This window comes from Pseudomonas sp. JUb52, assembly GCF_004341115.1.
Classification (GTDB): domain Bacteria; phylum Pseudomonadota; class Gammaproteobacteria; order Pseudomonadales; family Pseudomonadaceae; genus Chryseomonas; species Chryseomonas oryzihabitans.
Genome location: NZ_SLYS01000009.1, coordinates 1 through 54,293 on the forward strand (window position 1 = coordinate 1; position 54,293 = coordinate 54,293).

The window sequence follows — 54,293 nt, forward strand, 5'->3', positions numbered from 1 at the left end:
GGTTTCATAACCCACGAATGCGCCGTAGAGTCGCCCGGCAAGCTCTGAAGTTTTCAGCCCTTTTCAAACCGTCCGTGGAAATGGGGTAGAACCCGTGCCAAAGAGCTCCTGGTCAGCCTCATCGACGTCAGGCGCAGGCGATACCGGAGCAGCTGCTGGTGATACCGGCATCCCAAAGGGTGCGTTGTCGTCTGCAGGTGCCGCTGGAGCACTGGCAGGCCTGGCGGGGCGAGCGGGTTGTGGTCGAGCCTTTGGCGGCGGTACCGCGACAGGTTGCTCTTCATCGAGCGGATCCGGCGACTGCGCATCGATCTGCGCGTTGTCGTAGGCCGTCAGGGCATCGATGTCCTCCAGCACCATGCTGTCCAGGCGCGCGCGAATCTCGATGACCAGGCGGCCGCCGGAGCTGTAGGACGATGCACGGATCTCGGTGATGACGAACTCGCCGCGGTACTTACCCTCAACGTGTTGCTCGAGCACAGCGTCCTTGATGACGAATTCGCCGATAGAGGTAGAGAGCCGGCCGACGTTGAAGGCGCCGTTGCGTCCCTGGATGGTGCGGATGGCCAGATGGCCGGGGATCTTGATCATGGCGGTCCTCGTGAATAGGGGGCACGCCATGCCCGACAGGGGATGGGTACCCTGTGGGAGAAAACGGTGAGAGGTGCATCCATCGGCGGAGCCGACCGCTTGCGCTACCGGATGCTTGGCAAGCTTGGGGTTGGATCAGCGCGGGGCGCCGTGGTCTTGAGATCCTGACCACCTGGGCATGGCTGACAACGTCAGCGGCATGTAGGCCAAATCTTGAAACCTAACGGACGTCTAGTCAATGGGGATGTATAACTAAATTAGGTTTTATGTCCTAGTCGCTACTCTCAGAACTTCGAAATCAATGACGTTTTCTCCTTTGCAGTGGTATAGGATGGGTGTTAACCGTCTGTCGTGAGTCAATATGTTGTAGTTTGATACAAGGCTTATTAGTGACGAGTCGGTTAGTCCGTAGTATGGAAAAAATTCAGACTTGACGTCTTCATTTAAGTCGGTTTTTATTTCGGTAAATTCGGAAAATAGTATTCGAGAAAATTCGAATGCACGTGTTTGGGCTTCACCAGAGAGATCGATTAGGTTCGAGACTTCTGTGGCGATGTAAGGAGTGATATGAATGTGGTTATCCTGCATGACGGTAAGGGTTGCGTGGTAATCAAACTCATCATACTCGTTCAACCTTTTAGACTTTTTGATAAAGTTTCCGTTATCTAAGAAGCCAATCACTAGTAATAGCAAGAGATTGGTATCTATGATTAGGTCAAGCTTCTTCAAGGCTACTTCTCCGTGTATTTCCTAAAGCCCTTGAAGGTTAGGGTCTCGGCGTCGACTAGAAATACTTTGTATTCGCGACGCTGGCGCATGAGGGCAGTTATGTAAGCCAAATTTTTCTCTCCCAAACTCCCCGGTAGGTTCTGCTTGGGTGGGACGTCATAACTAAAGGTGATTTCGTAAAGTTTGTTGTCTCTCGATAATATGGCCTCTTCAACTTCAGGGTTGGTGGCTGCTGGTACGAATTCGTTAAGTTTAGCCCCGGCGACTTGAATGGCTTTGGAGAAGTCGGCTGCTTGCATTTGTAAGATCCTTGCGTTTGTATTCTGTGTTGAGATCAGTAGTGGTGGTGCAAAGGTAGTCTAGATCAGATTGGCCTGGGAGTGGCAAGTATGCTTAATCAGACGCACTAAAGCGTCCGATTAAGCGGGGTGTTTCAGAAAACGGGCAGGCCCTTGAGCAGGCAGCCATTGGGATCAAGGATTAGGATCCTAACGTCGGCCTGGCCTGCAAGGCCGAGCACCCGTATGGTCTCCGGCATGAAGCCTTCTTCGTGTTGCTTGGCCTGCAGTGCCGATAATCCGAACCCTTCCAGATTGTTCAGGTGCTCGTCCGTCCAGGGCGTACCGTGCAGCTTGAAGCCGACAGCATCGCTGTCCGGCAGGGTGAAGCACTCGAACATCAGCTGTTGGGTATCGGCGTGCTGCACCAGGTCCTGCAGCTCGTCCCACTCGTCATCGGGCAAATGGGAAGAGGTGATCTCGAAGGATCGGCTGTAGAAACCCGTCTCGAACTCGATGCGCTTGAGCAGGCCTTCGGCCCGCGCTAATGACTCAGTGTCGCCGAGGTGAAGCTCCTCGCCGTTTTCACTCGCACGAACTGCGTAGACGACCGCACGCACCTGGCCATCCGTGGGGTAAAGAGCGTCTTGCTCCTCGGAGATCTCTTCCGGTTCGATTACCAATGCATGGGTGTCACCGAACACGCAGTAGTGGCCTGCCAATTGATCGTCAGGCAGGTCTTTCTGGTCCGCGGCCAGCTGTCGGTAGATGGGCTGATAGTTGCTATCGTTGGTGATGAGCAAGTCGCGGCGGATGTGCAGATCTTGGTAGCCACGAATGAAGGGGTTGGATGTTGCCATGAGCGTTTCTCCTCAGGACGAGGAGCCGCCCAGAGGGTCGGCCCCCTGGGTGGTGTGATAGTGGTAGAGCTCGTTTGAGCGCGGGTTACAGCTGGTCTAGGTCGACAGCAAAGAACATCGCGCTGTCCTGGTGCTGGCAGGTGTTACAGATGATCTCACAAGTATCGTCGAGGGATGATTCATCATCATCGATCGCACCAGTGGGAGGCTGCGGAGGCTCGATGCCACCTTCTGCCGAGACATCGGTTGATCCGCATTTCGGGCAGGCCCAGCGGATGGCAGCTTCATCGTCAGGGTAGTGTGGCCAGACAGTACGCTGGGCCCGTTCGACGGCCTCTGCGAAGCCGTGGGTCATGGTCATGTCGGCGATCAGCTCAATGGGACTGTTGCCCCAGACCAGCAGCATCATGCCTTCCTGGCCGGCGTGGCTTTCCGATAGGAAGCGCACCCTGGCCAGATCAGTTTCCGCTGCGTGTTCGGCTACCTCGTCAGCAGACCAAATGGTGGGTATAGGCCCCCAGGCCTCGCCATCCCAAAGCTCAGTCGCGCGCCAACCTTGGCGCTGCAGGTCGGCCAGCACGGCTACCAGCCCGGAGTGTTCGGTGATGGCGTGAATGGCAGAAGTCGAATCGTTGTTCATGTGCAGCTCCTCGGACGAAGAGCTGCCCAGAGGGTCAGCCCCTCTGGGTAGTAGTCAGGTGTTGCTACAGGTCTTCGAGCGCCATGAGGCCCTGGATGACACGGAGCAAATGGGTATGTACGCGAATGTCAGAGGGTTGCTCTGATCCATCCTGGTAGTGAAGCTCAGCTATCACGCGTTCGCGGCCTTTGTAGGTCCCGAACACGTTGAAAAGCGACGCTGATACGGTCGGGCAGTCGAGATCGTGATCGCGAGCGTATCGGACCTGGCGGAACCTCTTGAGGTACTCGGCAAACTCCGCCGCGTTCATCGACGTGTACTCGCGCAAGGTCTTGCCCGCGTCATCAATCTCATCACCGAGGTTGTCGAAAGACATCGAGTAGAACAGTCGGGGTTTGTGGCCTAGCGCTCTGTAGAAAGTGAGTGCCTGACCGGCAGCCTCAAGGCTGACGACGGCACATTCGACGCATCCTGAAATTACAATGTTATATGGCATGGTTCACATCCTGTTGAAGGCGCAGCATAGCAATCGATAGCTAGCTGGCAAATACCAAGGTGTGTCGGAGCCATACCCCACCCGGGGCAAGCCCCGGATGGGAGGAGTTGAGATCAGGCGTTCAACAATGCACTCACGTGCGGTCGCCATAGTTTGTGGACCAAGCGGCCCTTGAGCAGGTCGGCATCAGTATCCAGTAGGCGAGACGTGCTGAAGTTATCCCAGCCGTGTTGGAACGCAGAGCGCGAGCGCAAGAGCTGGATCTGAGCTAGCACCACCTTCTCTTCCTAGGCCGTGCGGCAGGGGTCGATCCAATCGATGCGGCGGATCCCACGATCCACCTTACCCGCCATGACCAGGTGGCCATGGCGATCGGAAACGGAGATCCGTTTCGGGCAGAAGGTAAGCGCTGCTGCAGGTGTCGGATAGCGGTCTTGTCGGACGGCGTCCAGGGCGATGGGTAGGATGTCATCGAGCAGGCCGCAATGGCCGAGCTGGACGTACCCATCGATGTGGAAGGTGCCGCGACCTGAGTCTTCAGGCAGCTCCATCGACCCATGCAGAAGGATGGTGAATTGTCGCTCGAAGAGGTCTTGGCGAAGGGATGTGCCAGGTACGTACGGGTTGCTGACGAATGCCTGGCCTTCGAAGTGTTGAATAATCAGATCCATGATGCCTCCAACGTTCCGAGAGTCATCATGCCCTTGCGGGATGATGACTCCCTCAAGGGTAGACGAAGCGGGTTAGAAGCCAAGCAAGGCAGGAACGAGCGACGACAAACGGTGCTGAGTCCAGGTGCCTTGTGCCAGGGCTTGGTCAGCCTCGGCTTGCTTGCGGAAGTACTCCTTCGACTCGCGACTCAGCGGAAAGCCATCCTCATCGACAGTGCCGATGTAGTAGCCCGCGTTGCTGCGCAGTACCTGGAGGGGAAAGTGTTTGCCTTCGGATTCGAAGGCGAGCCGGCCGAAGCCTGCAGGGGTATCGGTAGCCATGAGGCCTCCAAAAGACAAAGGCGCCCGAGGGCGCCTATAGAGTGTGGTCAGTCAGGCCTGGACGCGGTCAGCGCTGGTGGCGTTCATCTCGAACAGAAACCAGGCGTTGTCGCAGAACAGGTCGCTGCTCAGCAGCTCTTCGGTGACGTCGTCATAGGAGACTTCGGCAACGATGGGCAGGGCGGGCAGCTCGGACTTGATGGTGGCGATGACTTGCATGATGGGCTCCAAAATTCAGCTAATGGAGATCACCATGCCCCGGTCCGGGGATGGTGCCCCCGGATGGGTGTGCGAAGAGAAAGGTGGCAAAGCCTAGGTAGAGCAGGGGCGCCCGGTGGGCGCCTGGAAGAACTGGGTGAATCAAGCGGCCGATTGGTCGCTGTCATCCCCTTGATCCGTACCTTGCTGCTCAGCCGGGGCTGCGTCGCGCGGTTTGGCTTCGTAGACGAACTCACCTTCTACTTTTATCCAGCCGATGTACAGGAGGCGACCTTTCAGGCTTGCGCCGTGTTGTCCCTGCTTCGGTCCGGAAGAGTAGGTGAAGGGATCAGCCCAGCAATCACCGATGCGGAAGGACACGAGGACCTTCTTCTCAGCGTTGACGGCTTCAATGCAACGACGAACCAGCTTTTCAGCTTCAGCGCCGACGACATTGCAGTCGATGTAGCGGTATTCCACCGCTTCTTTGCTGCCGCACAGGGCTGCTACGGTGACGGCCAAAAACGGCTTAGCGCCTCTGCCTTTGGGTTTCACTTCGCGGATGCGGTTGAGGTAACCGATACCGGTGGTGTGCAGGTCGAAGTATTGGCTTTCGTTGGCTTGGTTGCTCATGGTGTATCTCCAGTTTCAATAGGTGAAAACGGAGAACACCTTGCCCGGGAGGGGAAGAGTATTCCCCGCGTGGGTGGGTGTAGCCAGAAAGGGTGGTGCCAGGTCAGTGCATGAATTTCATCGCGGCCAGCAGGATGCCGACAGCAGCAGAAAGCATGACGCCCATGCGGATGGTGAGCTTGAGTTCCAGCTGAGCGAGCTCAGCCTTGATGTCTGCTAAGTCAGCCTTGGTAGCGAGCTGATTTTGCATATCGGACTCCAGAGCATCGATAACAGCAGTGGCTTTGTCATCCGGGACATTGATCGCAATCAACGCCTGGTACAACGCAAAGCTGCTTTTCATTGGAGGTCTCCAGGTTGTGACGGAGACCGGCCCTGACGGGTAGTCCCGTCGAGGGTGGGTGGAAGGTGCATTCATCGACCGGGGGTGCCGGTCAATCGTTCGCGCTACCGAATGCTTAGCGAACTTGGGTTTGGATCAATGCGCTTGGGACGCATTGCAGTCGTGAGATCCGAGACTGCCAGGGGCATGTTGCTGACAACGTCAGCGGCATACACCCTCAGAATGTTCAGGGCCGTACCGCTTGTCAATACCCCTGAAATGAAAAAGCCCTCCGGAGGAGGGCTTTGGTAGCGCGGTGCATCAATGCGAGCGGATCAGCTTCAATGCCTTGTGTTTGACATTGGGCCAGTCTAGCCAGACAGGCGTACCAACACAGACGACCAGCAGCACTGACAACATGGTGATCCCAAAGGCGGTCTGACTCATGTCATTCCTCCGAGGTGAAGTAGATGCCTACGAGCCAGATTATAACACCTGCCGCTATGGCGTAAGCCGTTAGCAGCCGATGATCGCTCAGGAAGACACCCACTAGACCAGCGGCTACCGAGGTAGTGCCGATCTTGCGAAGGTCTTCAGCGGCCGCAGCCAATTTCTTTGAGGTCATGGTTTTCCTTGATCAAGGGGGTGAAGTCAGGAAAACCGCCCTGACGGGAGGTTTCCCGACAGGGTGGGTAAGGTGTGAATCAGCTGGCCAGCGCGACCTCAGGGTCGAACGGGGCGATCAGCTGGTCCAATGAGCCCGGACGCAGCGCGCGGGGCGCTGGCGATTGGACGGGCTCAGTGGCAGAGGCGGCAGCCTTGGGTTTGCGCGGCTTGCGCTCACGCTTGGGCTTTTCAGGCTGGGCTTCCTGGGTGTTTTGCTTGAACCAGGTGTTGAGGTCGATCGCGTTGCGGCGAACGAACGCCGGGACGTGATCCATCTCCTCGAGCACTGCAGCCGATACGATCGGTTGCGGAAACTCGACAACACGACGTTCAGCCGGTGCTATGGATGGACGCGCAGCACGTGCCTGGACTTGGGCATTACGCACGGAGCGAATGACTTCACGCAGGGCAGTACCGACGGATTCGCCAAAGCGATAGCTCAGGGTAGGGGTGGTCATGGTGTTTCTCCTGCAGGTGAGTAATGCGGAGAAACACTGATCCCGGGCGGGGGAGTGTGTCCCCGCTGGGTAGGTAGAGCAGATGTGTGAGGTGCCTCCATCAACCGGTAGAACCGGTCAACCGTTCGCGCCTCCGGAAGCTTGGCGAACTATGGGTGCGGATCGACGTGGATGGCCACGTTGCAGTCTTGAGATCCAGAGCTGCCTGGGCATGTTGCTGACGACGTCAGCGGAACATGGGGCAATCATCGGAGGCGGCGGATAGGGCTGTCAAGCGGAAGGAGGGCAGAGCAAGGCGGGAGCGGAAGCGGCGGTCGAGCGAGGGGGGAAGCAGGAGAAGCGCGCCAGGCGCAACGCTGGGTCTAGCAGCAAGGCGCCTCGGCGAGGGTGAGGCTAGTGGAGCTCAAGAGAAAGATGCCACCTGTGAGCGTGAGCACCGGCACTGGTGGTCCCTGGGCATTGACCTACCGTCCTGATGATCGTCGCATTCACCCGACCCGTTATCGTGGCTAGGGCCAGTAATCGCAAGGCACGCATCCGCGCACAAAGGGATCCCATTTTTGCGCCGGCGGGCACCGGCAGAGAGGAGGGCTACCCGAGGGGTAGCCTCGTCCACCAGGCGATGCCGAGAGGACCAGGCTACCCTTCGAATGCAGCTGAAGGGGAGGAACAGTGTGGGCCAACACACCAGGTCGGCCCGAAGTACAGTATGCACCGAACCTTCTGTGAGCCCTATGTGCCTGTAAACCCGCTTATCACGAAGTTAGACGGCTGCGTGTCAGCTGCGGAGCAGGGAGACACAGGGAGAGCATCACGCAAAGATCTACACGCCCTACCCGATGCTTAGCGTGCTCTTGGGGGTGGAGCTTCAGGACCAGGTCGAGAAACTCCGGGGTTGCCGCTGATGACCGCCAGCGCGCGAGCGGGGTGGAACGCTTGCATTATGGGGCTGTGACCGTGACAAAGGCAAGAAAGCTCCCGCCGGCCCTGGGGCCTACGCCGAAGCGCCGCTGCGCTTGGCTTTTCCTGGGCCGCCCTTGCCTTTTCCTTTGGACGTTTCGATGTTCACCAGGCCCTTGCAGTCGGGGTAGCGCAGGCAGGACCAGAAGTCGCCGCTCTTACCCTTTCGCTGCGCCATCTTGCCCTGGCAGAGTGGGCAGGAGGGACCTTCCGGGACCTTGATGTCGAGCGTGGTCTGGCGGTACTGGGCGACCAGCTTGCCGATCCAGGCGCCCTGCTTGGCGATGAAGTCGTCCAGCTGCATGGTGCCGGCCTCGATCATGTCCAGGGCCTGCTCCCAGATAGCTGTAGTACCCGGGTCGGCCACTGCCGGCGGCACTGCGGCGATCAGCGAGACGCCGGCGTCGGATGCTCGCACTGCCTTGCCCTTCTTAAGCAGGAACTGACGATCGATCAGCCCCTGGATGATGCTGGCCCGGGTGGCCTCGGTGCCGATGCCGGTGGTTTCCTTGAGCTTGGCGGCCAGGCGTGGGTCGGTCACCAGCTTGGCCACGGTCTTCATCGCCTTGATGAGATCGCCTTCGGTGTAGGGCTTGGGTGGTTGCGTCTGCTGCGCCTTGAGCTGAGCCTGCTGCACCTGGGCGCGGGAGGCGTTCTGCAGCGGCGGCAGGATCTGCGAGCGGTCCTTCTCCTTGCTGTCCTCATCATCCTCAGCGGCAGGCGCGGCCTGGAACAACGTCTTCCAGCCAGGCACGACGATGCGCTTGCCCACCGCCCGCAACGCCACCTGGTTGCAGTCGAAATCGGCCACTGTCCGGTCGAACTCGTGGTGGGGCATGAACTGGGCGAGGTAGTGCGCGCGGATCAGGCTATAGACCGCACGTTCCTTGTCGCTCATGGCCGTTAGGTTGGCGGGCTCCAGGGTCGGGATGATGCCGTGGTGCGCGGTGATCTTGGCGTCGTTCCAGGCCCGCGAGCGCTGCGCTGGATCGATGCTGGCCAGCACCGGGGCAATGGACGGGTCTGTGCGCCGGATCGCCTCGAGCACGGCAGGCACCTCCGGTAGCATGCTGGTGGGCAGGTAGCCGCAGTCGGTCCGGGGATAGGTCGTCGCCTTGTGTGTCTCATACAGTGCCTGTGCCACGTTCAGGGTCTCCTGAGCTCCGAGGCCGAGCTTCTTCGAGCAGATCTCCTGCAGCGTGCCCAGATCGAAGGGCAGGGGCGCCACCTCCTTGACCCGCTCGGTGTCGACCGACACCGCAATGGCGGTAGATCCCGCAGTGAGGCGCGCCTGCGCAGCCTGGGCATGGCGTTGGTCCAGGCAGCGCCCCTCGTCATCGGTGATGTCGCGGGCAGGTCGCCACTGCGCGGTGAAGGTCTGGCCGTTGGCGGTCAGCGGCACGTCCAAGCTCCAGAACGGCACCGGGACGAAGTGGGCGATCTCCCGATCGCGGTCGACCACCAGGCGCAGCGTTGGCGTCTGCACCCGTCCTACCGACAGCACCCCGCTGTAGCCGGCCTGCCGGCCGAGGAGGGTGAACAGCCGGGTGAAGTTCATGCCGATCAGCCAGTCCGCCCGGGAACGCGCGAGTGCCGAGTGATACATGGAGAAGGTTTCGGCCCCGGGCTTGAGACTTGCCAGGGCCTGCCGGATCGAGGCGTCGTTGAGCGCTGATAGCCACAGCCGCTGGACGGGTCCGCGATAGCCGCAGTGCTCCAGCAGTTCGCGGGCGATCATCTCGCCCTCGCGATCGGCGTCGGTGGCGATGACCAGTTCGGTCGCTTCCTTGAGCAGTGCCTTAACCACCTTGAACTGGCTGCCGGTCTTGGGCTTGACCTCGACCTTCCAGTTCGCCGGCAGAATCGGCAGCGCTTCCAGCGACCAGGCTTTCAGCTGCGGATCGTAGGCCTCGGGCGGCGCCTGCTCGAGGAGGTGGCCAATCCCCCAGGTGACGACCACGCCTTGGCCGCGAATGCAGCCTTCACCGCGCCCAGTGGCGCCGAGCACCCGGGCAATGTCCTTACCCTGGCTGGGCTTCTCGCACAAAAACAAACGCATGGGATTCCCCTGTCGATGGCCGTCTGGCCTACAGGGCGAACGGTGCCAGGTGCGGCATTCCAGGGCAGCGCTTAACCGAATCTGGTCCAGATATGGTTACAGCTAGGAAATAGTTGTCCCGCTAACGATCATTGTCGCCCAAGGGCTTGGTTTGGGACCATAGCGGCCTGGGTCAACGTTTAGCGGACACCAGCTGCCAGTTTTTCCTGCTTTCCGAGTTGGTCTTCTGCAACAGCCCCCTCGCTTTCGATAACAACAAGCTCTTTCTAACGAACCCTATTCGCGCTTGGCCAAGGTCAAGTTGTCTGGCCCGCCTATGGAGATTGTCCACGTGGGAAGCGCTTTCTCGTCGCAAAAAAATGCCCATCGGGGCGCCGTCCTGATCTTGGCGTCCGGGCCTTCATCCGCCGAGCTCGACATTCGCCGCTGGGCTGGCGTGCCGATCATCACCATGAACGGCGCGGTCACCAAGCTCCTCGAGGCATCCGTCCGGCCGCTGTACTACGTTTGCAGTGATCGCAGCTTCCAGGAGCAGCAACCTGCCCTATATGAGGCTGCGGTCGAGCAAGCGCAGCGTCTGGCCCTGTGGCCCGAGGACATCGAGCGGCTGTCCAGTCGATACACCGGCAAGGCCTACGCGCTGCGCAAGGCGCCCCGAGCGAGCTTTCGTGACTATTTCGGCCGTGACCAAGGCCAGGCCGTACGGCTGGTCTCGCCATTCAGCAAGCGGGCGCGGGACATTGGCTTCAGCAAGGACATGGACTACGGCGTTTTCGACGTCCGCACGGTTGCGTACATCTGCCTGCAGCTGGCTTATCACCTGGGCTTTGACGAGATCTATCTGGCTGGAGTGGATCTCAACGTCCAGGCGTCGCGGTTCTATGAGACGGCACCTGGTCAAACAGCGCCATGCGGCCTGGATCAGCACCTGCAGACGCGGATCCTGCCGGCGATGGAGCTGGCCGCTGGCGTGCTGGCAGCGGAAGGTCGACGTATCATCAACCTCTCCCAGCAGAGCTTGATTCCCGAGGACGTCTTTCCGCGGGCGTGTCCGCACCAGGTACAGCGTGAGCTAAACCGTCCCCGCCGAGCACTTGCTTCGTAAGAAGTCCGACTGGCCTAGCGGAATTTCAACGGGTAGTAGCAGAGAAACTTGACCGCAAGCCACCACAGCTTAGGGTAGGCCAGCGCGCCGCTAGCCTGTACCCACTCCCACCGCAGGCGCCACGGCGCCTTCACCTTGCGCAAGAACTTCATCCAGAAGCGTGCGCCGCGTTGTTCTAGCAAAGGCACCGAGAGGTCATCGGCGCCCATTGCCACACGGGCCACCACCTCCTCGCGTAGTGCCTGGTAGTCGAGCGCGGCCCGCATCCAGCGCGCATCGAAATGGCCCTCTGAGAAGTGGCGCAGCCCGACGTCGTAGACCACCGCCACCTCATAGCGCCTGCTGACCCGCAGGGCGAAGTCAATGTCATAGAAATGGAACGGGGGCAGGGCTTCGTTGAAGGGCAGTTCGAGGGCCACTTCGCGACGCGCGCAGATCCATACACCATCAAGCGTGCAAACCGGCTGACGTGGGCGCTCATCGCCTGCAGGGCGAAGGTGAAAGAGGTTGTCCGTACCGTCACGATGCCGCTGGTACAGACGCATGCAGTTCGTCTCGGACTTGCCGGCGGCCATCCAGCCCGAGGGGCCACGACTTTTGAAGCGGGCTCCGGCAACGCCGATCGCACCCAGCTGGCCGTCTTCCTGGAAGTGGTCGACCACCCTGAGGCCCCAGTTCACCTCCAAGAACTCCAGGTCCTCATGCATGAAGCAGACGATGTCGTGCCGAGCCCGCTGGGCGCCTTCGTTGTAGACGGCGCATAACCCACGATTAGCTTGCCGGTTGTCGATGGCGATCAGCTGGTGGGGCACGCCGATCGTGGCTTCGATGTTGCGCGTAACCGCGTCGAGCAGCTCAGGCTTCACCGAGCAAATGACGATGGAGATCATGGCGCTACTTCCTGGAAGGCCGGTAGGGCGTAAGCAGACGTCGTACCCGGTGCAGAGTAGTACGGTCCATAGCGCGTAATGGGATTAGCCGCAGCATGCGCAGCGCTTCGAGCTTGTCGTGCCGCACGGCGTATTTAAGCGCCTTGTTGACGACTGACGTGTGCCCTTGCCGATAGCCAGGGTGATCCTGATAGGGCGCGATGGCTAGCAGATCCGCCTCAAGCAGCAGCCGGTATCGGCGGGAGAGATTCCCCGCGTGGCGTCGATAGCGCGTGACCATCACGGGCAAAATCGCGATTGGCTGCCCCAGTGCTGCGACTTTGAGCGTCATCTGGAAGTCCTGGACGCGAATCGCCGGATCGTAGCCGCCGACCTGGTCGAGTATCGCCTTGCGATAGAGCGCAACCGGGGCACCGACCACCCGGGTTGTTCGTAGGGCTTCATCGAAGTCCAGCAGTTGCACCGCTCCGGCGTGCTGGTCCTTGAGCCAGTTGCCGTTGCTGTCCATGAAACTGACCAAAGCGCCCACACAAGGCGTCTCGGGATGCTCTTCCAGGTAGGCCGCGCGGATCCGCAAGGATTGCGGCAGCATCACGTCGTCCAGATCCGGTGTGGCGATGTACTTGCCTCGGGCATGGGCGAGTCCGGTATTTAATGCTGCGCTGACGCCGGCATTGGGCTGAGTCACCAGCTCGAAGTCAAAACGCTCCTGCAGCGCGACCAGGCGCTGCACACTGTCGTCGGTTGATCCATCGTCAACGACGATGACTTCGAAGCGCGGGTAGTCCTGGGCATAGATGCTGGCCAGGCCTTCCTCGAGGTAGGGGCCGGCATTGAAGCAGGGCACGATCACGGAGATCAGCGGGAGATGCCTCAGGGCATCATCATCCGGTGACGTGCGCGGGAGGGGGAGAGCTTGCATGGCGAAAGGTCCATTCTTGACGCCTTGAAATTGTACTTCGCGCGATGGACAGCACGCGACCCAAACGTCATTTTTTGGACCTACCTGTTCTGAAGCTTCACCGGTCGCCTCTCTGCCTTGATCCAGTCCTGCCAGTCACACCTCGAAACCTTCCATTGGTCTATGCCGTTGGACGGCTGCCTGAATTTTCGTGCTACCCAACCGATCCACAATGATCTCCTATCAAGGATCTCAGCATGGACACCGAAGACCATCCGACCGACATGATCGCCGTGACCGCCAGTGGCCTGATGATGGCTCTGACATTGACCGCCGGCGCCGTTCTGGCCGGCGGCGTTGCCCTGCTTGCCGAACTGTTCGTCTAGCGATAGGCCACGGCTGCGCCGGCAGGGACGACTGCTGGGAGGGCGATTCCGGTGGCACCAGACGAGGGGCTCACGAGTTGCCCGTTCGTGGCGTAGCCCACCGCGGCGGATTCGGTGAGTTCGGCCAGCGTCGTCACCAGGCCATTGGGGGGCGCTGCGTAGTAGGCGTAGCTGGATCCGGCCTGCACATAGCCGCTCACCCCTGCCGCGTGCACCCACCAGGTGGGCAAGGTCAGCGCGGAATCCGCCGGCGCGCCCGAGAGGCCCGGGTTGTTGTAGGCGTACTCGGCCAGGGCGTTCCGATAGATCAGCAGATTATGGGCAAGCGCGGAGACGTCGACCTCCTGACGACGGTTGTCGCTGCGCTGCAGCTGCTCGCTGAGCAGCCCGGCTCCGGCGAGCATCACCACCAGGATGACCCACAGCATGGGCATGGCCTAGCCCTCCTTCCGACTCAGGCGCTTTTGCTCTTGCGCCAGAGTTTCAAGCTGCTCCGAATCGATCATCTCCTCAAGCAAGGCGTCGACCTGGTGTAGCAGCTCACGAGCCTGATGGGTCGCAGGCTCATCGAGGGCCATGGTTTCCAGCGTCTGCTGCTGGACGCGTGCGACGCTGGCCAGAAGTCGCAGTGCTAGCAGGGTAGGAATGTCGTACATGCGGCTGCCTCAGAATTCACAGCAGAAGATGGTGGCATAGTCATTTTCGCCGATGGCGATATTGGGTGTAGACGCCCAGCGCTGCCTACTGCCGCCGGTGTCCCAGCCCACCTTGGTGCCGACGGGACAGGCGTAGGTCGTTACGTCATTCGGGTCGTAACCCGGGATGGTGTAGGCGTGGCAGGTAGGCGTCTTGCTGGCCTGGCGTTTCCAAAGACCGCTCTGGCAGGACAGCAGGGCACCAGCGCCGTCGCGGCTGACCAGGCCGTTAGGGCTACAACCCCAGTTTTCGTTGGCCGAGCCAATCAACTGGATGTACTCACCGACATACGTCCTGCCATCAGAGAAGAGGCTATTACCGCGCATCTGGCCGGACGTGTAGACGTTCTTGCCCGCATAGGTACGCACCCAGTCGCTATCCGTCATGTGCCAGCCGCCGCCCCACTTCTCGCTGTACCAGCCGGTATCCCCACGGGTTCTGAACCAACCCGTGGTATAGGTCTCCCCCGACATGCTGGCGGTGACGCCCTGGACGTTGCCCCGCGCATACATCGAGCCGGTGGTCGTGTCGCCCGTGACGGCGACATTGCCTCCGACGTTGGCACTGCCGTTCATGGACGCATTGCCCTGCAGGTACATCGAGCCGGCCCGCAGGTCGCCGCCGGCCGTGAGCGTGCCGTTGAGGTTCACGTTGCCCGTCGCGTTGACGTTGCGGCCAGCGTTCACATCGCCGCTGATGCTGGCGGTACCGGAGGCTGTGATGTTAGCCGCATTGTTCAGGTCGTTGCCGCCCATGTTCAGGGCAGTGTTCATTCGATTCAGCTCGGGCTTTCCGGCGATAGCATTGCGGTAGAGATAGTCGTTGGCCAGGGTGCCGTCCTGCAGGAACAGGGCACTGGCGGTGTGGCCCGCACCCGGGTTCACGCCGTAGTTGCTCAGGGTCAGCGACCAGCCTCCGCGCACGCCCTGGATAATGCCGGTGTTCGCCACCGGCACGAAGCCGCCCGGGGCGCCGAGATTCTCGGCGATCTCGCGGGTGCCCATTTCATCAATGGCCTGACCACCGGTGGTGAGCACGATGGACTCAAGTTGGTTGGTCGCCACGCGCCTGGCCAGCACAACGAAGGTCTGGCCAAAGGCGTTGGCGTCGGTGAAACCAGCGGGGAGGTACTTGGTGTTGCGCAGCATCGCTGGGGTGATCTGTGCCGGCGTTGTGGTGCCGGCCGCCGCGTAAACCGTGGCGAAGTTGTCTTTCAGGTACTTGGCCGCGGCGTCGGCAACCTGCTTTTGCTGGTCAGCCGCGATCCGATAATTCTGAGAGTCCATCTGATTGGCCACCAGGACCGCGGTACCGGTCATCACGGCAGCGAAGACGATCAGGCCAAAGAGCATATCCAGGGCGATGAAGCCCCGCTGTGATGCTTTGCTGAGTGAGGTAGTCATCCCCAGAGGTCTCGTTTGAGTTGGTTGTCGATGTCCTGGTCCAGCTGCGCGATGTGCCCCGCCCGAATCTTCTCGCGGATGCTGGGTCCGTCTTCGCCGGTGACCAGAAGGCTGCGCACCTTGAGGATGCGGCGGTCATTGCGGGTTTCCAGCGTCTGAGCCACCACCGCTACCAGACCCTGAGCCAGGATCTCGCGAGCGTTCTTGATCTCATTGCTGGCTAGAGCCAGCACCCGCTCCAGCGCCTGGGTGGGGTTGCCGGCATGGAAGGTGGTGGCGACGAAGACGCCATTGATGGCGGCGCGTACCGCTTGAACAGCGGTAGGGATGTCGCGGATCTCGCCGATGAGGATCATGTCGGCGCCGGTGCGCAAGGCGCGCAGTAGCGCCTCCTCATAGCCACCCGTGCGGCGGGACACCTGCATCTGGATGCAGCGCCCCTCGCCATGCAGACCGTTGAGGTTCGTCTCAGCCGGATCCTCAATGGCCAGCGCCGTGCCGCCGCAGGCCTGCAAGCGTGCGGCGATCAGCGAGGCGGCGCTGCTGGTCTTGCCGGTACCCATCTCGCCGCAAAAGATCACCAGTCCGCGCACCTGGTCACTGAGCATGGCGGTGGCCAGTGATTCGGGAAACCCCAGCATGTGGAAGGGGCGGATCTGGGCATTGGATTTGCGGATGATGAAGACGTCTTCCGAGAAGGCATCCTTGATCTGCGTCACCCGCAGGACGATACCGTCCTGGACCAGCGAGAATTCCGGATCGCCGAACTCAATCGACTTTGCCTGGCACTGCTCGCGCAGCGCCTGCAGCTCAGTGCTCCAGGCCGCCGGCGCGGATTCCCGCCGGCTACCGGAGCCGTCGAGACCCTTCACGTCCGAGAAGTCCGGGCCGAGGAAGAGGTCGACGAAATTGGCTTGCGTAATCAGGCTCATGCGGACTCAGTAGACCGTCCAGGCCACGACATTGGCGTCCTTGCTGCAGCCGCTGGTAGCGGTGCCCGGATCCACTTCGCCGGTGACCGCGGTGCCGCCGTTGATGGCGGTGGTGACCTTGGTGCCGCGGCTGATCTTGGTGGCCAGGGTGACGCAGGCATCCTGAGGCAGCGCGTTTTCGGTGACGGTGAAGGTCATGCCGCTCGATACCACGGTGACTGACCCACCCCAGGCGTTGTACAGGTTGCTGCCATTGACGCTCATGTTGGGCAGGCCCTTGCTGGCCACCAGCTGCGAGACGAGGCTGGTGCCGGACGTCCCGTAGCCGCTACTGGCCTTGAGCTTTCGGGTGTTGGCGATGAGGGTGCCGATGTTGGACTGCTCGTTGGTCACATCCTGGGAGCCCATGAGGCTGCCGCCGTTGTAGATGATATAGCCCAGGGCGACGACGGCGATGATCAGCACGAACATCATTTCCAGGCTGAAGACGCCACGCTGCCGGTGTCGCGGCGGCAGACGAAAGGGCGTGGGTTCTGCCGCGTAGTGCGACGTATCAACGTCGAGGGTCACCGGGGAGGGAGTGGGGCTGTTGCAGAGTTGGCTCATGGCGGTTCCTTGGGTGGTAGGTCTAGTGGGAGAGGCTGGCGACGTTGTTCTGCAGGCTGAAGGCGCCGCTGACGACCAGGAGCATCAAGAGCCCCATGGCGATGGTCGAGAAAGTGAGGAAGGCCTTGGTGTAGCGCTCCACCTGCTTGAGCGTCTGCTCGATCCAGCGATTGCTGAACCGGTGGATGGCTTCGGAGAAGCCCTTGCGGGTCGCCAGCACGCAGAGAAACTGGACGGCGGTCTTATCGGGAAACTCGTGCCCTGCCAGACGCAGGGCCTCGCCGAAGTTCTTGCCCTGATTGACGCCGTAGATAGCCGCGATCAGTCGCTCACGCAGCCAGGGCGTGGCGCCGCGCTGCAGGGACTGCAAGGCCTCGATCTGATTGATGTTGGCCTTGAGCATCACCGAGATGTTGAGCAGGAAGGTGGAGCCGTGGAGGGCCTTGTAGATCGACCAAGGCGGCATGCGATCGAGCCTGACGCGCAGCGGTCCGGTCAGGTAGGGCAGCGACCCCATGGCCAGCACGATGGTGCTTAGCACGACGATCAGGGTCAGCAGGCCCCAGTTGTTGACGTAGCTGGAGACCTGGTAGAGCAGGTAGGGGATGCCGGTCCAGCCTTCGGGATTGGAGACCCGGGTCATGGCCGGGACCATGCGCGAGGCGATGACGTGGAGCAGATAGGCCATCATTGCCCAGAGCATGATGGGGTAGACGGTCACGGACAGGATCAGAGACAAGATCCGACCGCGGGCCTCGATCATCTGCACGCAATCCAGGAAGGCCTGAACCAAGGCGCCCGAACGTTCGCCAGCGGCGATGATTGCGGTCTCTTGGTAGGGCATCCAACGCTGACAGGCATCGCCCAGGGACTTGCCGTTTCTCACAGATTGACTGATGCCAGCGGTGGCCAAGGCGGTCGGGTCCCGCCGCTTTTTGCCGCCATCGCTGAAGATTCCGCGTAGCTCTTCCAGAGCATCGTCGATGCCGACGCCGTTCTCCAGGAGCGCGCAGAGGCTCTCGTAGAACTGGATGCGCTCCTTGCTACCGAATTGCTTGGCGTACCAGGCATCGGCAAAGCTCGTACAACTGTCCAGAATCCGGCTAAGCATTGGGCTGCTCCAGGACGAAAAGCTCAAGGTCCAGGGGCCCGATGATGGTCTCGGCCATCCGGGGGTCGATCAGCCCAGCAGCGACCTTGCCAATGGTGTGCTGGATCTTGGTGATCCCGCCCATGTCCCTGACCCAGTAGCTTTTCGCCGCGCTAGCGCCTTGGTCGCGGAAGATCTGCATGAAGCGATGGTTGGGGATCAGCACCTCGGCGACGACGGTGCGCGAGGAGACGCCCATGTTGCGGCAATGCGCACAGCCAGGACCCTGCAGCCTGACCTTCGTGGTATCCATGACCCGTTCCAGTCGCTCGATGAGGGCCGGGTTCAGCTGGTCGCGTTGAGAAGCAAGCGGCTGGGCGCAATGCGTGCACAACACCGGCAACAGCGACTGGTTGATGAGGCCCGACATGAGCGCAGGGTCTGTCACCAGGCTCGGGTCGGCGCCCATGTCGATGAGCCGCTGCAGGCTCGCCACCGCGTTGTTGGTGTGCAGGGTCGAGAAGACCAGGTGACCGGTCATGCCGCCGCGAAACGCCGCCTGAGCGGTGGCCAGGTCACGCACCTCCCCATACATGAGGATGTCTGGATCCAGGCGCATGGTGTTGGTGATGGCGCCGTCCCAGGTTTCGGCATGACCCAGCGGCGACTGGTTGGCCTTGATGGGATACTCAGGCGGATCTTCGACGGACAGAATATGGCGGGTGCCGTCGGTCTCGCTGTGCAGTTGATTGAGGGTGACCTGCAGGGTCTTCGATTTACCGGACCCGGTCGGACCGGTGATGAGGATGACGCCGTACGGAAGTCCGCGCAGACGATTGAGCAGCGCGATCTGGTCGGCCAGAAAGCCCAGCTCATCCAGGGACTGCTTGGCTTTCTCGTCATAGAGCAGTCGCAAGACCATGAGAGGCCCTTCTACCAACGGCCGAGAGGCAACCCGTGCGCCGAAGAGGCCGAGCTGAGCCACGAAGGCGTGCTTGACTCGGGCGTCCTGGCTGATCTCCGGTTGATAGTGCTCCTCGGCCACGTCGCACATGGAGTTGTACAGCGCCGAGCAGAGTTCGCGGCCCATGCGGCTCTGGATCTGCCCGTACTCGGTCAGCAGTCCATGGATGCGAAAGAGGATGTGCGTGATCTCGCGGCCGACAACGAAGTGCACGTCCGACGCGCCACGGCTGTGAGCTTCGCCAAGGAGACGGATGACTTCCTGCTGGCGAGAGGTACTGTCGAGGCCACTGGTACTGGTGCTGCGGGTCGTATCGACCTGGTACAGCGCCTGGATCTCGCTCAGGGTGCTGGGCACCACGCGGTAGTCCAAATCCGCACGATCCAGCTCACCCATGAAGGCCATGACGAAAGGATCGCGCAGATGCTGACCCGATACGAGCAGCTGAGCATGATCGGTAGGGCGTATGCCTTCCACCAGCGCCAGGAGTTGACGCAATTCCGGCTTCACCGAGCCCCACTGGGCGCCTTCGGCAGTGAGGACGCGGCGTGGCTGGAGCGGAAGTAACTCGTTTACCAGCTCCCCCGCCAACCGTTGGCCAATAGCCTTGGGGTCACCTTCCGGCTCGTGCGCAGCGGACGCAACGTGATTACTCGAACTCATCAAGGTCACCTCAGGGTTGAATGGCGGTAGGCGCGGAGCCCGGGAGGGCAATGGGAGCTGGAGCGGGCACCGGCACCGGCGCTACCGGATTCATCGGTGTGACGGTCACTGGCAACACAGAAGCCTGACCCGCCGCGACAGTGGTTACTGGATAGCTGGGCGCGCGGTTAGAGAACCCCAGCGGATAGCGTTTGCCGCCGCGGCTGAGCACGACGCTGTCGAGGGATAGGCTGGCCACGCGATACCCACCAGGCAGATCGGTCGATGCCAAGGAGGCATCGATCTCGAACCCGCCGGTGTAGAGCAACGTCGCGCGCAGGGCCTTGCCTGATCCATAGATCAGCTTGACCACGGGCAACTGGTCTACCGTGCCAGCATGTTCAACGTTTCCGCTCATTGCGCTGCTGGGCATCGTGACAGGCTGTGGCAGGTAGCTGGGCTGGGGCGTCGCCTTGGCTTGAGTGCCGCCATCGTTGAGCTCGCGCAATGCCTTGGCGCGCTCGCCCTGGGCTTTGTAGAGGATGGTTTCGCTCTGTACCCGGGAGAGCTCGCCAACGGTGATGCCGTCCGGATCACCCGATTTGGCGGTGTCGGCCCAGACAGGGACGGCCAGTGTCAGCATCAGGGCGCCGATCACGGCGATGGAAAGGTCATTTGACATAGAGGTCACCGGTCACCGACCAGGCCAGCTGATCGCTCTGCAGAAGGGTCTTGATCTCGCGCAGCCGCAGGCCTTGGTGGGGTACGTCCTTGAGGACGATGTCCGGCGGCAGCGCAGTGTTGAAGGTCAGCTCGAAGTGCTTGAAGTCCGGGGGCGGCGGGGCCGGTGGCGCCGGCTGGCCAGGCATGGCCTGAGGCGCCGGAATGACCACGGGGACTTCCTTGATGGTCGGTGCCAGGCCTTGGCCATGCAGCCAAGAGGTCAGGTCTGCCAGGGCGGGTGTGGCCTGCAGCAGCTCATCATCGCCCGCCAACGGGGGCTCGAAGGTCAGCTTGAGGGCTGCGCCATTGCCTTCGTCGAAGAAGGCCGGCTCATCAGCGAAGTGACCACGCGTAGCCGCGACAAACGCTGAAGCCGTGCTGTTGCCGTCGCGCTTGTAATTGGTCGACAGCAGCACACCATCGCATTGTGCCGAGGTGAACAGCCAGCCGGCGATGGACAGCGGAAGCCTATCGATGGCGCCGTTGCAGGTCAGGAGAAAGTCCGACACGCCCGGACGCTTCGCCCACGGGTGCTCCAGGGCCTGAATGGTCTGTTGCTCCTTGGAGCGCTCGTTGATCGCTTGCAGTTCGGCCTGACGCGCGGCCTCGGCCGCGACGGCGGCGAGTCGCCTTTGCTCGCGCTTATGCGCCTCCCACTGGCTGTAGCCGATAACCCCTGCCACCACGATGAGTGCGAGGACCCCTACGCGGATCCACTCGCCTTTGCTCATCCCGAAAGCAAGCGGCTTGAGGGCGTAGTCGCGCTTCAAATTGCCAGGCTGCAACAGCTCTTCGATGTCGAGCGGCTTGCCGCCCTGGCCGAACTCAGTCGGCAGGTAGGTCTCATCAAAGGTCAGGGCGCGGCTTTCAAGCTGGGCGACCTTGCGCTGAATCTCGGTGGCCGAGCCCACCAGGTCATAACCGGGTATGACGGCGCCGTCGATCACAGCTACCAGAGCATAACGAGGCTCATCACCTGGCACCTGCCAGGCCGCCAGCCAGGATTGACCTAGCTGCCCGGCCAGCGCTGCGGCCAACGAGTACATCCCCTTCATGGCCCCGGCGCTGCGCGCGACGAAGCCGGCCTGGATGACATTGGGCGTGCGCCGGATGGCGACGATGTCCATCTTGTGCAGGCGGCCGTATTCCCGGGCTTCCTTCATGTAGCCGGTCAGACTGCCCAACGGATGCCATTGCAGACCAGAGACAAAGCTCTTGCCGTGGTAGCTCAGGATCTGGGCAGTCTGCGCCGGGGCGACCGGTGATGTGCTGACAATGGCCATGCTGTCAGCCTGTCACGATCGGGGTGATCAGCACCACCAGGACGCTATGCCCCGAAGTCCGCGTGCGGCTGCCGCCAAGGCCGAAGAAGCTGGGGTCACCCACACCGGTCTTGGCCGCATTTTCGTTGAGCTCTTCGAAACCAGACAGGATCAGTGTCTGGCCGCTGCGCAGCTTGACCTTGGGCGACAACGACTTGGCGTCGTAGTCCGGCAACTGGACACTGGAACCGTTGCTGGTGAAGGTCTGGAAGGTCGGCTTGCTGCTCATGTTGATCGACACCATCAGCAGCATCTCGTCGTGATCGAGCACGCGCGGCAGCAGCGTCATGTTGAAGCCGCTGGTGATGGTGCCGGGCGTGAGCGAGGTGCTGGAGCCCACCGACGCCGTGGACGTCGTCTGGCTAGAGGCCAGGTAGCCTTGGACGTTGCCGATCTGCAGGGGCGCCGGCTGCAGGTTGAGGGTGGTCACCGACGGAGAGCGGACGTTAGAGACCCGGCCCTGCTCGGCCAGTGCCTGCACGATGGCATTGGAACCAGCCCAGGCGGAATTGGCAGTGTCGACGATGCCGACGGAAGCCGAGGTGGCGCTGGTGCTGATGCCGGCAACGGTGTTGGAAAGCGACAGGCCCCACTTGGTATTCAGGGACTTGTAGACCGCGGCCCAGTTGAGGCCGAGCTGGTCCGTGTCGGTCAGCGTGACCTCGAAGACCTTGACGTTGAACAGCACCTGCTGAGTGATGGAGCGATTCGTGTTGTTGAGGTAGGCCTCGATCCGCGAGATCACCTCAGGGCGGTCCGTGACGGTCAGGGTCCCGGTAGAAGGGGCCAGGTACATCCGCCCGGCTGGGGCAACGCTGAGCATCGCCTTCACGTTGTTCTGAATGTCCTGCAGGATCGAGGACTCCAGGGTCACCGTGGTGCTCTGGTTGCTGCCGGCGTCGCCTGTGACACCGGAGTTGGTGCTCGATCCGCCCGAATTACTGCCGCTTGTTCCGGCGGCGGTGGCCATCCCGGATTTCACCGTGCTGGCGATGACCTGCTTGTCACCAAACGACCAGACATCGAAGACCCGCGTTTCGAAATAGCTGATCCGCACGGCGCGCTCGACGGGCGAATAGCGCCAACCCAGACCCAGGCGCGCGGTGACCTCATCGAGCAGGCCGGAGGCCTTGCCACTGTACTTGAGGCCGCTGACCTGGCTGCTGGCGCCCATGCTGGTGAAGTCGGTCGCCCGATAGCCGGAGTTCATCGGAGTCCCGGCGGCGCCCATGGTCGCCGGGTTGGTGATGACGCCTGCAGGCAGTAGACCTGCCAGGCTATCCGGACTGGGATTGCCAATCGGCGCCGGTCCTGTGCTGGCCGCCTGGGCACTGGCTGCCCCGGCGTTGGGGTTCAGTGCATCAGGGGAGACCAGCACGGCAATACCACACTGGCTGGTGATGTACTGAGCGATCTCGGTGATGCCGACGCTACCGGACGGGCGATAGCTGAGCTCGCAATCTAGCGCCGAGGGCATGCCGCGTTTGGCCACCACCGGTTGTGTAGAGACCCAGGGCTTGTCGCTGAACACGACGGTCTCGCGCTTGGGCTGTTGCTGCTGGTTGCGCAGCAGGGCCGCATATTGGCTGGCCATGGCGGCATCGTTCTCGGCGCGCTGGGCCGATTCGTCCACCCGCTGTACCGAGCAGCTGGCGAGCAGGAGCGCCGCCGCCAGGGCGCTCAGGCGAAGGGGGTGGGTCATGACTTCTTCCTCTCGGAAACATGAACGATGCGCTGGCTGGAGTTGCCATCGACGATGAAAGAGCGCCGAGCGCCGTCGTAGAGCGGGAAAACCTGGGCAACGGCTTCGGCGAAGGTGCCGCGGAAGTGCAGAGCGGCCTCGATGGGGTAGTCCAGGTCATCGGGTTCCCAGACGACCTGCCAACCCGCACGCTTGGCCCACGCCTCGACGGACTGACGCAGGGTGCTGCCAATGGGCGCATCCCAGGTCTGGGTCATGGCAGAGGCTGGCTCGGTCAGTCGGACCGAAGGCAGGGTGTAGGCGCCGGCCGCCGTAGTGCCCACTGTGGGCAACGGCTTGGCTAGTGTGACGGCTGCGGTAGAGGGCTTGACAGGAGCCGAAGCCGCTACAGCAGCAGGTTTGGCAGAGGTGCCCTTCGCCAGGGAAGCGTTTGGAGATTGCCCGACATGCAAGGACTCTCCTGGCGCTTTGACCGGCGCGGATGTCAGCGCCGCGCCGGCGGGCATAGGTTTGACTGCCGGTGCGGCGGTTACGTTCGTGGATGGCTTGGCCGGTTCGGTGTGAGTTTCCAGCGGCTTGGTAGCGGGCACAGTGGCTATAGTCACTACCGAGTTCGATGCAGTGGATACAGGCTTGGCAGCGGCCGTGGTCGGGGGAGCTGCTGGCGCAGCTGCGTAGCGCTGACCTTCAGGCAGTTGATAGCCCGGGCGGAGCACGAAGCACACGGAGCGCACGACCTCGTCGACCTTGACCTGCCAGGCCGGACCAGCCAGTACCTGCAGGGTGTTGCGCAGGCTCATGGGCCCGAGCTTGTACTGCGCCGCTGGTAGCGGGCGAGTGAAGAGAATGTTGACGTGGCCTTGCTCTGGACCGCACAGGCTGTAGCCGGAGCGATTGACCACATACTGCATCGCGTCGCGAACGGTCGGCTTCATGTTGGCCGGAATGTTCACGTCGATGATCTGGGCCATCAGGTCCCGCTGCTCGGTCTCCGGCGCGGTATTCACCAGGGTGTAGCGGCCGTAGCGCACCTGGGGCTCTGAAACAGCACCTTTCGGATAGAGATCGGGCTGGAGCAGCTCCGGATTGCGCGAGCTGTCGGGGCCGGGTGCGCTGGGCGCAGGCTCCTGCTGAGCACAGCCTGCCAATGCGACGGCGAAGGCGAGCGGCGAGAGGGTAGTGAGCTTCCAGATCATGTGCGGTGTGGCCCCATTACGTAGTGGGGCTCACGGTGCCAGGCACCTGTCTGGAAAGCAGGAGATAACCGTATCTAGAGCGAAAGAGGTTAAGTGCCCCGGTTAACTAGGCGAGGGGTCGTCGTAGTTGCGCTTGGGCTTTTTCGGTACGGATCGGGCTTTTATGGGTGGGGCTTTAAGCCCTTCCAGGTAGGCGATCGTTCCTCGGATGCCTGCCACCGATCCTGAACCGACTAACTTCCAGGCCTGTATCAGATCGTCGCGGTCGCAACCAAAGAAAGCGAGCCAGTAGGTCATCGCCTCTGGTGAGTCTAGGTTGACGCTGCTGCGGTCCACGGATTGATGAGTGTTGTCGTTATTGTGTTCCATGAATAGCTCCTGATGCGCGGCGAAGTGCCACTCAATCAGCGTGCAGTTGGAGCATTGGCCGTAGCAAGAATGGGAGCTGAAAAAGCTTTGCCCTGGGCAAAAAAATCCCCCGCTCCAGGCAGGGGATAACTCAGTTCGAAGCCAACAGGTTTGCCAACCTATAGGGGATGAGTGTTGAGCACTCAAAACAATGACAGAGCCCCTGGATCGGGGTTCAACTGAGGTGCTGCGATTCCGGGATCAGCTGCGGCTATAGGGTCACATGCCCGCCATAGCCGGGCGGGTATTGCTCATTACAGGGTCTAGTCGATTTTGCCCGCCGCTGCGGCACTGAGCCGAACGCTCTCTCCATTTGATAGCTTGAATTCGTAGGCCTCATTGATTGGTAGCTCCACCAGGCGGCGTACCGAAATCGTCTGGGAGTCGGCTAGGGCCAGCGAGCAGCCGTCTGCGATTTTCACCGAGGGTGTATCGGTTGGCAGGATGACCAACCGGGTGATTTCCACGTATGCCTTGAGTTTGTTGTGGCTAAACGAAATCGGCAAAAGCGTGGCGGATAGCTCATCAGCCAGCTTCGTCGAGATTCGAGCCTCGCTATCAGCTGAGCGCAACGTGCATTCGTCAATGCGAGGTTCGAGCGCATGAGTGATGGTTGTAAGCGTGCCGAGCCGTGTAGCCATTGTCGCCCTGTACTGACCCACGGTTAGATCGAAATCGACGGATTGGCTGGTAGCAAAGGCCGGTGCAGACAGGGCCGCGATCAGCGTCAGTGGCAATAGGCGAACATTCACGATGGGTTTCTCGCTCATTTTGGGGTACAGGAAGCGTGGGATCTGGGCGATGAGCGAGGAAGGGGTAACCGTCATCACAGGTAAAACGGTTGGTGTCCTGCTCAGCTGATCAAGCTGTCCGCCAGTCGGTGCTGTGCTTGATTTACCGCGTCCGGCTCGATGAGGTCCTGGGCGATCCGCCGCTTGTCCTGAAGCATCTGCCACAGCTGCAGATCGATGCTGTTCTCCACCAGCGGGATCTTCACCACCACCAGACGCCGCTGCCCGTTGCGGTAGGCACGGTCCTCGGCCTGGTCCTGCAGCCCCGGCGTCCAGGGCAGCCCCAGGAAAAACACGTAGTTGGCGGCGGTCAGGTTGTTGCCGGTGCCGGCCGCTGACGTCGTGCCGATGAAGATCCGGCATTCGGTGTCCTGCTGGAAGCGATCGATCGCCTTCTGCCGCTTCGTGAGGCTGTCAGTGCCCACCAGGGTGACGCATCCCAGGCCTGCGGCCTCGCACAGCTGCTGCAGCGTGGTGACCGTCTCCTTGTACTCGCAGAAGAGAATCACCTTGTCCTCTGGATCCAGCTCGCCGAGCAGCTCCATCATCACCGGCACCTTCACGCGCTCCAGGAGCTGGCGAAGGCGGCCCAGGCGCGCGAACACGGGCTGATCGGCGTTGCGGATGGTGTTGTACTCGACCTGCTGCGCCTCATCGAGCACGACCGGCACGGTCTGCCGCTGCTTGCCCTTGAGGTCGGGTAGCACGTCCTTGCGCCGGCGTAGCATCCAGTCGCTGATCTCGGCGCGCAGCCCCTGGCGGAATTCGGAGCTACCGGCGAAGCGCTCGCAGAAGTCCTTGAGCGGTAGCTGCCCGATGGGGTGACCGGACAAGCGCAGCAGCGTGTGGAGTTCCGACTCCCGGTTGAGCACCGGCGTCCCGGTCAGCAGGTAGCGGTTGGGCACCTTGGCGGCGATGTCGAAGCCGTTGCGCGTCCAGGCGGCCGTGGGCTCCTTCAGCCGGTGGGCCTCGTCGACGATCATCACCGCGAACTGATCGGCGAGCGCGACGAAGTCCCCCAGGCGCTCGTAGTTGACGATCACCCACTGGGCCTCAGCCTGATAGCGCTGCCGGACGATTCGCGCGTCCGGATAGACCGCCAGGATCTCCCGCTCCCAGTTGATCACCAGGCTGGCCAGGACCACCACCAGGATCTGGTGGCCAGCTGACTGGATGCCGGCGGCGATCACCGCCTGGCGACTCTTGCCCAGCCCCATATCATCGGCCAGCAGCGCGCTGGTGCGTTGCAGCAGGTGTCGGATCCCTGCGGGCTGGTGGGACATCAACGAATAGGGCTTGAGCTCGGCCTCGATGGCCTGCAGCGTCCAGCTGGTCTTGGCGATGTCAGGCACCGCGGCCAGGTAAACGTCTGCTGCACTGTCCTCGTCTGCAGAGGGCGCATTGCGCTCTTGCGGAGGTCCTCCGATCGACATCGCTGTGACGTCGCGCGCTGCGCTGACCGATCCGTCGGACAGTAGCTCCTGGAGCACGTCGAGCATCTCGAACTGCTCCTCGAGCAGCCCCAGCTCTAGGACCAGGTTGCTGCGCAGGATCTCGGCGGAGGCAGGCACTCGCCAGGCGCGGCTGGTCGAAAGGAAGGCGCCATGCATGCGCTTGGCCACGGCGACGCAGGCTGGGTGATAGTCACCGGAGAGCACCACGCCGCCACCGGACAGCGGCGCGATCCGCAGGCGCATCCCCCAGATGAATAGATCCCGCCGAGCATCGGCCTGGGCGTCGGCGATCTTTCGGCTGAAGCCTGACCAGTCCTGGACAAAACGACCATCAGCCAGCTCGTTCAGCTGGTGAAAGAGCACGTCCAGGTCCTCCAGCAGCCGCCGCTGAGGCAGCCGCCAATACCCGGACAAGGGATGCTCGCCGCGGCGAATGAAGGAGCCGCCCCGGTTCGTCAGCAGGCGGTTCGCGCCTTCGAGGTAGGGCATCCTGAGGCCAAAGTCATAGCCGTCGAATACGGCGCGTTGCAAGAGCTGCGACGTGCCGGCGGTATTGCGAAGTGAAGGCTGCTTCATGCCGTGTGAGCCAGACGGGCAACGGGTTCAGTAAGGCCAAACCGATGCGTCAGCCACTCCACCAGGAATCGACGGTAGTGCATACGCCAGGCATCCTTCGCGAACCGGCTCATGGTGTGCGAGACATTTGGCCAGTCCATGGTGACCGTCAGCCGGCCACGTCGTAGGGCGGTCATGAACCAGTCGAAGGCAACCCCGGCAGGCTCGTCATCAGCAATGGTTCGATTGAGGCGTCCGCGCAGCTGTACCACCTGCAGCTCGGCGGGTAAGCGAGTCTGCCGCTGAGCCTGGACGCTCTTGGATAGACGTTCGTGGGGCAAGACCAGCTCCGCCGAGGCCAGGGCGCGGCCTGACTCCCGCACGGAGAACAGCCGGCAGGCGCCGGAGTAGGCCCGATAGTCGTAGTTGTCAATGCAGTGACCCAGGGCGAAGTGCTCACTCATCAGGTCAGCAGGACACACCAGCTCCACGACCTGCAGGCCATTCGGGCAATCGACGGTGCGCGACTCGGTCAGCAGCGGAGGCCAGGGCGTATGTGCATCCGTCTCCCGAAGCGGGCCGTGGCTATCGGCAAACTCCCGGGCCATTGTCATGGCCTCGTGAAAGTCATGCACCAGGCGTGCGATCTGGGCGTAGGAGCAGCGCGCGAAGAAATGCTCAAGGCCTTTAGCGGCCCGCTGCGCAGTCGGAGAATCATCACAAACAGCGCTGAGCAACTCCCTGACATCCGTCAATGTCGCGCGGATGGCTGGCCATCGGGGGTCATCCCACGCCGTCGGGGTACCGGCGAGTAGCCGCGACCAGTCGACGACGCCGGCGGCGTTGTGCGGCACGCTGCTGTACAGCTCATGAACGGCCCGCCAGTCTCGGCGGTTCTGAGGCCTGCGATTGCCCAGTTGGGCACCCACCAGCAGCCCCAGCCAACCCCAGCCGCGACCCTCGCGCTTGATAAGGCTCAGCGCTGTGCCGGCGCAGTTGGGTCGGACGCTTCCGAGGAAACGGATCGAGGCGGCCGGTGCGCCAAACACCCAGGCGAGCAACGGCACCAGAGGGAGTCCTGCGTCTACAGCAGCGCCAAGTAGCGCCTCGTTGAGGGACGAATCGCTAGGGTGATAACGGCAAAGCGATGCCTGCAGCTGGGCTGGTGCATTAGCGAAGTGGCGGCGTCCTATAGGCCAGTCGTCGTCCTCGCACAGCACCAGTAGCGGCACCAGGATCGGCTGTGACCGCAATGCCTGATGCCGGCGTTCGGTGTTGCCCTGCGACAGCCAGTTGTAGAGTTCGGCAGATGGGCAGTTTGCAGAGCGAATCGCGAACAGGCGCGACTGATCGACCGCCGAAAGAAAGGCTTTAAGCGCCGCGCCGATCTGCGTGAGGTAGTAGGCCGAACGAGGCCTGAAGTAGCGGTTGTGCCTGTGCCCATCAATGTCCCAGGCCTTCCCGAAGGCCCCCAGATCGTCGCAGGCCAACTGCCTGGCAACCGACCTAGCGGTATCGCAGAACGACGTCAGCAGCGGTTGCAAAGGCCAGATGACGTGAGGCAATAGCAGGTAGCGAGCCAGGCGTAAGGCCGAATGCTCCGCTGGTTTTCGCTTGGGCATACGGTCGATGGCCTTGACCTTCTTCATCCGGATGCACACGCCATCGTAGAGCTGCACCAAGTCCCCCATGCGAAGGATGGTGATAGGGGTTGCTCGGCCGGGGACCTGGACGGTCACACACCAGCAGCGGGAATAGCGCGTCGAGCGAAGGTAGTGGTCGATAAAGGTGTCGCGTTTAGGGCCTTCGATCTGGAAGTGCGAGGCCCAGGTATGGGCAACGGCGAGCTGCCGTTCGCTGAAGCTGTGGGCCTTACCTGCCGGGGAGACCTCACTCATCGGCGGGCCCGGAATGCAGCCGGTGGCAATACTCGTCCGCCCGGCGCTCATCGTCATCACGCTCCCGGTTATCGTCCCTGGTCACTTCCCACATCACGCTGTGACAGTGTTGATGCTGCTCGCAGGCCAGCGCCTCGGCGATGAGAGCAATATCGTGTCGCACGTACTCAAGGTCGGTACCCAGGGCCGCTGCTTCAGCCTCGGACGTCTTTCGCCTGATCCAGGCTTGCATGGCCTTGAGCATGGCCGCGCAGTCTTCGCGAGAGATAGGGTCAGTGCGCTGGCCATCGTTACGCGTCCAGTCGAAATCGATGCCACCATGGCGCTGAAATAAGGTGAAGGTGTTGCGCGCGGCAAACATCTTCAACACGTCGTGCGAGTACCAGGGATCGTCCTCCCGGAAGGGCTTCAACGGCGATGGGGAGGGAGGAGAGGCCGGTAAAGGGGCTTTCGAGTACTGAGGCAGTAGGCGTAGCGGGGTGTATATCTGATGCCGGCCCGCAAGGCTCAGGCAGAGAGCGTCGACCTTGAGCTTGCCGGTCACTCGCCAGCCGCGATCCGCGAGGTCATCCAGGCGCTGGATGTCGCTGGTTTCAATGCCCGGGCCGTAGTAGGCCCTGAGCAATCCTTCCGCCGCTTCCCAGCGATCGCCATAGGTCAGCCGCTCGTTGATGAAATCGGCCTGGGACTGGGTGATTTCCCCTCCAAGCGCCTCGACGTACCACTCGACGGCTTTCTTTTGGCGGCAATGATCTTGATGCTCCTTCCGGGCGAGAACCAGCAATTCCAGCGCGAACTTGGCTGCCCAGAAGGTCAGCAGCCAGCCCCAGCCAAGTGCGAGTGCACGGAACCCGAAAGAGATGAAGGATTGAGCCTCACGCAGGGCGAAGTAGCTGTACAACCAGTAAACGGCTGCGCCCGCAACAGCCAGAACAGTGATGACGGACAACCAGAAGAGGGTCCGAATAAACATGGCGAAGACCTTCAGAAGTGATCAGGAAGGTCTAGGGTCGCGGTGAGCCGATCAGCGGCGGAAGGGAAAACCCTAACTGGAAGGGAATAGGTTGGCCTAGAAATCCAAGCTCTGCTGCTGGGCCTGGGCATACCCTTTTAGCCAGGACGACCGAAAGGCGGGATGCTGGTAGGGACAGGTATGAACACCGGCTCTGGCTAGAGCTGCTGCTTCACCAGCACGCATGGCGGATCGGTGAGCGTTCGCTCCAGATCGAGCATCCATGGAAGTCACTCTAGATTGGGCTTCGTTCACCATGGCAGTGTCCCGATTGATAAGGCTGAATCCACCAGCAGAGTCACGCAGAGCCGCGATCTACGAAGGAAACCCCATGCGTTCGCACTCCTGCTTCAGGTGGGCCAGATAGGCCCGGCGCGCATCCCTCGGGCGTGTGGATTCGGCCAGACTCAGCCAGTGCTCTTGCTCGGATTGATCCATACCGTTCCACCAGTCGATCGCGACTTCAACCTCATGGGTCACGTCTGGAGCTTCATCACCGAAATAGGCCCCGACCAACTGCTCGCGTCGAGTCATTCGAGACTCGTTCAGGCTCCAGACCAGGCGTCGTACATCGTCTTCGTGCAAGCCCAGAAAATCGTGGCAGGCGTCGATGTAGCCCTGGGCGCGCATCGATACATCCCCGATGGCACGGAGCCTACGAACCTTTGCTACCTCGTTGACCTTCGCTTGGCACAGGCCACGTATAGCAACCGTATCGCGGCTGGCAATCTGTACGGCGCTCTTGAAGCGGAAGGAGTTGTCCATGTGCAGTTCCACGCTATTCGAGTGAGTGATACCTGCGGCTTCACGTTGTGCCGCGGTTCCTGACTACCCTGAGGTCAAGCGGGTGGCTGGGGAGACACGAGGTGCGAGGTAGATCTCCCGGCAGCTTCACGCAGTGGCGCGACTTTTCTGCCACTGCCCGGCCCGGGGCGACAGGCCCATGCTGAGTGAGTCCTGTCTTCCGGCAGCTTCACGCTGGGGCGGCAAATTTTTCGGGCCAGTTAGTAGGGGATCTGGTCGTCGAAATCTTCGGACATCGGTGCCGGCGTGGGGGCAGGTGCGCGCGACTGGCCGTTCGCTACCGGTCGTGACTGCGCCTGGCCCGTGCCCTGGCCCATGGTGATGGACTCGATGCGTTGCGGCAGGAACGCAATCCGGTTCGCCTGGACTTTGATCGCAGCTTGTTCCTCGCCGTTGCCATCCTTCCAGGTATCCAAGACCGCCCGGCCGTCGATCAACACACGCATCCCTTTCTGGTACAGCCGGCTATAGCTTTCCGCATCGCGGTGCCAGAGCTCGACGTTGGCCCAGAAACCGCCGCGATCCTCGTAGGAGCCATCCTGCAGGCGGATGCTGTTATCGAAATAGACGTTCAGCCGGAGCAGGTGCCGCGGATCCTGATTGTCCTTCTGGAACCGCTTGTACTCGGGTGCGGAACCGATGTTGCCTTCCCATACTACTGCTGTGCCCATGTCAGGCCTCCTGTTGGGATGCGGCGTCTTCGCCGCGGGATTGGATGATCTGTTGCAGCTGTTCGGTGTAAACGGCATCGGCCTGGGCCATCTTCTCGGCGCACTCGGCGGCCTGCCGGCCGATGGCATGGACCAGGCTGATCTGCATATTCAAAGCAATGCGCTGCAGCTCCATGGCGTGCAGGTCCTGGAGCAGTGTTTCGGTGACCAGGTCGTGGCGGCACAGGTCCGCCCAGAGCCCCACACCCATCTTTCGTGTCCCACTCTGCTGCCAGCGCAAAAAGACTGGGCCAGCTGAGGTGTGCTGGTGGGTCATCCGGATCGGCAGGAGCGTGAAGGGGAAGCGCTGGGCCTGGGCGAGAATCCGCTCCTGGGCCAGGGTGTTCAGGTCGGCTTCAAGGGAACGGCACTGCTCGGCTAATTGGTCCAGTGCTCCCTTACCTTTAAAGGGTTTTAAAAGCCCTTTGTAGAAGGGAGCGTGTTGCAGGTTCGCGAAGACATCCTGTTGCAGGGGCTGGAAGGCGGCCTGTTGCAGGTCTGCGGTTTTCGAGCCTTGAGTGGACTGTTGCAGTGCCATGGCGATCAGGCCTCACTCATCTCGGTAGCGGCGCGGGAGCTGGTCATAGCGCCCAAATGCTCATCCTCGTCGGCGGAGTCGCCATCGAAGCCCTCGTCGCCATTGCTGGAGCTAGCCGGGACATCGCCGGGACGCTGGATCGCCGGTGCGAACTTGCTACGGCGGGTGCCTTCCAGGACGTCCTTGGGCATTTCCAGGAAGCTGTACATCTGCTGGGCGTTGGTAGCGCGGGCATTGTTGGCGGCAATGTCGTCGCGCGATGCACCGCTGTAGCCCTTGTAGCGCTGGCCGACGCCGTACAGGCGACGAAGCACGGCGGCGCCCTCATCCAGCCAGGCCTCCTTGGAGCCGTTGTCGATCAAGCCGATGTGGGCGGCCAGGAGGATCCGGCGAACCAGCTCGTCATAGCGGGTGAGCAGATACACACCTTTAAAGGCCAGCGGCGAGTTCAGGTACAGCGGCAGCTTGAGTGGTTGGATTGAAAGGTTGGTCCCTACATCGAGCTGCTTGGGCAACATGGCCATGACCTGGTCCAGTCGCTCATCTATAGCGGTCAGCTGCTGCTCCGACTCCTCGATCTTGTCCTCGATGATGATGAGGAAGAGATCGGAATAGGGATCGTCCTTGGCGGCGCCGGCGGAGATGCGGTTGATGATGTTGGAGAAGCCGGACAAGCCGATCATGCCGGGCTTGTTGTCGGACCGCTGCCGGCCGAACCAGAGGCGGGAAGCGTGATGGGTATGCAGGGTGAGATTGACGCTCGATCTGAGCGAGCCCAGGTTGAGCTGGAAGGTATCAGCCATGAGAAGGATTCCTTGGGTTGTGAGATGACGCTCGGGCAGGGTGCCGAGACAGGCGCCGAAGGGCAGCGGAAAACCGTATTTGGGTGCGAGGAGGTTGCGACAGCATGGGTGAATTCGTGCTGGTAGCATTCAAACCACCCCCGTGATCCAGCCAACCTGTGTTTCCAGTGGAACCACCCGTGCGATCCAGCCAACCTGTGTTTCCAGTGGAACCACCCGTGCGATCCAGCAGACCGGTGTTTCCAGTGGAACCACCCGTGCGATCCAGCAGACCGGTGTTTCCAGTGGAACCACCGGTGTTTCCAGTGGAACCACCCGTGCGATCCAGCAGACCGGTGTTTCCAGTGGAACCACCCGTGCGATCCAGCAGACCGGTGTTTCCAGTGGAACCACCCGTGCGATCCAGCAGACCGGTGTTTCCAGTGGAACCATCCGTGCGATTCAGCCGACCAGTGTTTCCAGTGGAACCAGTAGAAGGATTCAGCAGCGCTCTGCGCTCATAGTTGGCACCCTGGCTGTCAGGCATGTCCCGAACGCAACGGAGCCGTACTAGGCGTTGGTTGATAAGTGGCTTCATTGCTCACCTACTCCCCGGCCCATCGACCTCCGGATGCTCTTGAGCACTTCATTCCCGGTTTGTGCATCGCTGACAGCTTTGGGCTGGACAGCGGCCGGCTCGAATCTTGGAATTGTCAGCGAAGGGGCCTGGCTCGGCATGGCTGGACCTGCTGATTGAACTGCGGTTGGCTGCCAATCGGAGTTGAAGTCACCGGTCTGGGCCTTCTGGATGAGTTTCATCAGGTAGCCAAAAGGCTTTGCTACCTTGCCCGAAGCACAGCGAACGCCCCATTGCTTCACAAGGGGCATCCGAATGTCAGCGGGAACAGCCAGGATCACGAGCTGGGCTCGCTGCTGTTGCTCCGACGTCATCTGCTGATAGGCACTCGGCCACACAAGGTCCACTTCTGCCTGCTCGCGCAGTACAGAGCTTTTAGATACATCAGTATTTGTATTCGTATACGTACTAGATGAGTTCGGATTCCGAACTAAGGGCGAAACCCCCTGATTTGCACTGAGTTCGGAATCCGAACTGAGGCTCAAGGCCTGATCAACAGTGCTTTTTTGACTGAGTTCGGAATCCGAACTCAGGTAATTCATAGCTGCCAACACCGGAGTTCGGAATCCGAACTCAGCGGGAGGTGTCGCTGCACGTGCCGGATCTTCAAGCCCCTGGGCGCGAAAGCGCTCTCTGAACACTTCCACGCGGGTGGGCAGGTCCTGGGTCTCGCTGACCAGCATCTCGTCAAAGGTCAGGCCGGCGATCTCGCGGACTGAGGTGTTGGTGTGCTCGAGGCCATTAGCCACGAGTGGCAAAAAGTCGTGATCGAGTTGGATGGCCTCGGAGTAGGCCACGGGCTCGTCGTGAAGGATGTAGATGTTGCCTTGGACCTGGCCGGTAATCGCGTCGCGAACACGGCGGCCGAGGCTCAGCCAGCGAGTCAGGCGCAGTACAGTCAAGGCCTTGGCCACGGTCTCACGCGAAGCAGGACGGCCTGGGTTGTTGCCCAGGTAGGGGCGCAGCTGATCGTAGGTCGGGAACGCAGTGACCCCATCACCGTTCATGAGCAGGCGAAACACCTGCCAGGCGTTGCGCTCTAGGGGCGAGAGCCGATCATCGAGCAGCAGTCGGCGAGGAACGGTCTCGTGAGGGTTACCGCTGAAAACGATGCCGGCGAATTCCTTGGGTAGGTCTTCGCCGGTTTTTTGCTTGTAGTCGCGCTGTGCTTGGACATGGACGTTCAGGTGTGACGCTGCAACGTCCAGGGCGCGACCGAGTAGATGGGAGCCGCGTGGAGCAGTGGTTTTCACCTATTGTCGCCTTCTGCCGAATCCAGCTCGATCAAGCTCATTTGCCCAAGGGCAGCGGACTGATCCTCTTCTTGTACCTGGGGCAGGGCATCGCCAGCGGCTTGCTCATCACCAAGCTGCCGATCACGCCGCTTCCGAGCATCTGAAATCAGCAAGAGCGGTGCCCGGGCAATCTTGGGCGGGTATAGGCCTTCGTTGAGCCAGGTCTGTACGAGATTCCAGATGAGGCCAAGGGTGATCTGATCGTGCTTGTCCTTGATGGACTCGAACGGGCCGTTGAGCTCCTCGGTGATCATCATGCAGATGTCGAGCAGAGCGATGGCGTCCTTGTGATCCACCTCATGAGCGCTCATCAGGTCCAGAAAGCGATACCACACCTGATCGGTATCGTTGAGCCCTGCTACCCGGCCGGAGCGACCGGGGACGTTCAGAAGCTGGCGCACCACGCTGATCTCGCTGGGGGCCATGCCGAAGAACTCGCGGATCATGCCGTTGGTGGCACCCAGCTGAATGGCGCGATGCACGAGGCGGGTCTCGCGCTCATCGCGTTCGCAGTTCTCCAGGAGCTTCTTGACCATGTCGAGATCGATCTGGATCTTGCACCAGCGCGCCGGGGCATTTTTCAGGATGCTGTGAGCCTGGGGCTGACGCAGCAGGTTCAAGACTTCGACGTCCAGGCCAATATCCAGGCAGCGCTGGACCTGGCCGTTGCGCAGGTGATGGAGGATCAGATCCATCAGCGCCTGATTCATGGGGTTGTACTTCGTGGACATATGCGACTTCCTAATGCAGGTCCAGAAGGTGACCGGGCTACTGCCCGGCCTCGAGTTCGATCAGCCGGCGGGCGAGACGGATCACCCGGAACAGCTTCACGACGGCGGCATCGGTCATGCGGCCTTCGGTGCTGGCTGGCTTGCTATCGAAAAGGGGATCGCCAAGAAGCAACTGGCCCAAGCTCAAGGCAAAGGTCGCGTTCTCTTCCGCGATGCTTGCCGTGAGTGCCTCAGCGTTTTCTGGAGCACGCGACACCACGTAGCTGTACATGCCCGTCAAGGACTGCAGGAATTGCCAGGATGTCGTTCCGCGTGCGGTCAGCTCTGACTGAGGGGTAGAAAGCGTGAAACCAAGCGCGAAATCGGTGGGATTGAGCAGCTCACCCGGAACGTCGCACAGCTGGGCAATTTCGAAGACCAGCGTTCTCAGGACCTTACGCAACTCCTCAGGGGTATCGGTGTTGCGCTCGATGTACCAGACGTCCGAGATGGCATGCAGGCCGCCGGCCTGGACAGGGATGGCGCGCAGGGCATCACTGTTGAAGTCAGGCAGGGTTTCGCCGTGCTCGGCCGCAATGCGGCGCTGAACGTCCCTTACCTTCTGACCGATGCCATCGGGCGTGACGATGTGGCCGTTCAGGCGAGCGGCACGTTCTTCCTCGGAGAGCTGCTCGGGATCCGGCGGAGTGTGCTGCATGGGAGTGGTGTCGATTGCGCCTGAACCACCCGTACGCTCAGGTAGTGGCGGTGGTGTGGAAGGGGAGGCAGCTCCCTGCTTCTGCTTGCTGGGCGTTTCAGGTGATTGTTCGAGCGGGGGGCTGTTGCCAGGGGCGGAAGCTATAGCACTGGTAGCAGGAACCTGCGGAGCCTGGCCATCGGGTACCTGCACCCCTACGAGCTGCGAGCGGCGGCTGCTGTCTTGATGGTCAAGGATCGCCCCAAGTACTTCTTCATAGCCGACATCGAGAGCCCTACGGATCTGGCCTATCAGCTCATCCTGGATGGACTCGAATACGAAGTTGTCGGTGTGGCCATCGAAGTTGTTCAACACCTCCTGAAAAAGGATGTAGAAATCGTCTTCCGTTCCTTTGTACTTGCACCAGGCTTGCAAGGCCGCACTACGAAGCGCAAGAATTTTCTCGATCTGGGGCTTACCTAACCCTGAATAAAGGAGACTAGGTACTGCTGGCAGCAGGATCCGCACCGCTTCCTGCATTTTGGAAAGATGCGAGTGCGAGATGGAGTAACCGTCTTCTTTGAGTTTGCGGGAAAACTCTCTGAGGGAAAGAGATCCACCAGACTCCATCAGGTAATGCTGCTTGATGGCCTCTAGGTGCACAGCACGCTCAATGAACATCAGGTTTCCGCGTAGATCATTCTCAGCCAGATGACCAGTTAGCGAGACGATCTCACCGCGATCAGACCAAGGGCGAAAGAGACAATGGACACGGTAGTACCGCTCGTCTTTGGTCTCCCTCCAAAGGTCATTGAGAATTTCCAGACGCGTATTACCACCAGTACGAATGATGAATTTCTCTTCACCCGGGCGCCTGGTTACAGGTGGAGGCTGATCAAGTCCCCGGGCCCTGATGGACTCCTTGATCTCATCATAGAGAGGATTCCGGGTTGTCCTGGGGTTGTGGTCGTAAGGCGCCATCTCGTCTAACGTCAGGACCATGGGCGTTTCCTTGATGGGATCCGCCAGGCGTGCGACAGGAGCGCTCGATCCGGCAAAGCCGCCGGCCAACAGGCGCTGAGTGACTGCTTCGTTGCTGGGCTTGCTCATGCGTGCATCTCCTGAGCAGCCCGAGCTGCGGGCCGGCTGGGCTCATCATTGGCGGCCAGCAGCTGGTCGATGACGCGCTGCAGGCGAAAGACCTCATCCTCGAGCTCGAGCGTGCGGCCCATGCGGCTGATGATCTCGGCGTTCATCGACCGATGGGCCTGCTTGGCGGCCTCGGCGATTTGAGGACGAAGTCCCTTGGGAAAGCGGACGACGAACTTCTCATCCTCTGTTGCAGATTTCCGTACGGATGGCTTGCGCTTGGTTGCGGTAGTCATAGGGTTTGGTCCAATTCGTTCATAGGCTGGGCGCGGCGCAGCAGGGCGCGGGCATTGAGGCCGGCGCGGCGATCGCTGGGCGTGAAAGACGTGAAAATGGGGCAGTAGCCGACTTTCAAGAACTTGACGTGGCCGCCCTTGGTACGAGCGACGATCCAGCCCTCATCCAGGGCGAAGGCCACCAGGTCCTGCAGGTTCTTGTTGGCACCGCGTAGGGCATGGGCGGGCGTCGTCATGAGCGGCTACCCCCTTTCACGTACCCGACTTTGAAAGGCAGGCGATGCGCCCGGGCAAGGGCATGGCAACGCTCCAGGGGCTGCTGTAGGCGCTTGGACGCGGTACGCAGGGTATCTCCGAGCAAGGCGCGGGCTCGAAGGAGCCGCACCAGATCCTCGTCGGAAGCTTCGGTCGCCGGCTTGGCCTCGGCCAGCTGGCGCAGCTCTTCGCGCTGCGCGCTGATGACGAAGCTGGGACCGCCGGCGGCGCGCTCGGTGGGCTTCACTTCAACGACCTGGCCACCATTGGCCAGGAAGTCGTTCAGCGCTGCATCCAGCCTCTGGCGGTCACGTTCGCGACCGGTATGAGAGGGGAGATCCTGTTCCGGGGTGTGATAGGGAAGCATGTCATTGGCCTCCCGCCCGGTGCTGGAGCTGGTTGCCCGATTCGATGGCCACGATCTCGGCCAAACCATCGTCCTTGAACAGCAGGTCCAGGGTCTTGATCAGCCCTGCCGCGTCATTGCGGGAGCCGGCGACGCGGAATACCACGGTGGTTTCGTGGTAAGGGCCAGGCTCGGGCTGCTCTACAGGCTCCAGGGGCTCTACATCGAACGAGTGGCATACGCTGCAGACGAGGAGCTCATCTGGGGTGAGGGAGCGACGGCAGAAGTGATGGCCGCAGTGGCGGCACTGGTGAGTAACCCCAGACAACATAGCTTGCGGGCTCATCGAGCAGCTCCTTGCCGGCTCCCGCCGGCGAACGATCGAGGGGAAGGGCAGGGGAGAGGGTTGCGACTCGTCGGTAGCGGGCACGAGGGCATCGGTCAGCAGGTTCATGCGTTCATCTCCTGCCAGGCCTGAGCGCTCAGGTTCTCGAAGCGCGTCTGCTTCGCGATGAAGGCGGCGCGGACCGTGCCGACTTCGCCGTTGCGGTGTTTGCCAACGATCAGCTCAGCAATGCCCTTGAACTCGGTTTCCGGGTGGTAGTACTCGTCGCGGTACAGGAACATGATCACGTCCGCGTCCTGCTCGATGGCGCCGGACTCCCGGAGATCGGCAAGGCCAGGCCGCTTGTTCGGCCGGGACTCGAGTCCCCGGTTGAGCTGGGATAGCGCAATGACAGGGCACTTCATCTCTTTGGCGAGCGCCTTGAGCGAGCGAGAGATCTCGGCGATCTCGTTGGCGCGGTTCTCCTGACCATCGCAGCGCATCATCTGCAGGTAGTCGACCAAGATCAGGGCGGGCGGGCCGAAACGGCGCGCGGCGCGACGGGCTCTGGCCCGTAGCATCGTGGGGGATAGGCCCGCCTCATCGTCGATGACCAGGCGATCGCCAAAGCTGTTGATGGTGTTGACGGCCATGGTCAGCTTCGGCCAGTCCTCATCCTCCAACTGTCCGCTCTTGAGCTTCGTGGCATCGATACGGCCGATGATCGCCACTAGCCTGAGCATCAACTGCTCCGCCGGCATCTCCAGGCTGTAAACCTGCACCGATTTGTTCTGCGCATGCTGGAGTGCCCTGGTAATGCAGTTGAGCAAGAAGGCGGTCTTGCCCATGGCCGGGCGGGCACCGACGATGATCAGGTCGGTGTCCTGCCATCCCGAGGTGAGGGTATCGAGGTCGGTAAGACCTGAAGGAATGCCCGTCACCGGCATAGGGTTGTTGAAGCGCTCGTCGATGGTGTCGATCAGCTTGCTCAACGTTGCAGTGACGTTGCAGAACTCGGCGCCCTTGCGGTCTTGGCCAAGCGCGAACAGCCGCTGCTCGGTCTGCTCCTGCACTTCGGCGGCATTGGCACCTGGTGCTGAGGCCTCGCGACTGCTGGCAAAGCCCAGCAGGATCAGGCGGCGCAGATGCGCTCGCTGGGCGACGATCTCCGCGTACGCGACGATGTTGGCCACCGAGGGAGTGTCCTTCGCCAAGGTCCCCAGATAGGCAAGGCCGCCCACCTTGTCGACGTCGGGCATCACCTCCGCGAGTGTCACGACATCGAAGGGCCGCGACTGCGAGGCGAGCAGGGCGATTCGCCGGAATATGAGCTGGTGGTGCCTGAAGAAGAAGTCTTCCTCCAGCAACACGTCAGCGATCAGGTCCCAGGTGCTGTTGTCGAGCATCAGTCCGCCCAGGACGGACTGCTCGGCTTCTTGGGAGTGAGGCGGGACCAAGCCGGCTGCTACGCGCTCAGCGTCTGAGACATGCTCGGTGTGATCGTGAGCGGTGGCTTGCAGGAGCTGAGCGACGCTCATGACCGACCTCCCAACGCTACCTGGTCGCGGCGCTGGCCAACGCCGCGGTGGAGCTGTGCTTGAGTCCCCAGCTCGTAGCCCTGGTAGCGCGCCCGCACGTCGTGGCCTTTGGCCTCAAGGTGCTCGAGCTCCAAGGTCGTCAGGTCCGGATGGTGAAGGGCCAGGTAGGCATCGATGACGCGCTGGGTCTCATCAGGTTTGCCCTTGGCGAACTGGTGGACCTTGACGCTGACTGCTTCGATCCAGCCTTCGGCGAAGACCTGGCCACGACGGCGTTTGGTGGCCAGCTTGCAGCGAGTTTGGCTACGGACGAAGACCTTGCGCGCGGCCAGGAGCTGCTGGTGGAGCGCGGAATAGGCGTAGCTGGCCATCTCAGGCCCGACACCGATACCAACGAACTTGAAGGCCCACCCCAGGCGCTGATCGCGAAAGGCCAGGGGATCGCAATCGAATGCCTGGGCACACACCAGTGCGAGCTGGTGAAGCCAATGGGCGGGCGCTTTGCGGGTGCCGGTGGCAACAACTGCTTCGCTGGCCAGCACTGCCTGGACGTCAACGTCCATGAGGTTGTGCTGCTGCATGAGCTTGCGCGCCTGACGCAGCGCGATCTCAGCTTCGTTTGGCGCGGCGCCGGCGTCCTTGGCCAGCGCGAAGCACTTGGCAACGCGCTCCAGGATCTTCTGCTTGTTGGCGTCCATCAGGCGGCTCCCCCCTGAGAGGAAGCCATCGACGTCTCTGGGCCTGAGGCCTGTGCGACTTCCAACAGCGCTTCGGTCCAGATCCTGATGGTCTCCTGAGTACCTGGCTTCGAGAGCTGCGCTTCCCGGACCTCAGCGATGCGCTGCTGCAGGGATTCCAGTCGCTGGGAGGGAGACTGGTCCACGAAAACAAGGTGATATTCAACTGAGGATTTCAGATCCGCGATGAGGCTAGTTACCTGGTCCAGGCGCCATTTCATGGTGGTTGTCCAGCGTGGAGCTGGAGAAAGCATCATGTCGCGAAGGTGATGATCTTCCTTCAGTAGCCAGCCATCGGTGAGGGTCCTGATGGCGATATACAGCTTCAGTACTTCGACTTGCTGCTCGACCGTCGTGGTCGGCAGTTGGAAGTGCTGGGCGACCAGCTGTTTCGCTTGTCGCTCGCGCTGCTCACGAAGCTTGGCAGCAGCTTTCTCTTCTCGTGCCTTCCGTTCCTTGGCGTGCTCGACGTTGTACTTCACCGAGTCCAGGAGGGCAGCAGCGTTGCTCAGCAGCTCGCGCTGCTCGTGGGAGAGCCTCGCGCCGAGGCGGCCGTGGATCGAGTTGTTGTACTGGGTCAACGAACGAGGCTCGCGGGCCGCGCTGGAGAGCCCGGTCTGCACCTTGCGGAAATCCTTCGCGTCGTAGAAATTCCCCTGTTCCAGCACCACTTCTGCAGTGATACCTGTGGCCTGGGTCAGATCATGCTCTTGGGGAGTGGCCATCTCACTTGCCCTCTCTCACCAGGGCATGCACAACCGACTCATTCATGGCCGTAAAGCGATCAGCCCACTCAGGGAAGAGTTCGATGGCGAGGTCACGTATGACCTGCAGTGCCGCTGGGGCCTTGCGGTCAGAAGGCTGGCGGTATTCAAGGCGATGAGCTGGGATGCCACGAGTCGCGGACTCTCGGTAGACGACCGCCTTAGGAATGATGGTGTTCGTGACCTGAATGTCGGGATGATCTCTGAAGGTCTGGCGGATCGTCGCATCAAGCTGGCGAGCGTCCGAGGTGAGATCAAGGCCGTTCACGACGGCTTTGATGGGCGGTATCGGCAGTCCAAGGCGAGCGTAGGGCCGAAGCCCCTCCAACATCTGGAGAGTGCCGCGGTTGAATTCACGGGCGGACAGCATTTCAGGGGGGAGGGGAGAGACGGCTAGATCTGAAGCGAGCATCACCATCTCGAGGAGCACGGTACGGGCGCCCTGCGTATCGATCAGCACCAGGTCGAAGTCATCCTGGAAGATGTCCTTCAGATGAGCCAGGCGAAGCCGGCCATCAGGCGCCTGCAGGAGGAGGTTGATCAGGTGGTTGTGCGGATCGTTGGAATAGATCAGCGACAGGTTCTGGATATTCGTCTTGGAGACGATGCGATCGAGGCGGGTCTCGTTGCTGGCGATCAGCTCGAAGACGCCGCAGGGGGCGGGCTCTACGAGGTCATAATACGAGGAAAGGGAAGGCTGGACGGGGTCCAGATCGATCAGTAGGGTACGGAGCCCGGCGTCGGCGCAGAATGCGCCTAGGTTGGCTACCGAGGTGGTTTTTCCGGTACCGCCCTTGCCAGAAATCTTGGATGTAGTTTTCAAGTTTGCAGCCTCTAATGGGTTCATTAGAGGCCGCTTGTTTTCACTGAGAGGCGCGTCGCGCCTGGGTGCAGTGATGGGTCAAAAGCAATTGGCTTTTAACCAATTGGTCGTAGGTTCGAATCCTACACGACCCACCATTTTTACCAGAAGCCCTCCGCAAGGAGGGTTTTTGCGTTTCCAGGGGGGCTGTTTTCTCTGTCCGAGATCTGGTCCCTCTGCTTGTGAGGCGCCGATCCCACTAGGGCTCAGGACTAAGTTGCTCTCTCAAATCCCCCTGTTTCGAGCAGACTCTGGAGCGGGCCGTATTCTGGTCTGCCACTCTCGATTCTCTCCGCCGTCCTCTATTTCGCCCATCTCCGGCGAACGCCTTGATCCAGGTGGTTACCCGCGCCTATCGAAGCGATAGCCGGTCATAGCGACTGCCCGAGCCCTTACTACTATCAGGTGAGGTAACAGGTTTTCAGGCGGTGGGGATGCAGTCGAAGCGCCTCTCGGGATTCACGCTCATCGAGGTCCTGGTCGTCATAGCGCTGCTGGGCATCGTCACGGCGCTGGCGGCGCCGGGCTTCGCGAGCCTGGTGCAAAGCAACCGTGTCCAGGCGGCAGCGGGGGAGTTGCAGCGTGCCCTCTATTACGCGCGCAGCGAAGCCATGAGTCGCGGTGTGAATGTCGTCGTCACCACCGATCCGGAGGATGCCAACGGCTGGATGGGCGCGCTGAGGATCACCACGGCCAAGACGGTGGTGCTGCCCACTGCCGAAGTCTTGCGGCAGTACAGCGGGGGGCTGGGTAACGGCGTCAACGGAACCGGATCCATGGGAGGTACCCCCCTGACCAGTCTGACCTTCCAACCCAATGGCAGCCTGAAACTCAGCGGTGAAGCCACCATTCGCGTCTGCGCTACCAATGCGCTCACCCAGGGCAAGCAATTTACCCTCAGTCAGGGTGGGGTGCTGACTGTGAGCGACTATGTGCCCAACCGTGCTAGCGCCGTGGGGTGCAGCTAGATGAAGCGCTGGCAAGGTGGGTTCAGCATGATCGAGGTGCTGGTCAGTCTGGTGATCATCTGCATTGGCGTGCTGGGCATGGTGGCGCTGCAGACCCGCAGTGTGGCGCTGTCCCAGGATTCGGTGCAGCGCAGCAATGCCATGGTATTGGCCAACGACCTGCTCGAGTTGATGCGCAGCAACCGCGATCAGGTGGTGGCAAGCGACAAGGTCAAGGTCGACGGGGCCTACATCAAGCAGCCTGGTACCAACTTTCGCACCAAGGCGCTTGATGCTGGCAAGACCTGCCTGACCCGGGATCGCTCTGCAGGCGGGGAGACGGTGGCGGGGCAGGATCTGGGGTGTTGGCTGAATCAGGTAAAGGCGCTGCTACCCGTAACGGACGCCCTGATCGCCAGCAGCTTCGCAGTCTGTCCGGCGTCCGGCGTACCGAAACTGCCGTCCAGCGATCCCACAGGTAACACGACGCCGCTGGGTGCCTGCGAGACCAATGCGGTGGCACCGGTGATGGTGGTAGTGGCCTGGCAGGACGTCAGCAACGACTCGCTGAATTGTCCCAAGGGCGTCTGTTATTACGCCCTGCGCTCGGAGCTGTAGGCCATGAACCTCAAGCCGTGTAGACAGAGGGGCTTTTCCCTCATCGAAATGATGATCGCCCTGACCGTGGGTACCTTCCTGGTGCTGGGCGTCTCGGAGATCTATATCAACAACAAGCGCAGCTTTCTCTTCCAGCAGGGCCAGACCGGCAATCGCAACAACGCCCAGCTGACCTTGCAAGTGCTCGACCGGCAACTGGCAAGGACCGGCTTTCGCGCGGAAATCCGTTATCAAGGTAGCCTCCAGGCAGCCTTTCCGGCGGTCGGTGAGGTAAAGGATACCGATGACATCAGCTGTCCTGCCTTTGCCGCTGGCGCCACCTTCGCGGCGACCACGGATAACGCCAATGCGCCCACTGGGGTCTGCATTCGCTATCAGGGCGCATTGGACAGCAAGGATCAGGACTGTCTGGGCAACCCCATCCCGCGGGTGAACCTCAATGCCGGCGGCAACGTGCTGCTCAAGCTGCGTTACACCGCGGGCAATACCCCCGGCGGGGGCACCCTGAGCTGCACCGTCTGGAGCGAGCGTGGGGGCGCGCTGACGCGCAAGGGCAGTGCGGTGCTGGTGCAGGGGCTGCAGGATTTTCGCTGGTCCATCCCCCCCAAGGCGGATGCACCCGCCGTGCGCTACGCGGCGTTGCTCAGCACCACGGAGGCATTGACCAGCGATGTGGCCAGCAACACGGCTGCCAATTGGCAGACCCTGACCGGCCTGCAGATCGCGGACACCAATCGCCCCATGCAGATCCTGCAGAGCACCGTTACCCTGAGGAATCTGGCGCTATGAGTCCGGTCATTGGCAGGCAGCGCGGCGCGACCTTGCTGATCGCCCTGGTGATGTTGCTGCTGCTGTCGCTGCTGGCCGCCTCCAGCATGCGTCAGACCCTGCTGCAAGCCCGCAGCGGCGGCGCCGCCCTGGAAAACACCCAGGCCTTCAATGCCGCGGAGGCGGCGTTGCGCGAAGGCGAGCGGCGATTGGTGGCCCTTAGTCAGCAACCGTCCTTCACCGCCTTCAGTGCAGGTTTCGCCACCTGCCCGGAAAGTGTGCCAGCCGTACGCAGTGCCTTCGCCAAGGCGTCGACTGGTGACCTGTGCATCCTGACCAAGGCCAGCGATCTCAATACCGGTGCCCTGACCCAGACCTGGGCAGCGGCGGCGCTCCAGGCGAGCGGGACCGATCCTACGACGCGGACGGTTGCCTACCGCGGCTCCGATGGCAGCGCCTCCTTCGCCCAGATACCCCGCTGGGTAGTGACAGCCATCGGTAGCAGTTCGGTCGATGTGTCCGCGCCCGCCACCAACCTGTTCCGGATCACCGCCGTGGCCCAAGATCGCGGCAAGCGCTTCCCGGTAATACTGCAGAGCGTCGTCGCCCTGGAGGTGCCATGAGCCGAGCTGCGTCGGGCACTGGGTCTCTGATCCTGCTACTGACCCTGGCCGCACCGATGGCTCAGGCCGCTGCCTTGAATCTCAGTCAGCAACCACTGTTCCTGACCAATAGTGTCGGTCCCAATCTGTTCGTGACCCTGGACAACTCCACCAGCATGCAGATGGCGGTGGTGCCGGATGCCTCTAATACCGATGCCATCCGACCAACCCGCCGCGCCAAATCGGCGGCTTTCAATAGCCTCTACTACAACCCATCGATCACCTATCCAGCGCCCTACGCCGTGAGCTACAGCAATACCGGTGGACTGACGCGCACCCGCTTGACCACCAGCTTCACCAGTGCCTATGTCAATGGCTTTCGACCTGGCTTGGGTAGCGTCAATCTCTCCACCGACTACCGCGTGAGCTGGAGCTATAACCCTAATTTGGTGACTACAGATCCCAATGTGGCGCGGGGTAATGCCTACGGAAACCCGGGGTTGCAGAACAATAGCCCGAGCATGCTGGCGGAGAACCCGTCTCAGGATTTTTTCAGTAGTGGTACTTACCGTGGAACAAGCTCGACCTATGGCAGCCTCACGCTGCTCAATATCTTGTTGGGTGCCGGCTTCACCGAGAACATCAACGGTGCCCAAGTCAGTATCAGTGACGCCTCCCTGCTTGAGCGCCTGTTGACAGGAGCTGCGCTTAACGGTGGCTGTACCGCGAGCATTGCCAATACGGCGGCAGTCACCTACAGCAATGTTACCTGTACCCGAAACGTGGACTATGGACTGCTTGGGGTGGTTTCCTCGGTCAACTACACGGTCACCGCCAATACCAACATTTCTGCTGCCATCACTGGCGTACAGGCCTACTACTATCTCTACGATACGACGCTCAGCACCTGTCTTCCCGTCGCCTCGCAGACCGAGGGCTGTTACCGGCGGGTACTGGTCGGCAGCTCTTCCGGTCCCAACGGGACGGACGAAAGGCAGAACTTCGCCAACTGGTATTCCTTCTATCGCAGTCGCGCCCTGGCGGCTCAAACTTCGACCAACCTCGCCCTGGCGGATGCCTCAGAAAATCTCCGGCTTGGCTGGCAGGCACTGGGAACCAGCGACAGTTGCATCATGGTAACGGCCAATGCCAACTGTCGCGGTATCAGCAACTCCAATTCCACCACCTACGACAATCGACTGAGACCCTTTACCGGTGCGCACCGAGCCGCTTTCTTCACCTGGCTCGGAGATGTCTATTACAACCAGAGCACGCCGCTGCTCCAGGCGGTTGCTCGTGTTGGCGAACTGCTCAAGACCAGCGGTAGCAACAGTCCATATGCGTACGATCCGGGCAATAGCGAATCACCGGTCTACGGCTGTCGCGCCAGCTACAGTCTGGTAGTGACCGATGGCATCTGGAATTCGGCCTATACCTCCAGCAATGTCGACGGCTCTCCCGCAACTCTCCCGGACGGGCAGCAGTACGCACCCCAGGCACCTTTTCAGGACACTACCTCCAGCACTCTCGCAGACCTGGCCTTTCTTTACTGGCGCACCGATGCCCAGCCCGGTCTCGACAACAAGGTACCGCCCTACAATACAGTGACCAGCAATGAGGTTCGGGGTACCAATACGCTTTCGCCCTACTGGAATCCGCGTAACGATCCAGCTACCTGGCAGCACCTCACGGGGTTCTACGTGGGTATCGGCTTGAGCAGTGCGCTGATCAATCCTGATTGGGATGGCGATACCTTTGCCGGCGGCTACGCTGGCTTGGCCGCAGGTACTACGCCCTGGCCGGTGGCGGGTGCGGACAACTCGGTCAATCAGAACAATGTCTATGACCTCTGGCACGCGGCGATCAATTCGCGCGGCGAGTTCTTCAGCGCGGAAAATGCCAGTGATCTGATCAACTCCCTTGGCAAGGTCGTCACGCGCATCACCCAGTCCACCAGCGTCGGGGCCAGCCAGACCGTTTCCCCCACCCGGGTAGGAGATACCACCGCGCTCTTTACCTATTCCCCGTCCTTTTCCAGCGCCGACTGGAGTGGGGATGTCATCAAGTATCAGCGCACGGGTACCACCCAGACGAGGATCTGGAGCGCCGCTCAACAACTCGATGGCAGGTTCGCTCCGGGTAATACCGGCTTCGGCACTCGCAAGATCTACATGGCCAAGGGCGGCGCCTTGACCGATTTCGCCTGGGCGAATCTGAATGCCGATCAACAACTCAGCCTCAACAAGGCCTCCGGTGGTGCCACCGACACCTATGGCAGTCGCCGGGTGGATTATCTGCGCGGCGATCGCAGTCTGGAATCGCCCGGGGCCACGCCAGCGTTTCGACCGCGTAGCCATATCCTCGGTGATATCGTGAATTCTTCTCCGGTGGTGGTAGACGGCCCCAACAGCCCCATCGCCCTGATGAATGCGACCGTTGGCGACAACTCCTACGCCACGTTCCGCAGCACCAATGCGTCCCGGGAGCGACGTATCTATGTCGGTGCCAACGACGGCATGCTGCATGCCTTCAACGATCAGGGGCAGGAGGTCTATGCCTTCGTTCCGAGCGCGGTCATCGGCAATCTCAATCGACTGACCGAGCGCAGCTATAACGGTGGGGGCCATCAGTCCTATGTCGACAACACGCCAGTGGTGGGCGATGTCTATGTCAATGGGGCCTGGCGCACTGTGCTGATCGGCACGCTGCGCGGGGGAGGGCGGGGCATCTTTGCCCTGGACATCACCAACCCCAATGCCCCGGTGCTGCTCTGGGAAAAGTCGGACGCGGATGCCAGCTACAAGGACCTGGGCTTCACCTACGCGCAGCCGATCATCACCCGGCTGCATACCGGTGGTTGGGGCGTGGTGGTCAGCAACGGTTACAACAGTGCGCAGGACAACGCGGTGCTCTATGTGATGAACGTGGCCGACGGCAGCCTTATCAAGGCCTTGCCGGCCAGCGATAACATCGCCACACCCAACGGCTTGAGTTCGCCCTTCGTGGCCGATGTCGATGGCGACCTGATCGCCGATTACGCCTATGCCGGTGACCTGCACGGCAATCTCTGGCGCTTCGACCTGATCGGCACCTCCCTGACCGCGACGGCTGCGGCGGACAATTTCCGTGTCGCCTTCGGTGGTCGACCCCTCTATACCGCCCAGGCCAGTAGCCTGGCGCCTGGTACCACCAACGTGGTCCAGCCGATCACCGCAAGTCCTCTGGTCGTGGCTCATCCCAGTGGAACGGGACATCTGGTGCTCTTTGGTACCGGTAAGTATCTCGAGGCCAGCGATGCCCTCGCCAATACCAGCAAGGCCATGACGCTCTATGGCATCTGGGATCGCCAGACCGATGGGGCGGCGGCCAGTAGTACCTCGGTACTGACGATCGCCAACCTCCAGCAGCAGACCCTGGGCACCGACCAGCGCATCAGCTACACCAGTTCTGCCGGTTCCAGTGTCAGCAGTACGGCGAACACCATTTCCACGACGTCAGTCAGCTATGACGCCACTACGGCGACCAATGGCAAACAGGGCTGGTATTTGAATCTGCCCTTGAATGGCGAACTGGTAATCAACAAGCCCCAACTGTTCAGCGGCACCCTGTTGATGAGTTCGCTGATTCCCAGCACCGATGCCTGTACCGCCGGGGTCACCACCTATCTCTATGCCTTGGATCCCTACACCGGCGGCAACAACAGCGGCCTGTTCAACCTGGGGACGGATACGGTCTATGGACGTATCCAGCTCGATGGTCTGCTCGGTGGGATCGTGCCGTTCGTCTACGGTGACGGCACTTTCAGCATGGAAGGGACCCTGGCGGACGCGGCGATCTATGGCAGCGACAGCAAGTCGCCGAATGGCTTGCGGGGTGACTTGCCCGCCAGTCGTCGCCAGACCTGGCGCGTCATCACCAACCAGGACTAGCGGCAGCAGCTTTCACGCAGGCATGAAAAAGCCCAACACTGGGCCGGGCTCTTTCATGGAACGGTGCGTCTCAGCGTGCGTAGGTCAGCAGCACGTCGCCCGGGATCTGGAAGTCCACCGACATCATGACGCTCAGGGCGGTTATGGCGATGATGGAGAACCCGAACAGCTTGCGTGCCCACTGGACATCGTTCTCGGCCTGATAGCCCATGAAGGCCAGACGCAGCCACCAGGCACCGATCACGGCGGCCACTGCTAGATAGACGTAGCCGGCGTAGCCGAGCACGGTCAGCAGCAGGGTGGCGGCCATGAAGGCCACGGTGTACCAGACGATGTGACGCTTGGTCACCGAGATCCCCTTGGCCACCGGCAGGACCGGAATCGAGGCCGCGGTGTAATCCTTGAGACGGAAGATGGCAATGGCGTAGGAGTGCGGCATCTGCCAGAGGCAGAAGATCAGCAGCAGCACCGCAGCGCCACTGTCGAACTGGCCGCTGGCGGCGCAGTAGCCGATCACCGGCGGTGCGGCACCGGACAGGCTGCCGACCAGGGTGCCGTATACCGAGGTGCGCTTGAGCCAGAGGCTGTAGAGCCCTACGTACACCACGAAACCCATCACCGCGAAGGCGGTGGCGACCGCATTGGTCGCCACGTACAGCAGTCCTACCCCGGCCAGGCCGAGGAGGGTGGCATAGGCCAGCGCCACCTTCGAGGAGATCGTGCCCTGGACCAGCGCACGATTGCGGGTTCTTTCCATCTTCTGATCGATGTCCATATCGATCACGTTGTTGAACACACAGCCGGAAGCAATGACCAACGACACCCCGATAGCCGTCGCCAGCAGCAACAGCGGGTCGATGCTCCCTTTGGAAGCCAGGAAGAACCCGCCGGCAACCGAGATCAGGTTGCCGAAGATGATGCCCGGCTTCGTCACGAGAAGGTACTTCTTGATCATCACGTCGGCCCGGTTCAGTGGATCATCATGTTCTGGTGCATGTGGTACATGATCCACAGGGATCCCACGACCAAGATACCAACGATGACCACGGTGAAACCAAAGGAGATCACGTTCCAACGCTGCTCTTCGGAGGTGTTCAGGTGCAGGAAGAAGTACAGGTGCACCAGCAGCTGTACCACCGCCATGATCACCACGATCGCCAGGGTCGCGCCCTTGGAGAAGGTGGGGAACATCACCAGGCCGAAGGGAATGACCGTCAGGATGACCGACAGGATGAAGCCGACCATGTAGCTCTTGAAAGTGCCATGGCTCTCGGCGGTATGCCCGTGGGCGTTATGGTCGTGCGCCATTACAGCACCCCCATCAGATAGACGATGGTGAAGACGAAGATCCAGATGATGTCCAGGAAGTGCCAGAACAGGCTCAGGCACGACAGGCGGGTCACGTTGGTGGTGGTCAGACCCTTGGAAGAGATCTGCAGCATCAACACGATCATCCAGATCAGACCCGAGCTCACGTGCAGACCGTGGGTACCGACCAGGGCGAAGAACGCGGACAGGAAGGCACTGCGATCCGGACCATAGCCCTCATGGATCAGATGGTTGAACTCATAGAGTTCCATGCCGATGAAGCCGGCACCGAACAGCCAGGTAACCGCCAGCCAACCCAGGACGCCACCCTTGCTGCCATGATGCTGGGCAATCATGGCGAAGCCGTAGGTGATACTGGAGAACAGCAGCAGGAAGGTTTCGACCAGGACGAACGACAGTTCGAAGATGTCCTTCTGGGAGGGGCCATCGGCATGGGCCCCGCTCAGGACTGCATAGGTCGCGAACAGCGTCCCGAACAGAATGCAGTCGGTCATCAGGTAGGACCAGAAGCCGAACGTCTTCATCGATCCGGCGTCGTGGTGCCCATGCTCCTCGGCATGGGCGACTTCGTTATGCATAACTTGATTCGCCATTGGGTTAGGCCTGCTTCAATTTCGCCAGGGACTGAATGCGCGCGGTTTCAATGCGTGCCACTTCTTCCGCTGGTACGTAATAGTCGACGTCGTCGTCGTAGCTGCGGACGACCGCAGTGACGATGCAGCCCACGAAGCTGGCGATGGCCAGCCACCAGATGTGCCAGATCAGGGCGAAGCCAAGGATCAGGGCGAAGAGGCTGATCACGATACCGGCGCCAGTGTTGCGCGGCATGTGGATCTGCTTGTAGTCCGCATCCTTCTTCTCGGTGATGCCTTTCTCTTTCATGCCCCAGTAGGCGTCGATGTCGTGCACTTCCGGCACTTCAGCGAAGTTGTAGAAGGGCGGCGGCGAAGAGGTCGACCATTCCAGGGTACGGCCATCCCACGGATCGCCCGTCACGTCCACGTTCTCTGGCAGATTGCGGTCGCGGATACTGACGTAGAACATCCACAGCTGGCTCAGGATGCCCAGGGCGATGATGCCGGCGCCGATGGCAGCGGTCACCAGGAAGGGGTGCCAGTCGGGGTTGTCGTAGTGGTTCAGACGACGGGTCATGCCCATGAAGCCCAGCATGTACAGCGGCATGAAGGCGACATAGAAGCCGATCAGCCAGCACCAGAAGGCCTGCTTGTTCAGCTTCTCGTTCAGCTTGAAGCCGAAGACCTTCGGGAACCAGTAGATCATGCCGGCGAAGTAGCCGAACACGGCGCCGCCGATGATCACGTTGTGGAAGTGGGCGATCAGGAACAGGCTGTTGTGCAGCACGAAGTCGGCACCCGGTACCGCCAGCAGAACGCCGGTCATGCCGCCGATGCTGAAGGTCACGATGAAGCCCAGGGTCCAGAGCATCGGCGAGGTGAACTGGATGCGGCCCTGATACATGGTGAACAGCCAGGTGAAGATCTTCACCCCTGTCGGGATCGCAATGATCATGGTCGCGATGCCGAAGAAGGCGTTGACGTTAGCGCCCGAGCCCATGGTGAAGAAGTGGTGCAGCCAGACGATGAAGGACAGCACGGTAATGGCTACCGTTGCCCAGACCATCGAGACGTAGCCGAACAGACGCTTCTTGCTGAAGGTGGAGGTCACTTCCGAGAACACGCCGAAGGCCGGCAGGATCAGGATGTATACCTCAGGGTGGCCCCAGGCCCAGATCAGGTTGGTGTACATCATCTGGTTGCCGCCGGCTTCCGCGGTAAAGAAGTGGAAGCCCAGGTAACGGTCCAGGGTCAGCAGCGCCAGGGTCACGGTCAGGATCGGGAAGGCTGCCATGATCAGAATGGCAGTACACCAGGAGGTCCAGGTGAAGATCGGCATGCGCATCAGGGTCATGCCCTTGGTACGCATCTTCAGCACGGTCACGAAGAAGTTAACGCCGGTCAGGGTCGTACCGATACCGGAGAGCTGAAGCGCCCAGATATAGTAGTCCATCCCTACGCCTGGACTGTACTGGATGCCTGACAGCGGCGGATAGGCCACCCAGCCGGTCGCGGCGAATTCGCCCACGAACAGCGACATCATGATCAGCACGGCACCGGCCACGAACAGCCAGAAGCTCAGCGAGTTCAGGAAGGGGAAGGCCACGTCGCGGGCACCGATCTGCAGCGGGGTCACCACGTTCATCAGACCGGCCACGAACGGCATCGCCACGAAGAAGATCATGATCACGCCGTGGGCGGTGAAGATCTGGTCGTAGTGATGGGGTGGCAGGTAGCCCTCGGCGCCGCCGGAGGCGATGGCCTGCTGGCTACGCATCAGGATGGCGTCGGAGAAGCCACGGAGCAGCATGATCAGGGCGACGATGAAGTACATCACGCCGATCTTCTTGTGGTCGACGGTGGTCAGCCACTCTTTCCAGAGGTAGCCCCACTTGCCGAAATAGCTGATCGCTCCCACCAGTCCCAGGCCGCCCAGGGCGACCACAACGAACGTTACGAGAATGATCGGCTCGTGATACGGAATATCCGCGAGAGTTAATTTACCGAACATGACTTATTCCTCGGTACCGTGTTGACCGCCGTGCTGGCTCATGTCCATCACGTGATCGGTCTGCTTGCTGAAGTCGGACTTCATGAACTTCTTGATGACCGTTCTGAACAGATCCGGCTCGACCGTCGAGTAGTAGGCGACCGGCTGCTTCTCGCTGGGCTTGGCCAGCTCGGTGTAGCTCGCCTGGTCCAGGGTCTTGCCACCCGACTGCTTGACCTTGTTTACCCAGGCGTCGAAATCACCGGCGGTGGGTACCGCGTGCACGGCAAAGATCATGTCGGAGAAGCCGGCGCCGCTGTAGTTGGCCGAGCGACCTTCGAATTCGCCGGGATGATCGGCGATCAGGTGCAGCTGGCTCTGCATGCCGGACATGGCATAGATCATGCCGCCCAGGGCCGGGATCGACAGGGTGTTCATAACCGACTCGGAGGTGATCTTGAACTGCACCGGACGATTCACCGGGATGGCGATCTCGTTCACCGAGGCAATGCCTTGCTCGGGATAGATGAACAGCCATTTCCAGTCCATCGAGACCGCTTCGATCACCAGCGGCTGCTCGGAATGGTCGAGC

General features: G+C 61.3%; 60 protein-coding genes and 1 tRNA gene (1 of these 61 running past the window's edge). 9 read left to right on the forward strand and 52 right to left on the reverse strand.

Annotated elements, in window-relative coordinates:
- Positions 1 to 63: 63 nt before the first annotated feature.
- The 13 genes from EC839_RS15545 to EC839_RS15595 form a co-directional block, all read right to left on the reverse strand.
- Positions 64 to 591 carry a DUF3275 family protein gene (locus tag EC839_RS15545; protein ID WP_132832741.1) on the reverse strand — a complete coding sequence of 176 codons (528 nt, stop codon included), beginning with the start codon at positions 589 to 591 and terminating at the stop codon, positions 64 to 66.
- Positions 592 to 1,322: 731 nt separating this feature from the next.
- The gene (locus EC839_RS15550; RefSeq protein ID WP_132832742.1) at positions 1,323 to 1,619 is read right to left on the reverse strand and encodes a hypothetical protein; all 297 of its coding nucleotides are present in this window, start codon (positions 1,617 to 1,619) and stop codon (positions 1,323 to 1,325) included.
- A 134-nt stretch (positions 1,620 to 1,753) separates the two neighbouring features.
- Positions 1,754 to 2,458 carry an ABC transporter substrate-binding protein gene (locus EC839_RS15555; protein ID WP_132832743.1) on the reverse strand — a complete coding sequence of 235 codons (705 nt, stop codon included), beginning with the start codon at positions 2,456 to 2,458 and terminating at the stop codon, positions 1,754 to 1,756.
- Positions 2,459 to 2,543: 85 nt separating this feature from the next.
- A complete protein-coding gene (locus EC839_RS15560) occupies positions 2,544 to 3,098 on the reverse strand; it encodes a hypothetical protein (RefSeq protein WP_132832744.1) in 555 nt (184 codons plus the stop codon).
- A 64-nt stretch (positions 3,099 to 3,162) separates the two neighbouring features.
- Positions 3,163 to 3,594 carry a hypothetical protein gene (locus tag EC839_RS15565; protein WP_132832745.1) on the reverse strand — a complete coding sequence of 144 codons (432 nt, stop codon included), beginning with the start codon at positions 3,592 to 3,594 and terminating at the stop codon, positions 3,163 to 3,165.
- Positions 3,595 to 3,881: 287 nt separating this feature from the next.
- The gene (locus tag EC839_RS15570) at positions 3,882 to 4,265 is read right to left on the reverse strand and encodes a hypothetical protein (protein WP_132832746.1); all 384 of its coding nucleotides are present in this window, start codon (positions 4,263 to 4,265) and stop codon (positions 3,882 to 3,884) included.
- Positions 4,266 to 4,337: 72 nt separating this feature from the next.
- Entirely contained in the window at positions 4,338 to 4,586 is a 249-nt protein-coding gene (locus EC839_RS15575) for a hypothetical protein (RefSeq protein WP_132832747.1), read from the reverse strand.
- Positions 4,587 to 4,637: 51 nt separating this feature from the next.
- Complete coding sequence (locus EC839_RS24180) at positions 4,638 to 4,805, reverse strand: hypothetical protein (protein WP_165904673.1); 168 nt, start codon at positions 4,803 to 4,805, stop codon at positions 4,638 to 4,640.
- Positions 4,806 to 4,946: 141 nt separating this feature from the next.
- Entirely contained in the window at positions 4,947 to 5,417 is a 471-nt protein-coding gene (locus EC839_RS15580) for an STY4534 family ICE replication protein (protein ID WP_058788560.1), read from the reverse strand.
- A gap of 103 nt (positions 5,418 to 5,520) precedes the next feature.
- The gene (locus tag EC839_RS15585) at positions 5,521 to 5,760 is read right to left on the reverse strand and encodes a hypothetical protein (RefSeq protein WP_044340832.1); all 240 of its coding nucleotides are present in this window, start codon (positions 5,758 to 5,760) and stop codon (positions 5,521 to 5,523) included.
- A 300-nt stretch (positions 5,761 to 6,060) separates the two neighbouring features.
- On the reverse strand, positions 6,061 to 6,186 hold the full coding sequence (locus EC839_RS24580; RefSeq protein ID WP_255211781.1) for a hypothetical protein: 126 nt from the start codon (positions 6,184 to 6,186) through the stop codon (positions 6,061 to 6,063).
- A gap of 257 nt (positions 6,187 to 6,443) precedes the next feature.
- Complete coding sequence (locus EC839_RS24335; RefSeq protein WP_177416744.1) at positions 6,444 to 6,863, reverse strand: hypothetical protein; 420 nt, start codon at positions 6,861 to 6,863, stop codon at positions 6,444 to 6,446.
- Positions 6,864 to 7,857: 994 nt separating this feature from the next.
- Positions 7,858 to 9,882 (reverse strand): DNA topoisomerase III, encoded by a 2,025-nt coding sequence (locus EC839_RS15595; RefSeq protein ID WP_132832748.1) that lies wholly within the window; start codon positions 9,880 to 9,882, stop codon positions 7,858 to 7,860.
- Between the two features lie 286 nt (positions 9,883 to 10,168).
- Here EC839_RS15595 and EC839_RS15600 point away from each other — a divergent pair, with 286 nt between their 5' ends.
- A complete protein-coding gene (locus tag EC839_RS15600; protein ID WP_256681075.1) occupies positions 10,169 to 10,987 on the forward strand; it encodes a 6-hydroxymethylpterin diphosphokinase MptE-like protein in 819 nt (272 codons plus the stop codon).
- Positions 10,988 to 11,001: 14 nt separating this feature from the next.
- On the opposite strand, the gene EC839_RS15605 is transcribed toward EC839_RS15600, so the two are convergent.
- Positions 11,002 to 11,877 (reverse strand): glycosyltransferase, encoded by an 876-nt coding sequence (locus tag EC839_RS15605; RefSeq protein ID WP_132832749.1) that lies wholly within the window; start codon positions 11,875 to 11,877, stop codon positions 11,002 to 11,004.
- 4 nt (positions 11,878 to 11,881) lie between these two features.
- Positions 11,882 to 12,799: a glycosyltransferase gene (locus EC839_RS15610; protein ID WP_132832750.1), complete on the reverse strand. Its 918-nt coding sequence runs from the start codon at positions 12,797 to 12,799 to the stop codon at positions 11,882 to 11,884.
- Between the two features lie 236 nt (positions 12,800 to 13,035).
- Here EC839_RS15610 and EC839_RS24585 point away from each other — a divergent pair, with 236 nt between their 5' ends.
- Complete coding sequence (locus EC839_RS24585) at positions 13,036 to 13,164, forward strand: hypothetical protein (protein WP_256681076.1); 129 nt, start codon at positions 13,036 to 13,038, stop codon at positions 13,162 to 13,164.
- On the opposite strand, the gene pilM is transcribed toward EC839_RS24585, so the two are convergent.
- The 21 genes from pilM to EC839_RS15715 all read right to left on the reverse strand — a co-directional run bounded on the left by pilM (position 13,161) and on the right by EC839_RS15715 (position 33,413).
- Complete coding sequence (gene pilM, locus EC839_RS15615) at positions 13,161 to 13,598, reverse strand: type IV pilus biogenesis protein PilM (protein WP_132832751.1); 438 nt, start codon at positions 13,596 to 13,598, stop codon at positions 13,161 to 13,163. The genes EC839_RS24585 and pilM overlap by 4 nt on opposite strands.
- Positions 13,599 to 13,601: 3 nt before the next feature.
- Positions 13,602 to 13,820, reverse strand: coding sequence for a hypothetical protein (locus EC839_RS15620; protein WP_093257760.1), 219 nt, complete (start codon positions 13,818 to 13,820; stop codon positions 13,602 to 13,604).
- 9 nt (positions 13,821 to 13,829) lie between these two features.
- Positions 13,830 to 15,263 (reverse strand): shufflon system plasmid conjugative transfer pilus tip adhesin PilV, encoded by a 1,434-nt coding sequence (pilV, locus tag EC839_RS15625; RefSeq protein WP_132832752.1) that lies wholly within the window; start codon positions 15,261 to 15,263, stop codon positions 13,830 to 13,832.
- Positions 15,260 to 16,195, reverse strand: coding sequence for an ATPase, T2SS/T4P/T4SS family (locus EC839_RS15630; protein WP_132832753.1), 936 nt, complete (start codon positions 16,193 to 16,195; stop codon positions 15,260 to 15,262). Before EC839_RS15630 ends, pilV (EC839_RS15625) begins: the two co-directional genes overlap by 4 nt.
- 6 nt (positions 16,196 to 16,201) lie before the next feature.
- Entirely contained in the window at positions 16,202 to 16,669 is a 468-nt protein-coding gene (locus tag EC839_RS15635; RefSeq protein WP_177416753.1) for a type 4 pilus major pilin, read from the reverse strand.
- Positions 16,670 to 16,823: 154 nt separating this feature from the next.
- A complete protein-coding gene (locus tag EC839_RS15640) occupies positions 16,824 to 17,912 on the reverse strand; it encodes a type II secretion system F family protein (RefSeq protein WP_132832754.1) in 1,089 nt (362 codons plus the stop codon).
- A complete protein-coding gene (locus tag EC839_RS15645; RefSeq protein WP_165904674.1) occupies positions 17,905 to 19,518 on the reverse strand; it encodes a GspE/PulE family protein in 1,614 nt (537 codons plus the stop codon). Before EC839_RS15645 ends, EC839_RS15640 begins: the two co-directional genes overlap by 8 nt.
- Positions 19,519 to 19,528: 10 nt before the next feature.
- Positions 19,529 to 20,179: a type IV pilus biogenesis protein PilP gene (gene pilP, locus EC839_RS15650; protein ID WP_132832755.1), complete on the reverse strand. Its 651-nt coding sequence runs from the start codon at positions 20,177 to 20,179 to the stop codon at positions 19,529 to 19,531.
- A complete protein-coding gene (pilO2, locus tag EC839_RS15655) occupies positions 20,169 to 21,503 on the reverse strand; it encodes a type 4b pilus protein PilO2 (protein ID WP_132832756.1) in 1,335 nt (444 codons plus the stop codon). The genes pilP and pilO2 overlap by 11 nt, the downstream gene beginning before the upstream one ends.
- Before the next feature lie 4 nt (positions 21,504 to 21,507).
- Positions 21,508 to 23,244 carry a PilN family type IVB pilus formation outer membrane protein gene (locus tag EC839_RS15660; RefSeq protein WP_132832757.1) on the reverse strand — a complete coding sequence of 579 codons (1,737 nt, stop codon included), beginning with the start codon at positions 23,242 to 23,244 and terminating at the stop codon, positions 21,508 to 21,510.
- Positions 23,241 to 24,440, reverse strand: coding sequence for a TcpQ domain-containing protein (locus EC839_RS15665; RefSeq protein ID WP_132832758.1), 1,200 nt, complete (start codon positions 24,438 to 24,440; stop codon positions 23,241 to 23,243). Before EC839_RS15665 ends, EC839_RS15660 begins: the two co-directional genes overlap by 4 nt.
- Positions 24,441 to 24,542: 102 nt before the next feature.
- Complete coding sequence (locus tag EC839_RS15670; protein ID WP_132832759.1) at positions 24,543 to 24,809, reverse strand: DUF3606 domain-containing protein; 267 nt, start codon at positions 24,807 to 24,809, stop codon at positions 24,543 to 24,545.
- 302 nt (positions 24,810 to 25,111) lie between these two features.
- Positions 25,112 to 25,675, reverse strand: a complete 564-nt coding sequence (locus EC839_RS15675; RefSeq protein ID WP_132832760.1) for a hypothetical protein — start codon at positions 25,673 to 25,675, stop codon at positions 25,112 to 25,114.
- Between the two features lie 26 nt (positions 25,676 to 25,701).
- Positions 25,702 to 27,669: a DEAD/DEAH box helicase gene (locus EC839_RS15680; RefSeq protein ID WP_132832761.1), complete on the reverse strand. Its 1,968-nt coding sequence runs from the start codon at positions 27,667 to 27,669 to the stop codon at positions 25,702 to 25,704.
- Entirely contained in the window at positions 27,666 to 29,546 is a 1,881-nt protein-coding gene (locus tag EC839_RS15685; protein ID WP_132832762.1) for a hypothetical protein, read from the reverse strand. The genes EC839_RS15680 and EC839_RS15685 overlap by 4 nt, the downstream gene beginning before the upstream one ends.
- Entirely contained in the window at positions 29,539 to 30,519 is a 981-nt protein-coding gene (locus tag EC839_RS15690; RefSeq protein ID WP_132832763.1) for a hypothetical protein, read from the reverse strand. The genes EC839_RS15685 and EC839_RS15690 overlap by 8 nt, the downstream gene beginning before the upstream one ends.
- A 96-nt stretch (positions 30,520 to 30,615) precedes the next feature.
- A complete protein-coding gene (locus EC839_RS15695) occupies positions 30,616 to 30,816 on the reverse strand; it encodes a CrpP family ICE-associated protein (protein WP_305955933.1) in 201 nt (66 codons plus the stop codon).
- A 57-nt stretch (positions 30,817 to 30,873) separates the two neighbouring features.
- Positions 30,874 to 31,323, reverse strand: a complete 450-nt coding sequence (locus tag EC839_RS15700) for a hypothetical protein (protein WP_132832764.1) — start codon at positions 31,321 to 31,323, stop codon at positions 30,874 to 30,876.
- A 239-nt stretch (positions 31,324 to 31,562) separates the two neighbouring features.
- Positions 31,563 to 32,033 carry a single-stranded DNA-binding protein gene (locus tag EC839_RS15705; protein WP_132832765.1) on the reverse strand — a complete coding sequence of 157 codons (471 nt, stop codon included), beginning with the start codon at positions 32,031 to 32,033 and terminating at the stop codon, positions 31,563 to 31,565.
- Position 32,034: 1 nt separating this feature from the next.
- Positions 32,035 to 32,610 carry a DUF3158 family protein gene (locus tag EC839_RS15710; RefSeq protein ID WP_093252712.1) on the reverse strand — a complete coding sequence of 192 codons (576 nt, stop codon included), beginning with the start codon at positions 32,608 to 32,610 and terminating at the stop codon, positions 32,035 to 32,037.
- A 5-nt stretch (positions 32,611 to 32,615) separates the two neighbouring features.
- The gene (locus EC839_RS15715) at positions 32,616 to 33,413 is read right to left on the reverse strand and encodes a PFL_4669 family integrating conjugative element protein (protein WP_132832766.1); all 798 of its coding nucleotides are present in this window, start codon (positions 33,411 to 33,413) and stop codon (positions 32,616 to 32,618) included.
- Between the two features lie 142 nt (positions 33,414 to 33,555).
- On the opposite strand from EC839_RS15715, the gene EC839_RS15720 reads away from it, so the two are divergent.
- A complete protein-coding gene (locus tag EC839_RS15720; RefSeq protein WP_132832767.1) occupies positions 33,556 to 33,966 on the forward strand; it encodes a hypothetical protein in 411 nt (136 codons plus the stop codon).
- A 20-nt stretch (positions 33,967 to 33,986) separates the two neighbouring features.
- Here EC839_RS15720 and EC839_RS15725 read toward each other — a convergent pair whose 3' ends face one another.
- The 11 genes from EC839_RS15725 to EC839_RS15775 are packed head-to-tail and all read right to left on the reverse strand — an operon-like array spanning position 33,987 to position 42,904.
- Positions 33,987 to 35,282 carry an STY4528 family pathogenicity island replication protein gene (locus EC839_RS15725; protein ID WP_132832768.1) on the reverse strand — a complete coding sequence of 432 codons (1,296 nt, stop codon included), beginning with the start codon at positions 35,280 to 35,282 and terminating at the stop codon, positions 33,987 to 33,989.
- Complete coding sequence (locus EC839_RS15730) at positions 35,279 to 36,055, reverse strand: STY4526/YPO1902 family pathogenicity island replication protein (protein ID WP_093256025.1); 777 nt, start codon at positions 36,053 to 36,055, stop codon at positions 35,279 to 35,281. The genes EC839_RS15725 and EC839_RS15730 overlap by 4 nt, the downstream gene beginning before the upstream one ends.
- Positions 36,056 to 36,092: 37 nt before the next feature.
- Positions 36,093 to 37,841: a ParB family protein gene (locus EC839_RS15735; RefSeq protein ID WP_132832769.1), complete on the reverse strand. Its 1,749-nt coding sequence runs from the start codon at positions 37,839 to 37,841 to the stop codon at positions 36,093 to 36,095.
- Positions 37,838 to 38,116: an Arc family DNA-binding protein gene (locus EC839_RS15740; protein WP_132832770.1), complete on the reverse strand. Its 279-nt coding sequence runs from the start codon at positions 38,114 to 38,116 to the stop codon at positions 37,838 to 37,840. Before EC839_RS15740 ends, EC839_RS15735 begins: the two co-directional genes overlap by 4 nt.
- Positions 38,113 to 38,352 (reverse strand): hypothetical protein, encoded by a 240-nt coding sequence (locus EC839_RS15745; RefSeq protein WP_044340809.1) that lies wholly within the window; start codon positions 38,350 to 38,352, stop codon positions 38,113 to 38,115. Before EC839_RS15745 ends, EC839_RS15740 begins: the two co-directional genes overlap by 4 nt.
- Positions 38,349 to 38,738, reverse strand: coding sequence for a hypothetical protein (locus tag EC839_RS15750; protein ID WP_132832771.1), 390 nt, complete (start codon positions 38,736 to 38,738; stop codon positions 38,349 to 38,351). The genes EC839_RS15745 and EC839_RS15750 overlap by 4 nt, the downstream gene beginning before the upstream one ends.
- Position 38,739: 1 nt before the next feature.
- Positions 38,740 to 39,171, reverse strand: a complete 432-nt coding sequence (locus tag EC839_RS15755; RefSeq protein ID WP_132832772.1) for a hypothetical protein — start codon at positions 39,169 to 39,171, stop codon at positions 38,740 to 38,742.
- Entirely contained in the window at positions 39,168 to 40,580 is a 1,413-nt protein-coding gene (gene dnaB, locus EC839_RS15760) for a replicative DNA helicase (protein ID WP_132832773.1), read from the reverse strand. The genes EC839_RS15755 and dnaB overlap by 4 nt, the downstream gene beginning before the upstream one ends.
- Entirely contained in the window at positions 40,577 to 41,278 is a 702-nt protein-coding gene (locus tag EC839_RS15765) for a DUF2786 domain-containing protein (protein WP_132832774.1), read from the reverse strand. The genes dnaB and EC839_RS15765 overlap by 4 nt, the downstream gene beginning before the upstream one ends.
- Entirely contained in the window at positions 41,278 to 42,042 is a 765-nt protein-coding gene (locus EC839_RS15770; RefSeq protein ID WP_177416746.1) for a hypothetical protein, read from the reverse strand. The genes EC839_RS15765 and EC839_RS15770 overlap by 1 nt, the downstream gene beginning before the upstream one ends.
- Position 42,043: 1 nt before the next feature.
- Positions 42,044 to 42,904: a ParA family protein gene (locus EC839_RS15775; RefSeq protein WP_132832775.1), complete on the reverse strand. Its 861-nt coding sequence runs from the start codon at positions 42,902 to 42,904 to the stop codon at positions 42,044 to 42,046.
- Between the two features lie 63 nt (positions 42,905 to 42,967).
- Here EC839_RS15775 and EC839_RS15780 point away from each other — a divergent pair.
- From EC839_RS15780 to EC839_RS15805, 6 genes are all read left to right on the forward strand, one after another.
- Positions 42,968 to 43,041: transfer RNA gene (locus tag EC839_RS15780), tRNA-Lys, on the forward strand.
- A gap of 336 nt (positions 43,042 to 43,377) precedes the next feature.
- Positions 43,378 to 43,911 (forward strand): GspH/FimT family pseudopilin, encoded by a 534-nt coding sequence (locus tag EC839_RS15785; protein ID WP_132832776.1) that lies wholly within the window; start codon positions 43,378 to 43,380, stop codon positions 43,909 to 43,911.
- On the forward strand, positions 43,912 to 44,508 hold the full coding sequence (gene pilV / locus EC839_RS15790; protein WP_132832777.1) for a type IV pilus modification protein PilV: 597 nt from the start codon (positions 43,912 to 43,914) through the stop codon (positions 44,506 to 44,508).
- A gap of 3 nt (positions 44,509 to 44,511) precedes the next feature.
- Positions 44,512 to 45,297 carry a PilW family protein gene (locus tag EC839_RS15795; RefSeq protein WP_132832778.1) on the forward strand — a complete coding sequence of 262 codons (786 nt, stop codon included), beginning with the start codon at positions 44,512 to 44,514 and terminating at the stop codon, positions 45,295 to 45,297.
- Positions 45,294 to 45,899 (forward strand): PilX N-terminal domain-containing pilus assembly protein, encoded by a 606-nt coding sequence (locus EC839_RS15800; protein ID WP_132832779.1) that lies wholly within the window; start codon positions 45,294 to 45,296, stop codon positions 45,897 to 45,899. The genes EC839_RS15795 and EC839_RS15800 overlap by 4 nt, the downstream gene beginning before the upstream one ends.
- On the forward strand, positions 45,896 to 49,807 hold the full coding sequence (locus EC839_RS15805) for a pilus assembly protein (RefSeq protein ID WP_256681077.1): 3,912 nt from the start codon (positions 45,896 to 45,898) through the stop codon (positions 49,805 to 49,807). Before EC839_RS15800 ends, EC839_RS15805 begins: the two co-directional genes overlap by 4 nt.
- Before the next feature lie 70 nt (positions 49,808 to 49,877).
- Here EC839_RS15805 and cyoE read toward each other — a convergent pair whose 3' ends face one another.
- The 5 genes in view from cyoE to cyoA are tightly spaced (at most 11 nt apart) and all read right to left on the reverse strand, a layout consistent with a single transcriptional unit that may run on beyond the window.
- Positions 49,878 to 50,765: a heme o synthase gene (gene cyoE, locus EC839_RS15810; protein WP_223855368.1), complete on the reverse strand. Its 888-nt coding sequence runs from the start codon at positions 50,763 to 50,765 to the stop codon at positions 49,878 to 49,880.
- An 11-nt stretch (positions 50,766 to 50,776) separates the two neighbouring features.
- Positions 50,777 to 51,115, reverse strand: a complete 339-nt coding sequence (gene cyoD / locus EC839_RS15815) for a cytochrome o ubiquinol oxidase subunit IV (RefSeq protein WP_007160921.1) — start codon at positions 51,113 to 51,115, stop codon at positions 50,777 to 50,779.
- Positions 51,115 to 51,729, reverse strand: coding sequence for a cytochrome o ubiquinol oxidase subunit III (locus tag EC839_RS15820; RefSeq protein ID WP_027600197.1), 615 nt, complete (start codon positions 51,727 to 51,729; stop codon positions 51,115 to 51,117). The genes cyoD and EC839_RS15820 overlap by 1 nt, the downstream gene beginning before the upstream one ends.
- Positions 51,730 to 51,733: 4 nt before the next feature.
- Positions 51,734 to 53,722, reverse strand: coding sequence for a cytochrome o ubiquinol oxidase subunit I (gene cyoB, locus EC839_RS15825; protein ID WP_132832780.1), 1,989 nt, complete (start codon positions 53,720 to 53,722; stop codon positions 51,734 to 51,736).
- Between the two features lie 3 nt (positions 53,723 to 53,725).
- Positions 53,726 to 54,293, reverse strand: the 3' portion of a protein-coding gene (gene cyoA, locus EC839_RS15830; protein WP_007160924.1) for a ubiquinol oxidase subunit II. Its footprint extends 356 nt past the window's final position; only the last 568 of its 924 coding nucleotides appear in the window; its start codon lies off the right edge, out of view — the gene reads right to left on this strand; the stop codon is at positions 53,726 to 53,728.

What these genes read in the sequence shown, in the direction of transcription:
- EC839_RS15690 (WP_132832763.1), bottom strand. Translation starts at nt 30,519, where the DNA reads ATGTTTATTCGGACCCTCTTCTGGTTGTCCGTCATCACTGTTCTGGCT.
- EC839_RS15715 (WP_132832766.1), bottom strand. Translation starts at nt 33,413, where the DNA reads ATGGCTGATACCTTCCAGCTCAACCTGGGCTCGCTCAGATCGAGCGTC.
- EC839_RS15710 (WP_093252712.1), bottom strand. Translation starts at nt 32,610, where the DNA reads ATGGCACTGCAACAGTCCACTCAAGGCTCGAAAACCGCAGACCTGCAA.
- EC839_RS15665 (WP_132832758.1), bottom strand. Translation starts at nt 24,440, where the DNA reads ATGATCTGGAAGCTCACTACCCTCTCGCCGCTCGCCTTCGCCGTCGCA.
- EC839_RS15685 (WP_132832762.1), bottom strand. Translation starts at nt 29,546, where the DNA reads ATGAGTGAGGTCTCCCCGGCAGGTAAGGCCCACAGCTTCAGCGAACGG.
- EC839_RS15560 (WP_132832744.1), bottom strand. Translation starts at nt 3,098, where the DNA reads ATGAACAACGATTCGACTTCTGCCATTCACGCCATCACCGAACACTCC.
- EC839_RS15610 (WP_132832750.1), bottom strand. Translation starts at nt 12,799, where the DNA reads ATGCAAGCTCTCCCCCTCCCGCGCACGTCACCGGATGATGATGCCCTG.
- pilV (WP_132832777.1), top strand. Translation starts at nt 43,912, where the DNA reads ATGAAGCGCTGGCAAGGTGGGTTCAGCATGATCGAGGTGCTGGTCAGT.
- EC839_RS15700 (WP_132832764.1), bottom strand. Translation starts at nt 31,323, where the DNA reads ATGGACAACTCCTTCCGCTTCAAGAGCGCCGTACAGATTGCCAGCCGC.
- EC839_RS24580 (WP_255211781.1), bottom strand. Translation starts at nt 6,186, where the DNA reads ATGAGTCAGACCGCCTTTGGGATCACCATGTTGTCAGTGCTGCTGGTC.
- EC839_RS15605 (WP_132832749.1), bottom strand. Translation starts at nt 11,877, where the DNA reads ATGATCTCCATCGTCATTTGCTCGGTGAAGCCTGAGCTGCTCGACGCG.
- EC839_RS15705 (WP_132832765.1), bottom strand. Translation starts at nt 32,033, where the DNA reads ATGGGCACAGCAGTAGTATGGGAAGGCAACATCGGTTCCGCACCCGAG.
- EC839_RS15630 (WP_132832753.1), bottom strand. Translation starts at nt 16,195, where the DNA reads ATGAGCCTGATTACGCAAGCCAATTTCGTCGACCTCTTCCTCGGCCCG.
- EC839_RS15585 (WP_044340832.1), bottom strand. Translation starts at nt 5,760, where the DNA reads ATGAAAAGCAGCTTTGCGTTGTACCAGGCGTTGATTGCGATCAATGTC.
- EC839_RS15765 (WP_132832774.1), bottom strand. Translation starts at nt 41,278, where the DNA reads ATGGACGCCAACAAGCAGAAGATCCTGGAGCGCGTTGCCAAGTGCTTC.
- EC839_RS15640 (WP_132832754.1), bottom strand. Translation starts at nt 17,912, where the DNA reads ATGCTTAGCCGGATTCTGGACAGTTGTACGAGCTTTGCCGATGCCTGG.
- EC839_RS15570 (WP_132832746.1), bottom strand. Translation starts at nt 4,265, where the DNA reads ATGGATCTGATTATTCAACACTTCGAAGGCCAGGCATTCGTCAGCAAC.
- EC839_RS15770 (WP_177416746.1), bottom strand. Translation starts at nt 42,042, where the DNA reads ATGGCCACTCCCCAAGAGCATGATCTGACCCAGGCCACAGGTATCACT.
- EC839_RS15795 (WP_132832778.1), top strand. Translation starts at nt 44,512, where the DNA reads ATGAACCTCAAGCCGTGTAGACAGAGGGGCTTTTCCCTCATCGAAATG.
- cyoD (WP_007160921.1), bottom strand. Translation starts at nt 51,115, where the DNA reads ATGGCGCACGACCATAACGCCCACGGGCATACCGCCGAGAGCCATGGC.
- cyoB (WP_132832780.1), bottom strand. Translation starts at nt 53,722, where the DNA reads ATGTTCGGTAAATTAACTCTCGCGGATATTCCGTATCACGAGCCGATC.
- EC839_RS15595 (WP_132832748.1), bottom strand. Translation starts at nt 9,882, where the DNA reads ATGCGTTTGTTTTTGTGCGAGAAGCCCAGCCAGGGTAAGGACATTGCC.
- EC839_RS24180 (WP_165904673.1), bottom strand. Translation starts at nt 4,805, where the DNA reads ATGCAAGTCATCGCCACCATCAAGTCCGAGCTGCCCGCCCTGCCCATC.
- EC839_RS15805 (WP_256681077.1), top strand. Translation starts at nt 45,896, where the DNA reads ATGAGCCGAGCTGCGTCGGGCACTGGGTCTCTGATCCTGCTACTGACC.
- pilP (WP_132832755.1), bottom strand. Translation starts at nt 20,179, where the DNA reads ATGTCAAATGACCTTTCCATCGCCGTGATCGGCGCCCTGATGCTGACA.
- EC839_RS15555 (WP_132832743.1), bottom strand. Translation starts at nt 2,458, where the DNA reads ATGGCAACATCCAACCCCTTCATTCGTGGCTACCAAGATCTGCACATC.
- dnaB (WP_132832773.1), bottom strand. Translation starts at nt 40,580, where the DNA reads ATGAGCGTCGCTCAGCTCCTGCAAGCCACCGCTCACGATCACACCGAG.
- EC839_RS15620 (WP_093257760.1), bottom strand. Translation starts at nt 13,820, where the DNA reads ATGTACGACATTCCTACCCTGCTAGCACTGCGACTTCTGGCCAGCGTC.
- pilO2 (WP_132832756.1), bottom strand. Translation starts at nt 21,503, where the DNA reads ATGGCCATTGTCAGCACATCACCGGTCGCCCCGGCGCAGACTGCCCAG.
- EC839_RS15745 (WP_044340809.1), bottom strand. Translation starts at nt 38,352, where the DNA reads ATGACGACGCCCGCCCATGCCCTACGCGGTGCCAACAAGAACCTGCAG.
- EC839_RS15750 (WP_132832771.1), bottom strand. Translation starts at nt 38,738, where the DNA reads ATGCTTCCCTATCACACCCCGGAACAGGATCTCCCCTCTCATACCGGT.
- EC839_RS15670 (WP_132832759.1), bottom strand. Translation starts at nt 24,809, where the DNA reads ATGGAACACAATAACGACAACACTCATCAATCCGTGGACCGCAGCAGC.
- EC839_RS15730 (WP_093256025.1), bottom strand. Translation starts at nt 36,055, where the DNA reads ATGTCCACGAAGTACAACCCCATGAATCAGGCGCTGATGGATCTGATC.
- EC839_RS15695 (WP_305955933.1), bottom strand. Translation starts at nt 30,816, where the DNA reads ATGGTGAACGAAGCCCAATCTAGAGTGACTTCCATGGATGCTCGATCT.
- EC839_RS15800 (WP_132832779.1), top strand. Translation starts at nt 45,294, where the DNA reads ATGAGTCCGGTCATTGGCAGGCAGCGCGGCGCGACCTTGCTGATCGCC.
- EC839_RS15755 (WP_132832772.1), bottom strand. Translation starts at nt 39,171, where the DNA reads ATGAACCTGCTGACCGATGCCCTCGTGCCCGCTACCGACGAGTCGCAA.
- EC839_RS15740 (WP_132832770.1), bottom strand. Translation starts at nt 38,116, where the DNA reads ATGACTACCGCAACCAAGCGCAAGCCATCCGTACGGAAATCTGCAACA.
- EC839_RS15675 (WP_132832760.1), bottom strand. Translation starts at nt 25,675, where the DNA reads ATGACGGTTACCCCTTCCTCGCTCATCGCCCAGATCCCACGCTTCCTG.
- EC839_RS15645 (WP_165904674.1), bottom strand. Translation starts at nt 19,518, where the DNA reads ATGAGTTCGAGTAATCACGTTGCGTCCGCTGCGCACGAGCCGGAAGGT.
- EC839_RS15735 (WP_132832769.1), bottom strand. Translation starts at nt 37,841, where the DNA reads ATGAGCAAGCCCAGCAACGAAGCAGTCACTCAGCGCCTGTTGGCCGGC.
- EC839_RS24335 (WP_177416744.1), bottom strand. Translation starts at nt 6,863, where the DNA reads ATGACCACCCCTACCCTGAGCTATCGCTTTGGCGAATCCGTCGGTACT.
- EC839_RS15635 (WP_177416753.1), bottom strand. Translation starts at nt 16,669, where the DNA reads ATGATGTTCGTGCTGATCATCGCCGTCGTCGCCCTGGGCTATATCATC.
- pilV (WP_132832752.1), bottom strand. Translation starts at nt 15,263, where the DNA reads ATGACTACCTCACTCAGCAAAGCATCACAGCGGGGCTTCATCGCCCTG.
- EC839_RS15575 (WP_132832747.1), bottom strand. Translation starts at nt 4,586, where the DNA reads ATGGCTACCGATACCCCTGCAGGCTTCGGCCGGCTCGCCTTCGAATCC.
- EC839_RS15550 (WP_132832742.1), bottom strand. Translation starts at nt 1,619, where the DNA reads ATGCAAGCAGCCGACTTCTCCAAAGCCATTCAAGTCGCCGGGGCTAAA.
- EC839_RS15545 (WP_132832741.1), bottom strand. Translation starts at nt 591, where the DNA reads ATGATCAAGATCCCCGGCCATCTGGCCATCCGCACCATCCAGGGACGC.
- EC839_RS15660 (WP_132832757.1), bottom strand. Translation starts at nt 23,244, where the DNA reads ATGACCCACCCCCTTCGCCTGAGCGCCCTGGCGGCGGCGCTCCTGCTC.
- EC839_RS15565 (WP_132832745.1), bottom strand. Translation starts at nt 3,594, where the DNA reads ATGCCATATAACATTGTAATTTCAGGATGCGTCGAATGTGCCGTCGTC.
- EC839_RS15580 (WP_058788560.1), bottom strand. Translation starts at nt 5,417, where the DNA reads ATGAGCAACCAAGCCAACGAAAGCCAATACTTCGACCTGCACACCACC.
- pilM (WP_132832751.1), bottom strand. Translation starts at nt 13,598, where the DNA reads ATGCCCATGCTGTGGGTCATCCTGGTGGTGATGCTCGCCGGAGCCGGG.
- EC839_RS15680 (WP_132832761.1), bottom strand. Translation starts at nt 27,669, where the DNA reads ATGAAGCAGCCTTCACTTCGCAATACCGCCGGCACGTCGCAGCTCTTG.
- EC839_RS15785 (WP_132832776.1), top strand. Translation starts at nt 43,378, where the DNA reads ATGCAGTCGAAGCGCCTCTCGGGATTCACGCTCATCGAGGTCCTGGTC.
- EC839_RS24585 (WP_256681076.1), top strand. Translation starts at nt 13,036, where the DNA reads ATGGACACCGAAGACCATCCGACCGACATGATCGCCGTGACCGCCAGT.
- EC839_RS15820 (WP_027600197.1), bottom strand. Translation starts at nt 51,729, where the DNA reads ATGGCGAATCAAGTTATGCATAACGAAGTCGCCCATGCCGAGGAGCAT.